This is a genomic window from Bradyrhizobium sp. USDA 3311 (assembly GCF_054062495.1).
Genome location: NZ_JBSSFI010000001.1, coordinates 2448801 through 2505108, shown reverse-complemented (window position 1 = coordinate 2505108; position 56308 = coordinate 2448801). Strand labels below are relative to the sequence as shown.

The following is a 56308-nucleotide window of genomic DNA, read 5'->3' as shown; positions in this document are numbered from 1 at the left end:
ACGGCGGCAAGCGCGCGCCGCATGAACTCAAATTCGGTGAACGGACCGATCAGCGCGTCATGGAGCATTTGCGGTCACGCCCGCCCGCGAGCGGGCATCGTCGGCCGCGCAGGCCGCGGCGCTGTCGTCGAACGCCTCGCACATCCGCATCGCGACCATGAGGTTCTCCGGCGTCAGCACCTCCGCCGTCGGGCCCCATGCCACAGGGCCGCGCGCCAGCACCAGGGTCTCGGTGAAATGGCTGCGCACCATCTCCATGTCATGCAGCGCGGCGAGCACCGTGCGGCCCTCGCCGTGCCAGCGCTTCACCAGCGCGAGCAGGTCAGTCGTGGTCTTGCTGTCGATGGCGTTGAAGGGCTCGTCGAGCACGATCAACCGCGCGTCCTGGAGCAACACGCGCGCGAACAGCACGCGCTGCATCTGACCGCCGGAGAGCGTGCCGATCGGGCGGTTCTCGAAGCCATTCAGCCCAACGGCGCCGATCGCGCGGAGGATTTTTTCGCGCGCGGCTTTGCCGATTCCGCCGAACAGGCCGGTGCCGCGCCACAGGCCGGTGCCGACGAAGTCGAACACCGAAATGGGGAAGCTGCGGTCGATCTCCGCGCTCTGCGGCAGATAGGCGATATCGCGGGAGTCGAGCCCGCCGAGATGGATGCTGCCGTCGAGCGGCCTGAGGATGCCGACGATGCCGCGCAGCAGGGTCGACTTGCCGGCGCCGTTCGGGCCGATCACGGCGACCAGCGCACCCGGCGCAACCTCGCCGTTGAGATGGTGCACGGCCGGATGCCGGTCGTAGCCCAGCGTGACGTTGTGGAAATGCAGCGCCGCCATCGTCACCTCATTGCCAGAAAGACGATGCCCCAGAGCACGGCGCAGACGGCAACGGCGGCCGAGAGGCGGCCCGCCATGGTCATGCGCAGGATCGACCAGGGCGCCGCCTGGGCCGGATGCGGCGAGGTCGCGTCATGGACGTGGGCATGGGTGTGGTCGTGCCCGTGCGAATGCGCGTCGCCATGAGAATGGCCGTGGGCATGGTCGTGATGGTGGGCGTGGGACGCGGCGGGAACCATGTCTGGACGTTATATTATAACATTACGCCTGTCCACGCCGGGCTCAGGGCTTGCCGATCACCATCGCGATGGCGGCCGCCACGAACGGGAACGGCACCGAGACGGCGCAGCGGAACCAGACGAAACGGGCCGGCATGAACGGGATTTCCCACAAAATCACCCGCTGGAAGGCAAACAGCGCCCAGGCGACGACATAGGCGACCACTTGCGGCACCCCGCCGCCCGACTTCAGCGCCACGGTCCCGATGGAGAAGCCGATCACGGGGCCGCCGGGCGTGGCGGCACCGGCGACCACGGCGGTCGCGACCCCCAGCCAGCCGCTGTCCGGTCCGAGCCAGCCGGTGATCACCTCCTGGGGGATGATGGCGGCGATGTAGCCGGAGCCGATCACCCCCAACGCGATCCGCGGCACGATGTTGATGAAGTCCATCGAGCCTTCGCGCAGCGAAGCCTTGAACACCGGCGGGCCGCGACGGAAAGCGATCAGGCCGACGCCGAAGACCGAGCCCCATAGCAGGATGTCGATGAGGAGCGCCGCGCTCAACTCGCCTCCTCATCGCTGTCACACTTCGGATAGAGCCGGACATAGACGAAGCGGCCGAGGCCGCCTGCGAGCACCGGCAGCGGCAGCGAGATGACGATCCGCCACAGCGTGAAATCGGTGCCCATGATCGGGATTTCCCAGGCGACCGCCCGGCCGTAGCCGATCAGGGTCCAGCTCACGACCATGGCGATGGTGGCGCCGAAATCAGCGCCGACCGCCAGCAGCGCGCTCGCCACGGGATAGGCGGTGAAGGGACCGCCCGGCAGGATCGCGCCAAAGGCGGTGCCGATCAGAAGGCCCTTCAGGCCGGATTGCGGCCCGAGCGAGCGCGAGACTTTTTCGTGCGGCAGGATCTCGGAGATGAAGGCGCCGAGCAGGCATCCTGCCAGCACGCGCGGCAGGATGCCGCCGAACAGCGAGAGGTCGTGGGTGAGAATGTCGAGAACGCCGTCGGTGCCGTCACGCCGCCAGACCAGCGCCGCGCTCACCGCCACCAGGGCCGCGATAATGATGGTCGACCAGCCGATCGGCTTGCGCACGCGTCCCGGCCGCGGCTCGGACTCCGCGTCCTCGGCAGGCGCCGGGTCTTTCGGGGAAGGGTCTGACAACGGGTGTGGGGCGGCTCGATGGTGATGCCCGTCCTGATTAAGGGCGCCGTCCATGCGATGCAAACGGTACGATCACAGACCGATGCGCGCACGGCGCAGGACTGGTTCAATCAATTCCGCACAGCAAAAAGGCGGCCGCGCATGCGACCGCCTTGTCTGTCATTCCGGGGCGGCGAAGCCGAACCCGGAATCTCGAGATTCCGGGTTCGATGCTACGCATCGCCCCGGAATGACGGAGTAAAGCCTTACGCCTTGTCGAACAGGGACTCGACGTATTCCCAGTTCACGAGGTTCTCGACGAACGCCTTGAGATAGTCCGGACGGCGGTTGCGATAGTCGATGTAGTAGGAGTGCTCCCAGACGTCGCAGCCGAGGATCGGGGTGGCGCCGTGCACCAGCGGATTCTCGCCGTTCGGGGTCTTGGAGATCTCGAGCTTGCCGTTCTTGACCTGGAGCCAGCACCAGCCGGAGCCGAACTGGCCGACGCCGGCCGCCTGGAAGTCGGTCTTGAACTTCTCGAAGCCGCCGAGGTCCTCGTTGATCTTCTTCTCGAGCTTGCCGGGCAGCTTGGTGCCGCCGCCATTGGGCTTCATCCAGCTCCAGAAGTGGATGTGGTTGTAGTGCTGGCCGGCATTGTTGAACACCGCGGGGTTCTTGCCGAACGAGCCCTTGACGATCTCCTCAAGGGACTTGCCTTCCCATTCGGTGCCCTTGAGCGCGTTGTTGCCGTTGGTGACGTAGGCCTGATGATGCTTGTCGTGGTGGAATTCGAGCGTCTCCTTCGACATGAACTGGCCGAGGGCGTCATAGGCGTAAGGGAGAGGGGGCAGCGTAAAGGTCATGGGTTCTTGTCCGCAACTGGGTGGGGAACGTGTTCTAACGGTCATCCCTTATAGAAGGTTCCGCGGCCGTTAAATACCTCAGAATTTGCGAAAACGCGTGATGGGTGCCGCTTGGCTGGATTGCATAAAATCGTCGCAGCACGCGCTGGTCATCAGCCGTGCGGTTCGCCATAAAATATCGTTGCCTTTGAAGCGCTTATGACAGAACGAATGCGCCACGAAGCGGAGCTGCGAAGGACGAAGCCATGACCATCGAGATCGACATCTTGAACGGCGACGCCTCGTGGCCGATCACCGAGCCGCTGCATCAGGCGGTCTGGGGACCGCATGTGGTCGCGGACAAGCCCTGGGCTCACGTCAAATGGGACAACGCCCATCTTCGCGTGCTGCTCGAGACGCCCGAGGACGGCCTCGTCTGCCACGTCGGCGTCTACTTTCGCACCGTCACCTGGAACGGGCAGAAGGTTCACGCCGGCGGCATCGGCGGCGTCTGCACGCGCGAGGACCGGCGCGGTCGCGGCTACGCCACCATGGCTATCGACGCGGCGGTGCACACCATGCGCGCCAACGAGGCGGTCCGCTTCGCGCTGCTGTTCTGCGAGCCGCACAATTTTGCGTTCTACGAATCCCGCAGCTGGCTGCCCTTCAAGGGCGAGGTCTATTGCGAGCAGCCGGAGGGGCGGATCCGCTTCGACTACATGGCGCCGTACGTCTTCAACATCGTCCGCGCGCCGACGCTGGGCACCATCGACCTATGCGGCTTGCCCTGGTGAGCCCTGCGTGACCGGAGGGCTGGTGCCAGAGAGCCACGCCCTGTAATATGTCGATCATCATCCAATATTCCGCACCGTGGACATGACGATCGACGCCCCCATAGACGCCGCCCCGCCGCGTGCACCGGTCGCCTCCCCCATCGCCAGCCTGCTGACGGCGCCGATCCTGCCGATGCTGCTGCGGCTCGCGATCCCCAACATGATCGCGATGGTCGGCAGCACGCTGGTTGCGATCGCCGAGACCTCCTATATCGGCCGGCTCGGCACCATCCCGCTCGCGGCGATCGCGCTGGTGTTCCCGTTCGCGATGCTGACGCAGATGATGAGCGCGGGCGCGATGGGCGGCGGCGTCTCATCCGCGATCAGCCGCGCGCTCGGCGCCGGGGATCGCGACCGCGCCGCGACGCTGGCGCTGCATGCCGCCATCATCGGCCTCTGCGGCGGGCTGTTCTTCACGGTAACGATGCTGGTCTTCGGCCGCTCGTTCTTCACGCTGCTCGGCGGCCGCGAGCGCGTGCTCGAGGAAGCCTGCGGTTATTCGCAGGTGCTGTTCTCCGGCGCGGTCGCGATCTGGCTCGTCAACACGCTGGCCTCGGTGATCCGCGGCACCGGCGACATGCGCCTGCCCTCGATGACACTGATCGGGGCAAGCGTGCTCCAGATCGCGCTCGGCGGCACGCTGGGGCTCGGCCTGTTCGGCGTGAAGCAATTCGGCATGCCGGGCGTCGCCGCCGGCCAGTTGATCGCATTCACCTGCGCCGCGGTCTTCTTCCTCTGGTATCTCTTGTCAGGCCGCAGCCGGCTGCCGCTGGATTTCCGCGCGTTTTATTTTGAGCGCGCGATGTTCCTGGACATCCTCAAGGTGGGCGCGGTCGCCTGCCTCTCGCCGCTGCAGACCGTGCTCACCATTCTGATCTTCACCAGGATCCTGGCGACGTTCGGCACCGAGATGCTGGCCGGTTACGGCATCGGCTCGCGGCTGGAATTTCTGCTGATCCCGATCACCTTCGCCTTCGGCATCGCCTCGGTGCCGATGGTCGGCATGGCGATCGGCGCCGGACAAGTGAAGCGCGCACGGCGCGTGGCCTGGACCGCAGCCGCGGCGTCCGCCCTCACCGTCGGCCTGATCGGACTCGTCATCGCGCTCGATCCCGCGTTGTGGGCCTCGCTCTTCACCGCCGACCCCGGCGTCACCGCCGCCGCGCACAGCTATTTCCACTGGGCCGGCCCGGCCTTCGCGTTCTTCGGCATGGGCGTGTCGCTGTACTTCTCCTCACAGGGCGCCGCGCGCGTCGGCGGACCGGTGCTGGCCTCCACCGCGCGGCTTCTGATCGTCGCGATCGGCGGCGGCGTCCTCATGATGGCGCAAGCGCCGGCCTGGACCTTGTTCGCGCTGGTCGGCGGCGCGATGGTGGTGTTCGGACTGTCGACCGCGGTCTCCGTCGCTTTCGCGCGCTGGGGCAAATGAGCGCAGGCAAGTAAGCGCGGGAATGTGATTCCATCCAGCGTTGCACTATCCTGCTGGGCTGCTATGGAGGCGCTCCACTTCGGGGCCTCTCCATGATTTCCAGATTCGCTACTCTCGTCGTCCTTCTGGCTGCGCTGCTTGGCGCGACCGCCGCCCAAGCGCAGAGCGCCGACGGGACCTGGCTCACGCAGGCCGGCGACGCCCGCGTCAAGATCAGCAAGTGCGGCGGCGGCCTCTGCGGCGTTATCGTCTGGCTGCGCGAACCCATGGACACCGCGACCGGCCAGCCCGCCACCGACAGCAAGAATCCCAATCCCGCGCTGGCGAGACGGCCGATGATCGGCCTGCCGTTGTTCAGCGGCATGCAGCCGTCCGGCCCGAACAAATGGTCGGGCCAGATCTACAATGCCGACGACGGCAGCACCTATGCGAGCAGCGTCTCGGTCACGGGTGCAGACTCGCTGCGGGTCGAAGGCTGCGTCGGCGCGCTTTGCGGGGGCGAAACCTGGACGCGCGCGGGACGCTAGCGCTTCAAGCCATCATCGCCTTCAGCGCCGTCGCCGCCGAGGCGTAGCCGCCCCGCGCGCCGTCGATGAAGTGCACGTGGTCGCTGCGCAGCGCCGACGGCGTGAAGCAGGTCATCATCGCGGCGTCCTGCGGGTAGAGGCCGTAGCGCACGACGCCCTCGCGCGCGGCAGCCGCAAGACGATCGCTGAGGGCGCGTTCGAGCTCGGGTGTACAGTCGAGGATCATGCGCAGGCCGTCGTCATATTTCCTGAAGTCCGAGTTCTCGACCACCTGACGTTTGTAGAGGTTGGGCACGAAGCCGCCGACCTTGATGTCGAAGCGCATGATCAGATAGGCGAACAGCGTGTAGGCCAGCACGCCGGCGCGGCGCGCGAGCAGCGGGCCGCCGCGCTTGGTGCGGGCTTCGTAGTCCAGCCCCTGCGGCGGCCATTTCAGCGGCGGCCCCTGTGGCGGCACCGGGCGGGCGCCGTCCGGGCTGCGTTCGACGAGGTGGATGATGTCCTCGATCACCTTGCGGAACGCCGGCGGGTCCGCGCCGCGTGCCGGCATCACCAGAACGGACAGGATCAGGCCGCGCGAGGCCGGAATCACCTCGAAGCGGCAGGACAGGCCGGACAGATCCGGCTGCGTGCCGGCCGGCGCCTCAGCGACGGCGAACTCACCGCGCTTCATCGCGGCGTCGGCCCAGGCGAGCCCGCCGCCGGAGAACATCGCATAGGACAGGTTCGCCGACGGACCGAAGCGCGCGACGCGCACGTCGAGACCTTGCGCCCGGATCGCACTCACCGGCACCAGCGCAACACGCATCGTCAGATCGAGATCCTCCCGTACCCAGGTCGCGGTCGCAGCCAGCGCGTCCCGGGCGCGATCGAGATCGCCGGGCGCGACCGCAAAGCTCGCGCCGTCACCGCCGAACACGAAGGGGAATTCCCGTCCCTCAAGCGCATTGGTCACCGCCGCGATCACGGCAGCGCCGGCCATGTTGACCGCCTTGTAGCGCTGCGCCGCGATCGCCTTGGTGGAATCGACGATGTCGGCGACACCGATGCTCCAGTCATCCGGCAGCGACGCATAGAGCGCGGGGTCCATCAGGCTGGTGAAGCCGCGGAAGACGGGGATGCCGCCATAGAAGGATTCGCCTGATGTCATCGGATGATGCCGAATGGTTGGACGCGTCCAGGAGAAGTACGTGGCAGGACCGATCCGGGTTCGCCGGCTGGCGCCCCCTCGAAGTCCCGATCATTGGCCGAAATGGCGGCGGACAACAAGATCGCACCGCGCCGCAATGCCGCAGCTTGTCATTGATCAGCATCAAACAGCCGGCCGAAAATGACGTTTACGGTTGAGCCATCTGAAATGGTTGCGCGGGATGATCGGGGTGTCTGATTTTGGTAGCAAGGACTCCACCTCGCCGGTACGCCGACGCACGGGGCTGGACGTGATCAGTGCGGTGAAAATGCCGGAGCTGCTGACCGCCACCGTCGATGCCTGGGCGGAGGCCCATCAACTGTCGCGCTCGGATGCGATCTGCAAGCTGGTCGAGTTCGGCCTGAGGATCGCGCCTCCCACACCGGCATCGGGGTCCACGGTCGTCTCGGACGCGACCAGGCTCGAGGAGCTCGCGGTGCATGAGATCGAGGGACTGCTCGATCCCGCATTGCCGGAGGACGAACGCGAGCGTCGCATCCGCCGCCTCACCGAAGGGCCGCCGGAATTCTCACACGAACGGATTGACCTGCCTAAGCCTCGGACGTGAGCGACTAGTGCAGCTTCTCATCCTCACGGTTGCGCAAGGCGTCGTGAGACGCGTCATGGCAGCCGACCAAGCGCACGAATTGCTGCGGGTACATCTCGTGACCGTGATCGCCGGAATTCTGGTGCGTCATCGGCGGACAACGGACGTCGTCCGGCTTCGCGCGCGATTGCTCCGTCCGGCCCTGATTTGAAGCGGTCATGTTTCGCATGGTCATGCACTGCTCCCTGTCGATTGGGGCAGATCGATTGACGTAACCCAATCGATTGCGGGGGCATCTTACGACCAAATCCGGTCGAATGTCATTGCGCCGAATCAATGCAATTGTGGCGGTGAAGTTCCGCCTTACGCCGTGTTCCCGGCGTCGACCGTGAACACGGTGCCCGTGACGTTGCGGCCGCCATCGCCGAGCAGATATTCCACCATCCGTGCGACGTCTTCCGTCTCCGGCAGCCGGCGCAATGCACTTCGGCCCGCGATGCGTTTGCGTCCTTCGTCGGAGAGATTGTGAGTCAGCTCGGTGTCGATGAAACCAGGCGCAATCGCGTTCACGGTGATGCCGAGCTTGCCGACTTCACGCGCGAGCGAGCGGGTAAAGCCGGTGGCGGCCGCCTTGGTCGCGCCATAGACGGACAGGCCGTTATAGCCGGTCGTCGCGATGATCGAGGAGATGTTGATGATGCGGCCGGCACCATCGGCCATCATCTGCCGTGCGACATATTTGGTGAGAATGATCGGCGACAGCACGTTGAGCTGCACCAGCGCCTCGATCTCGGAATTGTGCATGGTCGCGAGCAGGCCTTCGGTGCCGAGGCCGGCATTGTTGACGAGGCCGTAGATCGGGCCGAATTCGTCGCGCACGAGCTTTGCGAAAGCGGGAATCGCGTCGATCACCGCGAGATCGCAGGCTCGGAAATGCAGACGACCCTCGGACTCGCCAATGGCGGCCCTGAGCTCGTCGCTCTCGCGGCGCGCCGCGGCAATCACGTTGTAGCCGGCGCCAGCCAGACGCTTGCCAATCGCAAGGCCGATACCGCGGCTGCCGCCGGTGACGAGGACATTATGCATCGGTGCGCGCCAGTTTGCCGGCCGGGGTGACGTCGAGCGTCTCGACGAAGCGGATCACCGCCGGCACCTTGTGGGAAGCGAGCTGCGCGCGGCATTGATCCAGGATCTGGTCGCGAATCTCCTTCGCGCGCGCCTGGTCGGTGCCGTCGGCGAGGATCACGTCGGCGACCACGATGCCGCCGGTGATCGGACTCTTCCGCGACTTGGCCCGCGACATCCGGACGTCGGAATGGCGATTGATGACAGCCTCGATCTCCTCGGGGTGGACCTTCAGCCCACCGATATTGATGATGCCGCCGCGGCGGCCGACGAAATAATAGCGGTCCCCGCGCAGCTCGACAATATCGCCGCTGTCGACAAATCCGTCATCATCGGTGAGCGCGGCGGCGTCGCGGCCGATATAGGCATGTGCGGTGCGCGTCGAGCGGATGCGCAGCGAGCCGTCCACGACCTTCATCTCGACGCCGTTGCGGTTGCCGAGATAGTCGGCCGGAAAGCCTTCGAGCCCGTCATTCACGGCGAAGCCGACACCGGCCTCGGTCGAGGCGTAGGCATGGCCGACCGAGGAATTCGGGAATGCCGCCTTCAGGCCGTCGAGCACCGCCTGGTCGGCGATCTCGCCGGAGAGACGGACGTAAGCCGGCGCGAATTGCGCGGCCGAGCCGCTCATCAGAAGCTTGCGCCAGTGCGAGGGCGTGCCGGAGATGTGGGAGACCGCGCGCGCGTTCAGCCGAGCGACGTGATCGGCGAGGGCCTCATGCGGATCCGACAGCACCATGGAGCCGCCGGAGAGGATGGCGCGGAGGAAGATCTGGAGGCCGCCATAGCGGCGAATGTCGTAGAACGTCGCCCACACCGGCGCCGGTCCGCGCGCGGGGCCTTCGGCGACGATCGCGCCGGTCAGCGCTTCCAGCGTATGGCCGGCGATCTTCGGCACGCCTGACGTGCCCGAGGTCAGCATCAGCCATTCGGTGGCGCGCTCGGTCTGCGCGGGCGCGGTGGCTTGAAGCGGCAATTGTGCGGTGACGACCAGCGGCACGCCGGTCTCAGCCCAGCGATCGGGCTCGTCGGTGACGACGGCATCGATCCCGGCATCCGCGATCAGCGCGTCCAGATACGCCGGATTGAGATCGGGCGGACACAGCAGCATGCGGCGGGCGACGCCGTCGAGCTCGATCATGGCAAGGCCCGACCGGAGCTGGTCGGACAATTTGAGCAGCACCGCGCGGCCGGACAGCTCGCGCAGGCGGCCGCCCAGGACCGTCTGCGACAGGATGTCGGTCAGCGACACGACATCGTGCGCATCCGACAGCGTACGGCCCTTCAGCTCCGCGCCGAGATGATCGCGAAGCGCAAAGATCTCACGCGGGGACATTTTCGTAGGCCCGCACGAAATCGCCGACCGTGGCGGGGAACGCTGCGTCCTCGGAAATGGTGAACGGATCGACACCGGTCTCGTCCTCGAGCCGAGCGACAAGGATCGCGAAGGCGAGCGAGTCGAAACCCGTCTCGTGCAGGGACAGATCGTCCGAGAGCGCGGGAAGCGCGACGTGCTGTTCCTTGGCGATCTGCTGGATCGCTTCAATGACCTTGGACCTTACCGACATGGCTGGCTTGCCTCTTGCTTTGTTGATCGATCGTATGTCTTGCGGCGGCTCTTGATGACCGCCTCCCCATGGCCGTCTGTTTACCCGACAGAGGTAAATGGCTTCTTGGACAATTCAGATAAAATTGGACCTATCTGGCGGATTTTGCCGTGAGTTCAAAGTGAGGTGAGCACTACTCTCTCATTCCCTCCCCCCTTGTGGGGGAGGGGCAGGGAGGGGGGCCACACGGGGACTCCCTCCATCGCTTCCAGGCAGCTTGCGAACTCTCAGACACCTTTTGCTGGGCTACCCCCTCCCTAACCCTCCCCCACAAGGGGGGAGGGAACGCAGGGAGTTCGTGGCGGCGATTCTCGTTTATCCGTTTAGAACCTGATCGCACCGTCGACGATTTGCGCATAAGCCTCGGAAGTCAGTGCGACATAGTCGCCGGATTTCGGCTCCGCCATGAACAGCGGCTCGGAGATCGCGCCGGGGTCGAATCCCTCGCGCGCGAGCTCGCCCTTCTTCTGCTTGAACGTCTCGGTCGCATCGAGCTCGCGCGAGATGCGGATGAAGACCGGGCGGGCGTAGGCCGGCAGGCGCTGTGCGAGATGCGCGGGCAATGCCGCGACGTCAAATCCCTCGTTCACGACGATTGCGCTCATGCCGGCGCGGCCGTCGGTGCCAGGGATGCTGACGCCGTAAGTGGTGGCGTCGATGACGCCGGTAAAATCGCGCACGGCGTCGTTGACCTCCGAGGTCGCGACGTTCTCGCCCTTCCAGCGAAAGGTGTCGCCGATGCGATCGACGAAATGGAAGAAGCCCTTGTCGTCGAGCCGCATCAGATCGCCGGTGCGGAACCAGGCATCGCCCCTGGCGAAGACGTCACGCAGGATCTTCTTCTCGGTCTCCCCGGCGTCCGTGTAGCCCTCGAAGCGGCCGCCGCCCTGGTCCGCCGTGCCGATGCGGCCGATGGCCTCGCCCGCCTCGCCGCGGGCGGAGGCGATGCAAAGACCCTCTTCATTGCGCAACGGCGCGCCGCTGTCAGGGTCGAGCTTGACGAGGCTCGCGGGGAAACGATGCGCGAGCAGCGGCGGGATACGGCCGATCGCGCCGGGCTGGCCCTCGACGTTGAACAGCGAGAAATTGCCTTCGGTCGCCGCATAGAATTCGAGGATGCGAGGAATGGCGAAGCGGGTCTGAAAGTCCTCCCAGATGTCGCCGCGCAGGCCGTTGCCGCAGACGAGCCGCAGCCGATGGCGGTTCTCGTATTCCGACGGCGGCGCCTTGAGCAGATAGCGGCAGAGCTCGCCGATATACTGGAACAGCGTGCAGTCGTGCCGCACGATGTCGGACCAGAAATTCGACGCCGAGAACTTGTCCGCGATCACCACCGAGCCGCCGGCGGCCAGCATGCTGCACGGCGCGACGATGCCGCCGACCGAGTGGAACAGCGGCAGACAATCGTAGAGCCGGTCCTGTGGGCCGGCGCCGGTGAGGCCGGCGAACCAAAAGCCCCAATTGAGGATGCGGCGATGGCTGATGCTGGCGGCCTTGGGCAGGCCTGTCGTGCCGGACGTGTAGATCAGCAGCGCGCGATCATCGATGGTGACGTCGCCGTGCTCTCCGGGACAAAGCGGGCCGTCGTCGAGCGCGGCAAGCGCGACGTCGATGGCCCGCTCGCTGCGGGCATCGCCATGGGTCCAGACCTCGGCCTCGGTCTTCAGATGTGGCTTCGCACTCTCCAGCGTCTCCACCAGGTCGTGCGCGACGATGATGTGCCGGGGCCTCGCGACATCGAGGCAATGCGCGAGCGATTGCCCGACAAGCTTTGTATTGATCAGCGCGACCACACCGCCGATCCGGCTGATGCCGAGCCAGGCGGCAACGTAGTCGAGGCCGTTCGGCATGATCAGACCGACAGTTTCGCCCTTGCTCACACCGACCGAGCGCGCCCAGCGCGCATAGCGGTTGATGCGTTTCGACAAACCTTCGTAGTCGAGCGCTGCGTCATCCGTGATCAGCGCGACGCGGTCGGGCTGACGCTGCGCCCAATCGTCGACGACGTCGGCAAACAGCCGGCCCGGCAGCGTCTCGATCCGCGCGGTCAGCTCGATCGCCTTCAGCCAGATCTTTGACGCCGATGGCGCGCGCGCGGCCTTCGGTTGCTCGATGACGCCGGTGGTCATGCCGTTCATACTTTCGGAACGTGTCTGCTGGTTCCCCAAGCTTAGCCCGCGCGCCCTGCCCAGGTGTTAAGAGACAAGGTAAAAGCCGGTTAGTGCGCGATTAACTCTAGTCATCCTTTACCAAGCCGATGGGATCGGCGTGCGCCGCAGCGCAATTCTTGCGATACCAAAACGAGTCATTTGGGCGCGCTGCGCGTGTCCTCGCCTCGGCTGCGGGGATAGGGGAATTGGAGACGACCATGATCACCAAGCGACATTTCCTCCACACCGCCGCCTGTGCCGTCGCTGCGCTCGTTGCGTCGCGCGCCTTTGCGATCGGCAACCCCTCCTATCCATCGCGCAGCGTGAAATGGGTGGTGCCTTATGCCCCGGGCGGCGCCACCGACGTGCTGTCGCGGCTGCTCTGCCAGCGCCTGTCCGAACGGCTCGGCCAGACCTTCGTGGTCGAGAACAAGCCGGGCGCCGGCAGCAATATCGGGACGCAGGCGGTCATCACGTCCGCCCCCGACGGCTACACGCTGCTGCTAACCTCGACCGCGAACGCGATCAACGCCTCGTTCGATCCTTCGCTGCCGTATGATTTCGCCAAGAGCATCGCGCCGGTCGCGGGTGTCGCGCGGATTCCGCTGGTGCTGGTCGTCAACAACGACCTGCCGGTGAAAACCGTCGCCGACTTCATCGCCTACGCCAAGGCCAATCCCGGCAAGATGTCGATCGCTTCCTCCGGGATCGGCACCTCGCTGCATCTGTCCGGCGAGCTGTTCAAGTCGCTGGCCGGCGTGCGGTTCACCCACGTCCCCTATCGCGGCTCGGCGCCGGGCCTGACCGACGTGATGAGCGGCCAGATCCAGGGCATGTTCGACAACGTCACCTCGTCCTTCGAGCTGGTGCGCGCCGGAAAGCTGCGCGCGCTCGGCGTCACCACGCGCGAGCGTTCGGAGATCCTGCCGGACGCGCCGCCGATCGCGGAGACGCTGCCCGGCTACGAGACGAGCTCATTCTACGGCGTCGGCGCCCCGCACGACACGCCGCGCGAGATCGTCGATCTTCTCAATCGCGAGATCGACACCGCGCTCTCCGACGCCGAGATCAAGGTCCGCATCGCCGAACTCGGCGCGATCCCGCTGCACGGCAATGCCGGCGAGTTCGGCGGCATGCTGACGGCGGAGACCGAGCGCTGGCGCAAGGTGGTCGAGCTGTCGGGGATCAAGAAGGAATAGCGTTTCCCGAGGTACAAGCCACGCCTCCGCAGCGGCGTCAGTCTGCCGTGAATTCGAGGTTGAACCGGATTGGATTGACGGGAGTGGTGACGAACTTGACGCTTTTGCCGCTTAACCCGGCGAACGGACCCGAACCGAATTTGACGATCCCCTTGCCCGAGGACTCGACGCCAATGGGCTTGCCGTCCTTCATGACCGCCTGAGCGGAGCCTTCGATCAGTTGCGTGACGAGACGTCCACCGGGAATCCGGTGCACGCCACCACCGAATACGATGGTCGCTTTTGGGCCGTCCCATTCCACCGCATTGGAGGCGGAATAGACCGCGCCCTTCAGCAGGCCATCGACACCGACGCAGACGTAGTCCTGAGTCACCAAATTGTGGTCGGGGCGGTCGCCGATCGGCTCCTGGCTATAGAAACCGGCGGTGCTGCATTCGTAACGCGCGATCATGTCCGCGCGGGCCGGCTGGGAAACGGCGATCAAACCAAAGGTCGCGCCGATGAGCGTGATAACGGTGCGCTTGTTCATGCAGATGTCCTCGCCTCAAGCGCCCGATCTAACAGGCCGGCGTGATGCCGGGCTCCTGATGCCGAGCTTCGGGACGAGGGTGACGAGGATTGCAATTCCGCGCGTTGATCTGGGTCAACCGCAGGAGGCGCTGGCGACTGGTGAAAGCACAGGGATTGGTGGCCGCGGAGTGAGCGCTAGCCGCTTCGCCTGTGACGCTGGCGCGGCGACGGCACGCTGACCGGATAATACGGATTGAGATCGCAGGTCGCGGCGCGGCCCGCCGCGGTGGCGCGACACTGCGGCAGCGAGGTGAAGGAGCAGTCATACCACTCCCCGCCGCCGCCGCTCGAGCCGGAATAGACGTGCATGCAGACGGGATAGCGGGGATCGAAGGTTTGCGCATGCGACGGCGCGGCCGCGACCACCGCACCGATGCTTACGACCAGGCCGAACGAGAAACGCATGAGCAGTGCTCCAGCGTGCCGCATCGCGGATCGCTATTGTTGCACCTTCTTGTGACGCCGGCGCGGCGGCGGCGGAGGCTCGTCAAAAGCGTAATAGGGATTGAGGTCGCAGCTCGCGGAGCGGCCCGACGCCGTGGCGCGGCACTGCGGCAGCGAGGTGAAGGAGCAATCGTAGTAATCGCCGCCGCCGCCCCAACCGCCGGGCGTGTAGACGTGCATGCACACCGGATAGCGCGGGTCATAGGTCTGGGCGCGCGCATCTGCCGCAGCAAACAGCATGACAATCGCGGTGAGGGTCAGGATCGGCAAACGCATGGAGACATCCTCGAATCGGTAGCGTCGGCGGATCGGATGCCGACGGCCTGATATGGCATAACACCACGCCGGAGGCGACTGTTCCGAAGTACAGATGACGGCAAGGTGAGGCGGTGCGCCGCGGCGCTATCCGCCGAGCCCCTGCAACACGAGCCGGTTCAACCTCGCCGCAAACGCCGCCGGGTCCTCCGGCAACTCGCCGTCCAGGATCTGCGCCTGCTCGAGCAGGAGCAGGCTGAGATCGTCGACGGCCTTGGAGCCGGCCTGAGCCTTGGTGATCGCCCCCACCATCGGATGGCGCAGATTGATCTCGAGGACCGGCTTGGCGCGCATGCCGCGGTTCTGCTGCGACAGGATACGCTCGAGTTCGCGGCTCGGCCCCTGGCTGTCGGCAACGAGGCAGGAGGCCGAGCTGGTGAGGCGCGTGGACGCCTTGACGTCGCTGACGCGCTCGCCGAGGGCGGCCTTGATGACCGCGATGGTGGCGGCCTCGTCCGCCTCCGGCTCGTCCTTCTTCGCCTCGTCCGTCGCGTCGACGCGCGGGATCAGGTCGAGATTGAGATCGCCCTGGCTCAGCGACTTCAGCGGCTTGCCCTCGAACTCCGTCGGCATCGAGGTCCAGAAGGCATCGACCGGATCGGACAGCAGCAGCACCTCGATGCCGCGCGCGGTCGCCGCCTCGAGCCGCGGGTTGGACTTCAGCCGTTCGATGCTGTCACCGACGAGATAATAGATCTCGGTCTGGTTCGGCTTGAAATCGGCGACAACCTGCTTCAGCGACCGCTTCTCGCCCGTCGTGGTGGTGAAGCGCGACAGCGCCAGCAGCTTTTCGCGACGCTCGAAATCCTCGTAGATGCCCTCTTTCAGCACCGCGCCGAAAGCATCCCAGATCTTCGCGAAGTTCTCCGCGTCCTTCTCGGCGAGGCCCTCGAGCTCGGACACGACACGGGTCGCCACGGCCTTGCGGATCTGCACGAGCTGCGGATTGTTCTGGAGCATCTCGCGCGAGATGTTGAGCGGAAGATCCTCGCTGTCGACGACGCCGCGGATGAAGCGCAGATAGCCCGGAAGCAGATCGGCATCATCGGTGATGAAGACGCGGCGGACATAGAGCCTGACGCGCCCCTTGCGCGAGGGCTCGAACAGGTCGAACGGCTTTGTCGACGGCGCAAACAGCAGCACGGCGTAGGAGTAGCGGCCCTCGGCGCGGTAGTGCAGCGTCATCGCAGGGTCGTCGAAGGCGGAGGCGATCTGCTGATAGGCCTTCTTGTAGTCCTCGGCTGAAAGCTCCGATTTCGATCGCTGCCACAGCGCGCTCGCCGAGTTGATCTGGCGCGGCTCGCCCTCTTCCGGCACCAGCTCGATGGGAAACAGGATGTTGTCGGAATAGGCACCGACGATGCGCTCGATCTCGTAGGTCTCGAGATATTTCTTGGCGTCGTCCTTCAGGTGCAGGACGATCTCGGTGCCGCGTGTCACGCGCGCCGCGTCTTCCTCGCTGGCCCGCGCGATCTCGAAGCCGGAGCCGCCGGAGGACGTCCAGCTCCAGACGTCGCTCTCGCCGGCGCGGCGGCTGACGACGACGATCTTGTCGGCGACCATGAAGGCGGAATAGAAGCCGACGCCGAACTGGCCGATCAGGCCGAGGCCGTCCTTGGCCTCCTTCAGCTTCGAGACGAACGCCTTGGTGCCGGAGCGGGCGATGGTGCCAAGATGGTCGATCAGCTCCTGCCGCTCCATGCCGATGCCGTTATCGGCGATCGTGAGCGTTCCGGCCGTCTTGTTCGGGATGATGCGGATCTTGAGCGCGTCGCCCTCGCCCAGCAGCGCGGGACTTTCGATCGCCTCGTAGCGGAGCTTGTCACAGGCATCCGAGGCGTTGGAGACGAGCTCGCGCAGGAAGATGTCGGTCTCCGAATAGACGGAGTGCACCATGAGGTGCAGCAGCTCGGAAACCTCGGCCTGGAAGGGCTGCGTATGCACAGCTGTATCTGACGTCGTCATGCGTTTACCCGGTCAATCAAAAGGGGAAAACCGGGATATAACGCGATGGGACGGCGGATCAAGAGGACGTGAGCAGCCGTCCCTGCCCGCGGCAGAGGCAGCCTGTCCCTTGACCTGTCCCTTGGCCTGGGGCGATCAGGTCACGCAGCGGCCCGGCTGGAGCAGCTTGGCGACCTCGGTCAGGGAGCTGACCATCGGCTCGCAGGCGATGGTCGGCTTGTTGCGGCCCTGCTTCTGATTCTGGTTCTGGAGCGTCACCGGCGGCTTTGCATTGCCGGTCTCGATCACCGCGGGGACCCGCAGCAGCACCGAGGTATCGGCAAGGTCGTTCAGCCGCATCGACACGGTGCGGGTGGGAACCGCCGCCGACTTGATCTCGGCGAGCCGGTCGGCCTTGCCGGTCCGATTGACGTCGTGGCCGGGCTTATCGGCGACCGCCTGCCAGCGGTCGGCCAGATCATGGCCGGAGGCCAGTTGCACCTGCGCCGCGCCGAGCATCGCGGCAATCGCGGCGGCGCCCAAAAATACCTTTTGAATCTGTGACATGGCTGTCGACCCCTCGCCCCATGGCGATCGCGGGAACAACGCAGCCGGAGGAGCGGGGGTTCTCGGCAGTCACGATCACTTAACCGTGTGCGAAAAAGGTCGCGCCGCGAAAAATATTTCGGGAGCCCTGGAACGACTTCCGCGCCTGGGAGTCGTATCAACAGCCGGCTATTCCCCCCTGCCCCATAAGCCGGCGACGTAGGGCGCGACTGTGGTGATGCCAGTCGCGCCTTACTTTTTTTCTTATTTGGGCGAGAGAATTTTGGCACCCTCTCGGCCGCCTCTGCCCCATGGCAGAAGCTCTTTCCAAGCCGAATTTTCCTCGTCCCTGAAGTTCGCGGCGGGCAAGGGGGCCTTCAATAGGCTCGACGTATTTGCCGAATTCGGGATCAACCTTCGCCGCGGCCGGCAGCTCGAGCGGATTGCGAGCGCGAAGGCGCGGAGAAAAGAGCAGGTCGGATTTCGGAAACGCCCGCTAGATCAGCCGTAGCGGCTGAAAAATTGCGACTTGGACCCACTATCATTTTGACCCCCTGCCTCCGCGTGGGCATGATGGAAACGAGAACAGCGCGTTCGGCACTTCTCTGATCCGCCACCAGCGACAGTGGGTTGGAATATTGCCATGGAGCAGGAGCGGCCGGTTCGTCTTGAACGCAGGCTATCAGCGATAATGGCCGCTGACGTGGCGGGCTATTCGCGGCTAATGCACCATGACGAAGAAGCAACCCACTCCAAATTGACAAGTCTCCTTGCCGAAGGGGTCGCGCCTGCCATCTCCGAACACGGAGGCCGGATCGTGAAGAACACCGGCGATGGGTTCTTGGCAGAGTTTCCAAGCGCGGTCGAAGCGGTTCGCGCCGCAGTGCAGTTTCAGACTCGCATCAGGGAGCTTACCGCCGCCGATGCGGAAGAACGACGAATTGCCTTTCGCGTCGGCATCAATGTAGGCGATGTGATTGTCGAACCGCATGATGTTTTTGGTGACGGCGTCAATATCGCGGCACGGCTAGAGAGTATCGCTGACCCCGGCGGAATCTGCATTTCCTCGTCTGCCTACGATCACATCAGGGGCAAGGTCGGCATTGAGTTTGCAAATTGTGGAGAGCAGACTTTCAAGAATATTGATCTTCCGATCCAAACCTATGCCGCCCTCCTAGATGGCCTCTACCCCCAAAGACCCGTTGGCGCGAAGGTGCCCCGCTCACCGCCCCGCCTCTCCATTGTCGTGCTGCCTTTCGCCAATCTTAGCGGCGACCCCTTGCAGGATTATTTCGTCGATGGCGTGACCGAGAGCCTGACCACCGACCTGTCGCGCATCAGTGGATCGCTCGTGATCGGCCGCCACACTGCATATACCTACAAAGGCAAGCCGATCGACCTGAAGCAGATTGGCCGCGACCTTGACGTTCGCTACGTGCTCGAAGGGTCCGTACAGCGCAGCGGAGACCGCTTTCGAGTGAATGTCCAACTGGTCGACACTGAAACAGGAAGCCACCTCTGGGCGGACCGCTTTGACAAACCCCTAGCCGATCTCTTCGAGATGCAGGACGAAATTGTGTCGAGATTGGCCAACGCGCTTAATGCCCAACTCATCGCTGCGGAGGCACGGCGGGCGGAACGCTCATTGCAACCGAGCGCGTTGGACTTTTATTTCCAAGGAATGGCCCTTTGGAACAAGAGTTGGACTTCTCCTCACCTGAGGCAGGCTCGAAGCTTCTTTGAGCGGGCCTTGGGACTTGAGCCGGACAACGTTGAGGCATTGGTAGGGATCGCGCTGGTCGATGCGGCAATGGCTGGCGTTGTTTTCGCTGATGACCCTTGCCGATATTTCGCGGCGTCAGAGGCGGCTTCAATGAAAGCGCTTTCGTTAGACCCGCAACACGCTCTCGCTCACATGGCTTTAGGCGTCGTGCAAGTATGTACGCAGCGCGCGGAGAAAGGAGTTGCCGAATGCGAGCGCGCACTGGCTCTGAACCGAAATTTGGCGGAGGCTCATGCTCTCTTTGGCGTCGCAAAAATGCTTCTCGGTCACCCAGAAGAAATGGAGGGATACGTACGAGATGCATTGCGCCTGTCCCCACGTGACGACGGCGCACATCGGTGGCTATGCTGCGTTGGCTTAGCCAAATTATGCCTCGGAGCCGAGGCCGAGGCGATTGAGTGGTTACGGCGAAGCATAAAGGCCAACCCAAACTACCCCGTTGCCCATTTTGTATCAGCAGCGGTTCTAGCCCTCATCGGAAAGATGGATGATGCGGTGGCAGCCAAGCGAGACGGACTTGCACTGGATCCCGCTTTCGCCATTCGTCGCCTGAAGAATGTTTGGCTTTCGGACGATCCTACATTCCGCGCAGGAAGCAGGCGCCTCGTAAAGGGCCTGCACATGGCTGGAGTTCCGGAATAGTTGTGATGCCAGTCGCGCCTCTCGAGCAGCCGAGGCCGCCGCGATCAGGGCGGGCCGAAAGGCCATACCAAGCAGATCAAGCTGGCATCAGCGGGTGCGTATCCTGAGCCTCTACACGATCATGAAATTCGATGCGTGCAATTGGCTGATCGCGGTATCAACGAAGTCAATGGACCCTGCGTTAGAACCGCTCCCCAGCGCGAGCAGGGTCCCGCCGTGTCCATCGCTCCTAAGCGCGCTCATGATGTCGGCGACGGAGTGATAATCGCCCACACCGTTCGCAAGAGCGACGATTCCGAGCGTGTCATTGCCAAATCCGGAGATCGTATCGACCTGGCTGCTGGAATTGACGGAGACGGTCAGACCCGTGCCGTGATCGATGATGTCGACATGGGCCGGGCCATTGATGATCGCCTGATTGCCAAACCCGGCAAAGTTAAACTGGTCTGACCCGCCATTGACCGTAACGACGTCCTGGCCAATTTGGTTTGTCACATTTGCCTGGGACCCGTTGAGCACCACGTGATTGGCAGCTCCGCCAAGCATGATTGTATCGTGGCCCGCGCCAGCAACGACGTTGTCCGATCCGCTGCCGGCTATGATCGCGTTCGTTCCCGAGCCGACGGTGATCTGGTTTCCCATCCCGCCGAGATTCACGGTGTTGTTGCCATCACCGAGAGTAACGCTGTTGGCGCCATCTCCACCCGCAACGACATCATTGCCATTCCCCAGCATGACCGTGTTGCCATATCCAGAGAGCGTCACCCGGTCGTTGCCGTTGCCGGCGGTCGTTTGGCTTGCACCGTCACCGGGATGGACAATATCGTTGCCGTTACCCAGCGTGATGACGTTCCCGTATCCGCTGGCGTCGATGGTGTCATTGCCGTTACCGAGCGCAATCGTCGTGGCGCCTGTCGATCCCGTCACCGTAACATTGCCGTTGCCGCCGGTGACGTGGTTGACGATCCCCTGCAGATAGACGGCGCTGTCGCCGCTCGGCACATCAACCGTACCGTATAATCCGGCGTAGATCGTGTCGCTGCCGCCATTGCCGTGGATGGTATTGAACATGCCATAGGCGTGGATGATGTCGTTGCCCGTCGTACCCTGAATGATCGCATAACCGGAGGCCGGGCCGTCGATCGTCGTGGTACCGGCTTGATGCGTGTCCGTGACAGAGGTGTTGGTGTCGCTGACGGTCAAGCCGACGCTGCTTGTGTCGCTCAGAGTGAACGTGGTCGTTACGCTGCCATCTCCGTGCGGCGAGGCTACAAACGTGAGGGCGTGCAACTCGGCGGTCAGGTTGGCAGCGCTGGTTGCCGCCAGCTCGTAGGTTCCGTTTCCAAGCGAGATCAGTCCTGACCCGGACAGGATGCCAGCCGCACCTGCGAGCGTGATGATCAGGCTGTCCGTTGCCGCTGCGTTTGGATCCGTGATCGTTACGGTCGCGAATGGATTGATAGCAGCTTGGTTGCTGGTCGCTTGTCCCGATACGGCTCCAGCGATGGCCGGCAAGGCCGCGGCTGTCAGCAGAATGCCGCCGGAGCTGTCTTTCGCGATGCCGAAGCGCGTGACCGAAGTATCCGCCAGTGTAAAGGTCTCGCTGGCCGCACCGTTGCTGACCGTGAGCTTCGAGCCGGATACAGTCACCGTTGCGCCGCTCGTATAGGACAGCCCGGACAGGTCGATCTGGTCACCGAGCGCAATGCCCTTGATCTGGCTTGCAAAGGCCGATGAGCCCGAAACCAGCTTCTGCTCGATCTTGAGCGTGCCTTGGCCGGAGAAGGTGATCGCGTCATCGGAAATCGCGCCGGCCTTGAGATCAAGCATGCCGCCGGCGATCGTGGTCGCGCCGGCAATGCCACCGGCTTCGACGAGTTCTGTGGCTCCACGAAGAACCGTCGAAGCGTTCGCGGTGCCCTGATCGAGCACATCAAGCGTGCCGCCGTTCAGGATAGTGGAGGTGACGATGCCGCCGTCCGAGACGGAGAGGCTTCCTGAGTTGAGGACTGTCCCGCTCGCCGCGCTGACGTCGACCGCGGGCGCGCTCGGGTCGTTCGTAGGGTCTGCAACGGATCCCGAAACCGTCATCACACCACCATTGATGATGGCTTTCTTGGCGATCCCCGCCCCGAACAGGTGCAATTGGCCGCCGCTGCCGACAACGGCAAAATCGACTTCGCTTCTGAAGACGATGCCGTACGGGCCTCCGGGAGGATAATAGATCGTCTCTCCCGAAGCGTTGATGACACCGCCCGAGTTGACGACAGTGCCGCTGGCAAAGCCCCCGTTGGTGAGATTCTGGACACCCCCGCCATTGACGGTGGTTGACGTCACGATGCCGGTATCGACGTCCTGCTCGGCGCCATTGTTGACAGTGGTGTGATCGGCCCGCCCTGGACCCGGCGCATCGTGCAGGTAAATGCCGGCGACACGTTGGATACCGCCCGTGTTGATCGTGGTGTAGCTCGCGGTGGATGCAAGCCCGACATCCTGCTCGCCGCCATTGATGACCGTGTTGCTGGCGGTGGCCCCTAAGTCGTAGTTGCCCAGGATCTGCTTACCGCCCGCTGATATCGTCGTGTTCGTGGCCGTACCGAACACCTTGAACAAGATGCCGTCCGATACGGTGAAGCCGTTTTCCGTGTAGCCATAGTCGGCAACAAACGTTGCGCCACTCTGGAAGGTCGTGTTGGAAAGCGTCGCGCCAGCTTCAGCGATGAGCGTTGCGCCCGCGGAAATGACGCTGTTACTGAGCACGCCACCGTCCAGGACGGCCAGCGTCACGCTCTTCGGGACAGTGAATCCGTTTTCAATCGTGCCGTCGCCGATCTGCAATGTGCTGCCGGCGTTGAAGACCGTGCCCGAAAAATCGGCGTTACCAAGCACGACAAGCCCGCCGTACTGATTGACGGTCGTGTTGATCGCCGTCGCGCCCGCGGACAGCACCATCGTTCCGTAATTGATCGTCGTGCCCGTTGCCGTGCCACCTGCATCGACATTCAGCGTGCCGAAGTTCTGGAGTATCGTGCCCGACACCAACGCTCCGTCCGACACCGTTAGTGTTCCAAAACCTTCAACGATGGTGCCGGTCGCCATGCTGGCGTCGACGGCCGGCTGGCCGGGGACATTGGCGAACGGATCCGGGATCGATCCCGAGACAGTCATGACGCCGCCGTTGACGATGGCGTTCACTGCGGTCCCGCCGCCAGTGACGTCGAGCTCGCCCTGGTAGTTGATGGTTGCAGCGGTCGCCACGCTTCGGATCACCGGCTCCGGGTACACGGGCGCCGTTTCCACAGTTTCACCCGAAACCCTGAGAACACCGCCAGAATTGACGATGGTGCCGCTGGCGCTGCCGCCATTCGTCACGTTCTGAACGCCACCGGAATTGACGGTCGTCGTCGTTGCGATGCCCGTGTCGACGTCCTGCTCGCCGCCGCCATTGATCGTGGTGTGATCGACCTCGCCCGGGGTTGGACCTTCATGGATATATTCGCCCGTGACACGCTGGACGCCGCCCGCGTTGATGGTCGTGTAGCTGGCGACGCCGTCAAAGACGACGTCCTGTTCTCCGCCGTTGATGACAGTGTGGGTTGCCGTGCTCGTTGCGAAGGATCCGCCGACCGTCTGCAAGGCGCCGGCCAGGATCGTCGTGCTATCGACGGAGATGCCGCCACTGACATCCATCGTGTCGCCGTCATGGAGCGTCATTCCACTGGCGGGAGGAATAACCGTCATACGAATGCTCCGCGTTTGGTGCCTGGAAAATCAAACGGGCAAAGCAAAATCATGCGACGACCATTCAACCTAAAACTGCGCTAGCTGAGAATGCCTGTCAAGCAGACCCTATTTTTCAATGAAGAATTTGAACGGCGTCTTGCGCGTTTTCTGCTGACAATGCCGTGACGTGTGCGCGCGCGAGTATTGCCGGATGAATTTATCAGCAGCGTGACGAAAATTACGGCGACCACGCGCATTCAAGATTTGCGCGAGGCATCCGCGTGAGAAGCCGATCATAGCGCATCGAAAGTTCCGTTATCGTTCCGCGCTACGCTGGCCACTCTCGGAGCCTCTACGCAGCGGCAACAGGCTATCATCGCGATGCGTGGCGGCATCTGCCGCAATGTTTCCCTCGCACCGGCTCTCGGCAACCCAAGCTTCTTGGAGAGCTCATCGGCAAGGATGCGCAACAAGATATCGACGGGAGCCGCCCGGCACAAAGCCAGTCGCGCTTGCTCTGGTCCGGGGCTTACTTCGCCTTCCCCGCCAGCCACTCCCGCCCCTCGCCGTAGAGCTTCTCGACCTCGGCACCGGTGAGGCCCGGCATGTCGCGCTTCACCTTGTAGCCGATCAGCTCCTGCATGTAGGCGAGATGGCGGTAGCCTTCGGGCAGCGCGGCGAGCGCTTGCTGGTCGAGGCGGAGCGTCGCGGCGGGATCGACCGGGTCGATCCGGTCCTTCTCGTAGATCGGCTGGCGGCGGACGATGCCCCATTTTCCCTGCCGCTTCTCCAGGAAATCGTAGAAGCGCCCGGTGCAGACGACGTCGCAGAGCACGTCGTGCACCAAAGCGCGCTGCGAGATGGTCATCTTGGTCTGCGCAATGGCGTGCTCGCCGGACAGATCGATGCTGGTGCCGCCGAGGAAATGCAGGATGCGCACGCCCTTTGCGAACCCCTCCTGGCTGATGCTTGCGAACCCCTCCTGGCTGACGCGGATGAAATCCCGCGCCGGCCCCTGAAACCAGGTGGCGGACATCCAGCCTTCCTCGTGCCAGACGGTCGCAAACCGCTCCCAGTCGCCGGCATCGCGCCAGACCGCCCAGTTTTCGACGAGGTCGCGGATGGCGAGACGATCGAGGAGGTGCGGGTCCATGGTACGTCTCTCCGGGCGGCTTGAGGCTGCGATGGATGTCATCGGCCCGACGTATCAACGGGGCAATTGGGTTGCCGTCAAGCGCCCGATGCTTCACCGCCGTTCGAATTGCCCACAGCGAGAGAAACGCGATACGAGCAACGAGCCTTGCAATCAACCTGGCCGCGACTAATATCCGCACCGATGCAGATGAAATTCCCTTTGTTAGCCGCGTTTCTCGGATTACTCGCGGTTTCCCCCACACACGCGCAAACAGATTTGCAGACCGAACGCGCGACGGCCTGGAAGGCAAGACTGTCGGCGCACATAGCCGGCTACCGTCAATTTCCGGCTGAAGCACTGGGGCAAACCGGCGAGGCCAGGGTCACATTCGTCATCGACCGGTCCGGCAGGTTGATCTCACAGGCTCTGGCCGTGAGCACCGGCTCTCGGCCACTCGACGTTGCCGCGCTGCAGATCGTCGCTCGTGCCCAACCGTTTCCGGCGCCGCCTTCGGAGCTCAAGGATGAGTCACTCACGTTGACAGTGCCGATTGTCTTCAATGGCCGTCAATTCCAGCTGCAACCTTCCGGGCTAGTGCTGAGCAGGCCCGGTCCTGTGCTCACGGAGGAGGATGCCATGGCCGCCTGGCGGAAGGTGGCCACCGAACATGTCTGGCGTCACAGGGTGTTTCCTTCGGAGGCGATGGGTCAGATAGGCAATGCTGGCGTCACATTCGTGATCGACCGCTCGGGCAAATTGATCTCGCACGCTTTGGTGGAAAGCACAGGCTCCCCGCCCCTGGATGCAGCAGCTCTCAAAATGGTGGAGCGAAGCGAACCATTTCCGAAGCCGCCTCCCGAGGCCAAGGACGACCTCCAGCGGATTACCATCTTCATGACTCTCGACGGCGTGCAACGCTTGGTCGAGCCCGGGCCGTGGGCGGACGAGGCCAAATTGAAGGCCAAGATCAACAGCGTCTGCCGAGGTTGTTGAACAGGGTATCGGCAAACAAAAAACGGCGCGCCTTGCGACGCGCCGTCTTCTTGTTCGATACAGCTCTTCTTACGCCGCGGGCGCCTTGGGCGTGCGGTTGCGCGAGTTGCGCTGGAAGAACAGCGCCTGGCTTGCCACCGCCGACACCATCGCCGGCTGGAATGGCTTCGAGATCAGGAACGCGGGCTCCGGGCGCTCGCCGGTGAGGAAGCGCTCCGGGTAGGCGGTGATGAACACCACCGGCACCTCGAAGGTGCGCAGCAATTCGTTGACCGCGTCGAGCCCCGACGAGCCGTCAGCGAGCTGGATGTCGGCGAGGATCAGGCCGGGCCGCCTGTTCTTGGCCAGCGCCACGGCATCGGCATGCGTGCGCGCGACGCCGACGACGTTGTGGCCGAGATTCTTCACCAGGCTCTCGAGGTCCATGGCGATGAAGGTCTCGTCCTCGATGATCAGCACGTCGGTGGCGATCTCCGCCGCCATCTCGCGCCCCGCTGCGTCCGCAAGCCGCCGCGTCTCGGCGACATCGGTGCTGAGGATGAAGGCGACCTCCTCTTCCGAAAATCCCTCGAGCGAAAGCAGCAGGAAGGCCTGCCGCGGCAGCGGCGTGATGTTCGACAGCCGCCGCTCCGGCGGCATCGGCAGGGTGGTCACCTCGGAGTCGTCGTTGACGGAGACGGAATTCCAGATCTGGGTGAACAGCCGGAACAGGCCCGCGCGCGGGCCATGGCTTTCGTCGAGCACGGCGGGATCACCGAGCATGGCTTCCAACATGGCTGCGACATAGGCGTCGCCGGAAGCCTGGCTGCCCGTCAGGGCGCGTGCATACCGGCGCAACAACGGCAAGTGTTCAGCGACAAGCTGTGAACGGGACATCCCCACTCCATTCATCTTCGGACCGACCTTAGAGAAGACTTTAGAGACATCACGAGGGGAGGCCCGGGTTCCCCTGCTGGGGCTGACTACGCCTCAGGGCAAGAAAAGTTCCGCAGCCGGCGGAACTTTTTCTCGAACCTGGAATTGTGCCTATCCAGGGAACGGCTCCCGGTTGAGGAAACTTCTCGAATTTACAGTCACTTAACTCGGGGAAACGTGGAACAGGTCATGAAAGATCTCAAGTCTCAAGCCAGCAAAAGCACGACCCCCGGCAAGGGAGGGCTCACTCCGGAGATCCAATCCCGGATCGGGCATCAGCTCCGCGCCATGTACGACGACGTCGTACGGCAGGGGGTTCCAGATCGGTTCGCAGAACTGATCAAGAAGCTTGATGCGCCGGGAGCGACATCCCAAGTGGGAAATGAGGGCGGATCCAACGACAACAACAATGGGAGGGATTAATGCCTCTCACGGACTCCCTGCGTAACGACATCCTCGCGGCCGTGCCAAGTCTGCGCGCGTTCGCGATCTCGCTCAGCGGCAACGCCGACCGCGCCGACGATCTGGTGCAGGAAACGCTGTTGCGCGCGCTTGCCAACATCGACTCGTTCCAGCCCGGCTCCAACCTGCCGGCCTGGCTGTTCACGATCCTGCGCAATCTGTTCCGCTCCGACTATCGCAAGCGGCGGCGCGAGGTCGAAGACGCCGAGGGCAATTATGCGAAGACGCTGAAGACGCAGCCCTCACAGAACGCGCATCTCGAGTTCGAGGAGTTTCGCACCGCGCTCGAGAAGCTTCCGCAGGACCAGCGCGAAGCGCTGATCCTGGTCGGCGCCTCCGGCTTCTCCTATGAGGACGCGGCCTCGATCTGCGGCTGCGCGGTCGGCACGATCAAGAGCCGGGTCAACCGTGCACGTTCGAAGCTCGCCGCGCTGCTCTATGTCGACGGCGCCGAGGATTTCGGGCCCGACGAGACCGTGCGCGCCGTGATCGGCGGCAGCGGCGGATAGCGGCCGGCGTCAACCGGACTGAGACGACAAGCATCAAGGCGGCCGTTTCCGCGGCCGCCTTGATGCGCGCGTGAGTGTCGGGCGTGCCGCTCGATCACTCGTCCACGAATGTCACGGTGTCAGCGACGCTCGCCCGCGAGGTGCGGTAGCTGTTGACCTTGTGGGCGTGGTCCGCATAGCCGAACGAGATGCCGCAGACGACGCGGCGGTCATCGGGCAGATTGAAGTGACTGCGGATCAGGCCGGAATGGCGCGCCAGCGCGGCCTGCGGAATCGTGCCGAGCCCGAGCGCCTGGGCGGCCAGCATGAAATTGGAGACATAGGCCCCGCAATCGATCGCGCCGTAGATGCCGAGCGGCTCGTTGGTGTGGATCACAGCCACATGCGGCGCGCCGAAGAAATTGTAGTTCTCCAGCGCCTGCCTGGCGTAGCCGCTTCTGTCGCCGCGGGGAATCCCGAGCGTGTTGTAGAGCTGAAAGCCGCTCTCGCGGCGGCGATCGAGATAGACGCCGACATATTCGCGCGGCGGGGTGAAATCGTAATCGTCGCCGAGTCCGCTGGAGGCTTCCTTGTAGATCAGCTGGCGAAAGCGCTCCTTGGCCTCGCCGCTGGCGATGATGACCTGCCAGGGCTGGCTGTTGCACCAGGACGCGGTGCGCTGCGCGGTGCTCAGCACGTGCTCGATGGTGGCGCGATCGACCTCTTTGGGCAGGAAGGCGCGGACGGAGTAGCGCTCGTTGAGCAGCTCTTCGAGCACGCCGATGCGGTTATTCTGATTCACTTTTGCGTCCATTGATCAGCTCGCATTGTTCTCTTCGTAGGGTGGGCAAAGGCGCCATAGCGCCGTGCCCACCAACAGACCTACCTCGGCGCACCTGCATATGGTGGGCACGCTTCGCTTTGCCCACCCTACGATACTAGCGTCCCTTGGTCGGGATCTTGTTATACGGCACGTCCTTGTCGACGCGGATGTCGCCCGGCAGGCCCAGCACGCGCTCCGCGATGATGTTGCGCAGGATCTCGTCAGTGCCGCCGGCAATACGCATCGAGGGCGAGGACAGCAGCATTTGCTGGAACTGGCCCTGCACCGTCTCCTCGTCGCTGCCCGTGAGAACGCCGGCCGCACCCTGGAGGTCCATGGCGTAGGTCGCGATGTCCTGGAGCATCATGCCCGAGACCAGCTTGCCGATCGAGTTCTCCGGACCCGGCTGCTCGCCTTTCGACAGCGCCGAGATCGCACGGTAGCTGGTATATTTCAGCCCGCTCGACTTCACCGCCCAGCTGGCAAGCTTCGAGCGCACCGCGGGATCGTCGATGGCAAGCCCGTCCTCCAGCATCAGGTTCGCGCAGAACTCGAACATCTCAGGCACGCCGGTCGCGAGCCGCGAGCCGATCGACATGCGCTCGTTCATCAGCGTGGTCAGCGACACGCTCCAGCCCTCGCCGACGGCGCCGAGCCGCTGGCTGTCTGATATCACCACGTCGGTGAAATAGACCTCGTTGAACTCCTGCATGCCGTTGGCCTGCTTGATCGGCCGCACCTCGACGCCCGGGCTCTTCATGTCCAGGAAGAACATGGTGAGGCCCTTGTGCTTGGGTACGCTCGGATCGGTGCGCGCGATCAGAAGACCGAAGTCGGAATAATGCGCGCCCGAGGTCCAGATCTTCTGGCCGTTGACGACCCAATTGTCGCCCTTCTTCTCCGCACGCGTGCGCAAGCCCGCAACGTCAGAGCCGGCCGAGGGTTCAGAGAACAGCTGGCACCAGATCTCCTCGCCCGAGGCGAGCTTCGGCAGATGGCGACGCTTGGCGTCCTCGCTGCCCCAGGCCATCACGGTCGGCCCGCACATGCCTTCGCCGATCTGGAACGGCTGCGTCAGCTTGCCGTAGACGCCCTCCTCCTGCTGCCAGATCACGCGCTCGATCGGCGTGGCGCCGCGGCCGCCATATTCCTTCGGCCAGTGCAGGCAGGCCCAATTGCCCTCGAACTTCTTCTTCTGCCAGGCCTTGCCGACATCGACGATGTCGTGCTTCGCAAGCCGGATGCGACCGAGCGAGGATTTTGACAGCTCGGCATGCAGCTCCTTCGGCGCGTTGGCCTCGACCCATTGGCGCGCAGTCTCGCGGAATGCGGCTTCCTGCGGGGTATCGTCGAAATTCATGGCGGCTTCCTTTTCCTAGTCATTCCGGGGCGCGCAACGCGCGAACCCGGAATCCAGAGGTTACTTACGCATCTTGAGATTCTCAGATGTGCAATTGCACATCGTAGTTCGGCTCTTCGAGCCGCCCCGGAATGACGGCTAATTCCTTCCCTTGGTCGGGATCTTGTTGAACGGCACGTCCTTGTCGACCCGGATATCGCCCGGCAGGCCCAGCACCCGCTCGGCGATGATGTTGCGCATGATCTCGTCGGTGCCGCCTTCGACACGGGTGCCCGGCGCACGCAGCAGCATGGCCTGGAAACGGCCGGCGAGTTCGGCATCCTCGGGGCCGCTGATGACCCCGCTCGCGCCCTGCAAGTCCAGCGCGTAGGCCGCGACGTCCTGGATCATCGAGCCCGCCACCAGCTTGCCGATCGAATTTTCCGGCCCCGGCCGCTCGCCCTTCGACAGCGCCGAGATCGCGCGCATGCTGGTGTAGCGCAGCCCGCTCGCCTTCACCGCCCAGTTCGCCAGCTTCGAGCGCACGGCGCGATCCTCGATCGCCGGACCGTTGTCCAGCATCAGGCCGGAGCAATAGTCGAACAACTCAGGGAAACCGGTCGAGACGCCCGCGCCGATCGACATGCGCTCGTTCATCAGCGTGGTCAGCGAGACGTTCCATCCGTCATTGACCTCGCCGAGGCGCTGATGGTCGGGAATCCGCACGTTGGTGAAATAGACCTCGTTGAAATCGGAGGCGCCGCTCGCCTGCTTGATCGGCCTGACCTCGACGCCCGGGCTCTTCATGTCCAGGAAGAACATGGTGAGGCCCTTGTGCTTGGGCACGGTCGGATCGGTGCGGGTAAGCAGGATGCCGTAATCCGAATAATGCGCGCCTGATGTCCAGATCTTCTGGCCGTTGATGACCCATTCATCGCCGTCCTTCTCCGCCCGCGTGCGCAGGCCCGCGACGTCGGAGCCGCCGGCGGGCTCGGAGAACAGCTGGCACCAGACCTTTTCGCCGGAGGCGAGCGGCGGCAAATAGCTGCGCTTGTGCTCCTCGCGTGCGAACGCCATCATGGTCGGCCCGCACATGCCGTGGCCGATGATGAACATATGGGAGAGTTTTCCGAACGGCCCCTCTTCCTGCTGCCAGATCACGCGCTCGATCGGCGAGGCGCCGCGGCCGCCATACTCCTTCGGCCAGTGCAGGCAGGCCCAGCCGGCATCGGCCTTCTTCTTCTGCCAGGCCTTCGCGACCTCGAGAATGTTGGCGTTCTTGAGCTGGGTGCGGCCGAGCGAGGATTTGCGCAGCTCTTCCTCGTACTGCCTGGGTGCGTTCGCGCCGATCCAGGCGCGGGCGGTTGCGCGGAATTCGGCCTCTTGCGGAGTGTCGTCGAAGTTCATGGTGCTGTTCTCTCTGTCATTCCGGGGCGCGCGCAGCGCGAGCCCGGAATCTCGATGCTATTCACTCATCTCCGGATTCCGGGTTCGCCGCGTTGCGGCGCCCCGGAATGACGACAACATCAAGCCGCGTTCTTCTTGCGCATGCGGTCGATCAGCTGGTCTTCCCAATAGGACAGGCTGCCGAGGGCCAGCGCCATCGCGTTCGCCCGGCGGTAGTACATGTGGCAGTCGAACTCCCAGGTGAAACCCATGCCGCCGTGCACCTGGATGTTGTTCTTGGCGCAGTGCTGGAACGCCTGCGTGGCGCTGATGCGCGCGGCGGCGGCGGCTTCCGGCAATTCGGATGCATTGGTCGAAAGCGCCCAGGCGCCGTAATAGCTGTTGGAGCGCGCCAGCGTCGCCGAGACATACATGTCGGCGAGCATGTGCTTGACCGCCTGGAACGAGCCGATCTGGCGGCCGAAGGCAATGCGGTCGAGCGCGTAGTCGCGGCCCATCTCCAGCGCGCGGTCGGAGCCGCCAACCTGCTCGAAGGCGCACAGCACGGCGGCACGGTCGAGCACCTGGGTGAGGATGCTCCAGCCCTCGCCGGCAGCGCCCAGCGGCTCGGCCTTGCAGTCCTTGAAAGTGATCTCCGCCTGGCCACGAGTCGGATCGAGGTTGGTCAGGCCTTTCACCTCGACGCCGCCGCCCTTGAGATCGACCAGGAATAGCGAGATGTCGCTCTCACGCCCGCTCGAACCCGTGCGAGCTGCAACGACGGCGAAGTCGGCGATCGCGCCATCGGCCACAGGCTTCTTGACGCCGTTAAGCACGCCATTCGCAGCAGCGAGCTTGATGGCCTTCGGCGACGGATTGCCCTTGCCCTCGAACAGCGCCAGCGTCCCGATCGCCTCGCCCGAGGCAATTGCCGGCAGCCATTTTTTCTTCTGCGCGTTGCTGCCGGCGATCAGCAGCGCTTCGGCGGCGAGATAAACGGTCGAGGAGAACGGCACCGGCGCGTTGGCCCGGCCCATCTCTTCCGCGATCACGCAAAGCTCGAGATGGCCGGCGCCGGCACCGCCGAATTCCTCGGGGATTGCGACGCCGAGAAATCCCATTTCGGCGAGCCCCTTCCACAGCTCCTTGTCGTAGGGCGCCTTGCCGTCGAGCACGACGCGCACCGCCTTGGGCGGGCATTTTTCGGTGAGGAATTTGCGCGCCTGATCGCGGAGCTGCTTCTGGTCGTCGGAGAAGTCGAAGTTCATGGCGGGCTACCTTTGTTTATTCGTTGTCATTTATTGCCGTCATTCCGGGGCGCGCGGAGCGCGAGCCCGGAAATCCATATCCACCAGCCGGGGTTATGGATTCCGGGCCTGCGCCTCTCGGCGCATCCCGGAATGACGAATGGAGAGAGGAGTGTTTCATCGCAGCACGACCACATCCTGATCCGGCTTGTCCGCATAGAGCCGCTCCACCAGCGCGGCGCGGCGCTCGAGGCCCGCGCGCTGGTTGATGTAGCCCTTGTCGGTGAGCTCATTGCCGTCGATCGAGGGCGGCTCGACCATCAGCATGGCGCGCGCGATGATGCGGCTGCTGGCGCCTTCGCACTCCTTGTTGTGCGTCTCCAGACCGCGCCTGAAGCAGGCGATCACCTCGGGATGCTTCACGGCATCCTCAAAGCTGAGATCGGGATTGCCGACGAGCTGGCGGCAGGCATGCAGGTTCGGCCAGGCGAGCAGGCCGATGAAGGCGCGATCCTGCCCCGCGACCAGCGCGTCATGCACGACAGGCGTCGTGGCTGCGATGGTGTCGGTGCGGAGCGAGCCGACATGGACGAACGTGCCGGTGGTGAGCTTGAAGTCTTCGACGACGCGCCCGGCGAAGATGATGCCCTTCACCGGATCGGCATCGTCGACAAAAATGCCGGCATCGCCGATGCAGTAGAAGCCTTCCTCGTCGAACATCTTCCTGGTCAGCTCCGGCTGGCCGAAATAGCCGGGCGTGACGTTGACGCCGCGCAGACGCAGCTCGTATTTCGAGCCGCACGGCACCATCTTCAATTCGACGCCGGGGAACGGCAGGCCGATCAGGCCGACGCGCTCGGTGTCCCAATAGGTGCCGGTCGAGGTCGGCGCAGTCTCGGTCGAGCCCCAGCCGGTGTAGAACACGATCCGTTCGCCGGTGGTCTTCACCGCGAGGTCCTGCATGCGGTCGTAGAGATCATCAGGCAGCCGCGCGCCGCCATAGGCCATGATCGACAGGTTCTTGAAGAAGGAGCGGCAGAGCGCATCGTCCTTCTCCATGGCAGCGGCAAGCGCGGCGTAGCCGGCCGGCACGTTGGCGTAATAGGTCGGCGAGATCTCGCGCAGATTGCGCAGCGTCTCCTCGAACTGGCCCGGCATCGGCCGGCCGTCGTCGATATAGAGCGTGCCGCCATCGACCAGAATGGGATGGAACGCCGCATTGCCGCCCATCGTGTGGTTCCACGGCATCCAGTCCAGCATGGTCGAGATCGGACCGCCCGGATCGCGCGGCCGCACCTGCATCATCATCGCCGCATTGGCGCACATCATCGCTTGCGTGTTGATGACGGCTTTTGGCATGCCGGTCGAACCTGACGTGAACAGCAGCTTGCCGACGGTGTCGGGCGTGATCCTGGCAATCGACTCCTCGACGGCGGCGGTCACCGGCGTTGCCGCAAGCTCGGCAAAGCTGACGCTCTTGATACCCTCGCAGGGCCGCAAGACGTGAACGACGGTGACGCCGGTGAGGTCGATCGCCCTCAGTGCCTTCTCGAAGGTCGGGCCGTCCTGCACCATCACCACGGCCGGCTTGATTAGGTCGAACAAATATTTCAGCTTGACGTGATCGTGGCTCATCAACGAATAGGCCGGCGACACGGGAGCCGCCGGAACGCGCGTCTGCATCGCGGCCTGCGTCATCAGCGCATGCTCGATCGAGTTGCCGGACAGGATCGTGACCGGGCGGCCATCGAGACCGAGATTGAGCAGGCCTTGCGTCAGTGCATCCACGGTGCGCTTGGCTTCGCCGTAAGAGACCTTCCGCCATTCGCGGTTCGGTCCGCCGCGCTGGGCGAGCCAGATGCGCTCGGGTGCTTGCGTCGCCCATTTCGCCAGCGAGGCCGGGATGTGCTTCTCGTAAGGTTGCAGCGGAATGCGCGACTTCAGCACCACCGTGCCGTCGCCGCGGCGCTCGACGTCGATGTCGCGTGCCAGCCACTCGACCTTGCGAAAGGCGGGCTTCGTCATCACCGCCGCCGCGCTGCCACTCATTTTGCGTCTCCCGGAATTACTGTCCTTTGCGGATCTTCGTCGTTCAGCGCCTGATATAGACAGGCTTTCGCTTCTCAAGGAAGGCCCTGATGCCTTCCGAAAATTCCTCGGATCGGCTGCACAGGACCTGATTGCGGTCCTCCATCGCGATCGCGGCTTCCAGCGATCCGGCATCGACGCTCATGTTGAGACATTCTTTCGAGAGGCGAAGCCCCACGGGCGAGGCCGTGATCATCGCATCGATGTAAGGCTCGGCAGCGTCATCGAGCTTGTCTTCGTCTACGACCTCTGAGACGAGACCGACCGCGAGCGCCCGCTCGGCGCCGATGAAGCGTCCCGTGAGGATCAGCTCGGAGGCGACGGAGACACCGACGAGGCGCGGCAGGAAATAGCTGGTGCCGATGTCGCAGCCGCCGAGGCCGAGCTTGATGAAGGCGCAGTTCATCCGCGCCGATTTCGTCGCGACCCGGATGTCGGAGGCGAGCGCCAGCGCAAAGCCGCCGCCCGCCGCCGCGCCCTGCACCAGCGCCAGGATCGGCTGCGGACAGCGCCGCATCAGCATCACGATGTCGGCAATGCGGCGCTGCGAGTCCAGCGACTCGGTGACGCCGGGCGGCTCCTGCTGCCCGGCACGGCGCGCCATCGCGGCCTTGAGATCGAGGCCCGCGCAAAAATTCTTGCCGGCGCCCTTCAGCACCACCACGCGCGTATCGCGGTTGCGCTGCAGCCCCTGGAAGTAGGCGTTGAGCGCATCGATCAGCGCTGGATCGAGCGCGTTGAGGCTGTCAGGACGATTGAGCGTCACCCGGTCGACGCCGTCGTTGTGCTCGATCAGCAGCGGTTGGGACATGCGCGATCTCCTTCATCCGCAACGATGGTGCCGATTGCTGCGCCCTCTCCCCTTGTGGGAGAGGGCATGTACGTCGCTCGACGCGCATTCGCTCGGGTGAGGGGTCTGCCTCCACAGATGAGATCGCGGAGCGAACCCTTCATCCGTCGCGCTACGCGCGCCACCTTCTCCCACAAGGGGAGAGCTCTACCGCGGCGCCATGCGGATGGCGCCGTCGAGGCGGATGGTCTCGCCGTTGAGCATCGGGTTCTCGACGATGTGCACCGCGAGCATGCCGTATTCATTGGCATCGCCGAGGCGCGCGGGATGCGGCACCTGGGCGCCCAGGCTCTTGCGGGCCTCTTCGTTCAAGCCCATCAACAGCGGCGTCAAGAACAGGCCGGGCGCGATGGTGTTGACGCGGATCTTCTGACTGGCGAGGTCGCGCGCGGCTGGCAGCGTGAGACCGACGACACCGCCCTTGGAGGCCGCATAGGCGATCTGGCCGATCTGGCCTTCATAGGCGGCAACAGAAGCGGTGTTGACGATGACGCCGCGCTCTTCGCCGATCGGCTCGGCGGTGACGAGGCGCTCGGCGAACAGCCGCAGGCAATTGAAGGTTCCGATCAGGTTGACGTTGATGATGCGCGCGAACTTTTCCAAGGGATAAACGCCGTCGCGGCCGACGATGCGCTGCGAGCCGCCGATGCCGGCGCAGTTCATCAGCACGCGGGCAACGCCATGCGCGGCTTCCGCCTTGGCGATCGCCGCCTTGATCTGCTCCTCGCTGGTGACGTCGGCATGCAGCGCGACGCCCTTCACCTCGGCCGCGACCTTCTCGGCGTTTTCCTTGCTCTGGTCGATCACGCCGATCTTGGCGCCCTTGGCGGCCATCGCGCGGGCGGTCGCGGCACCAAGGCCCGAACCACCGCCGGTGATGAGAACGGCTACGTCTTTCAACTGCATCGTGAGCTACCTTTCCTCTACCTTTTCCTTGGGCGTTTCTTCTCTGGACTTGAAGCTTCGGCCGGATCATCCGGCAGCAGCAGCCTCCTCGGCTTGCGTGAGGATGCCGCCGCAGATCAGCGTTTCCATGTGCTTGATGTATTGCCGGCAGACTTCGTCGGTGACCGGGCCGACGCCGGTCGCGCGGGACATCGCGTGCCGGCCGAAGAACAGATGATCGCAGGCGCCGATCAGGCTGGTGTAGAACAGCACCGGATCGGTCTGGCGGAATTCGCCGCTGCTGACGCCTTCGGCGAGCAGGCGGCGATGAAAATCCAGCAGCGGCGCGACGAAGAATTTCGAGACTTCGTCGGCAGAGCCGGCAACGCTCTCGTGCAGGAGATAGTGGATCAGCCGATTCATGTAGGGGAACCGGTGATAGGCGCGGATGATGCCGCCGATATGCAGCTTCAGCTTCGCGGTCGGCGTGATCGGCTGCGCCAGCAGATATTCGAGGTTGGACAGCTCCGTTCCCGCATCGCGCTCGAGCAGCGCCAGCAGCAGGCCGTCCTTGTTGCCGAAATGATATTTGACCAGCGCGGCGTTGGCGCCCGACTTCTGGGCGATGTCGGAGAGCGAAATCTCGATCGAGGAACGTTCGATCATCAGCTCGCTTGCGGCCACGAGCAATTTCTCTGCCGTGGAATTCTTTCCGCTGGGGAGCTTGGTCGGTACGCTGGTAGCCACGGAGATCCCTGTTCTCGCCGCTTGAGGCGGGGCGCAGATAAGCCCAAGCAGCGCCTCATCACAAGAGTTAATTGATCGATTGACTAAATGATGTCGCACCCTTTTAATCCGCCCCGACAACCCAACCCGATCCAGAAAAATCCAGGGAGAAACCGAAATGGCCGAGGCTTACATCGTCGCCGCTGCGCGTACCGCGGGCGGGCGCAAGGGGGGCCGCCTCGCCGGCTGGCATCCGGCCGATCTCGCCGCCAAAGTGCTGGACGAGCTGGTCGATCGCGCCAAGGTCGACCCGGCCCTGGTCGAGGACGTGATCATGGGCTGCGTGATGCAGGTCGGCGAACAGTCCAACAATGTCGCGCGCAATGCGATCATGGCCTCGAAGCTGCCGGAGAGCGTGCCGGGCACCTCGATCGACCGCCAGTGCGGCTCCTCGCAGCAGGCGCTGCACTTCGCAGCCCAAGCCGTGATGTCCGGCACGATGGACGTCGTGATCGCGGCCGGCGTGGAATCGATGACGCGCGTGCCGATGGGCCTGTCATCGCAGCTCCCGGCCAAGAACGGCTTTGGCAATTACAAGAGCCCGGGCATCGAGGCGAGGTATCCGAACATCGTGTTCAGCCAGTTCACCGGCGCCGAGATGATGGCCGAGAAGTACGGCTTGTCGAAGAATGAGCTCGACGAATACTCCTTCAACAGCCACCAGCGCGCGATCGCGGCGACGCAAGCCGGTCACTTCAAGAAGGAGATCGTGCCGCTCGAGATCACCCGCGCCGACGGCTCCAAGGATACCCACCACATCGACGAGGGCATCCGCTTCGACGCCACGCTCGAAGGCATCAAGGGCGTCAAGCTGATCGCCGAGAACGGCAAGCTTTCCGCGGCCAGCGCCAGCCAGATCTGCGACGGCGCTTCCGGCGTCATGGTGGTGAACGAGCGCGGCCTGAAGCAGCTCGGCGTCAAGCCGCTCGCGCGCATCCATCACATGACCATGACCGGCGGCGATCCCGTGATCATGCTCGACGCGCCGCTACACGCCACCAAGCGCGCGCTGGAGAAGGCCGGCATGACGATCGGCGACATCGACCTGTTCGAGGTCAACGAGGCCTTCGCCTCGGTGCCGACCGCCTGGCTCAAGACCACCGGCGCCGATCCGGAGCGTCTCAACGTCAATGGCGGGGCCATCGCGCTCGGCCATCCGCTCGGCGGCTCCGGCACCAAGCTGATGACCACGCTGATCCACGCGCTGCACCAGCGCGGCAAGCGCTACGGCCTGCAGACCATGTGCGAAGGCGGCGGCATGGCCAATGTGACGATCGTGGAGCGGCTGTAAGCTGCTTCGACACAGACGGTGTCGTCCCGGACAAGCGCGCCTAAAGCGCGCGCCGATCCGGGATCCATAGCCACAGAAGGCTGTGGTTATGCCGCGCTGGAGCTCCATCTCGTTTCAACAACCGAGGCCTGTGGTTATGGATCCCGGCCTTCGCCGGGATGACACCTTTCTTGTTGAGAGACCTACGCTCATGACCCACCCCTCCATCCACGCCCGCACCACGCCGAACAAGATCGCTTACCAGATGGCGGGCACCGGCAAGGCGATCACCTATCGCGAACTCGACGAGCTCTCGAACCAGGGCGCACACCTGTTCCGCTCGCTCGGCCTGAAGGCCGGCGATCACATTGCACTGTTGATGGAGAACCGGCTTGCCTTCATGGAGCTCTGCTGGGCCGCGCAGCGCAGCGGGCTCTATTACACCGCGATCAGCCGCTATCTGAAGCAGGACGAGATCGACTACATCATCGCCGATTGCGGCGCCAAGGTCGTGATCACCACGCCGAAATGCGCCGACCAGATCAAGGCCCTGATCAAGGGTACGCCCGGCGAGCCGGTCTTCTACATGATGGACGAACCGCTGCCCGGCTTCCGCTCCTACGACAAGGAAGCCGCCGCGCAGCCGACGACGCCGATCTCCGACGAGGTCGCCGGCTACGACATGCTGTATTCGTCCGGCACCACCGGCCGGCCCAAGGGAATCAAGAAGGCGTTCGAGGGCAACAAGATCGACGTGCCGAACGCCTTCCTGCGCGTGCTCTGCGCCGACATGTGCGGCATGAATGCGGCGAGCACGTATCTCTCGCCAGCGCCGCTCTATCACGCGGCGCCCCTGCGCTTCAACATGATGGCGATCGTGCTCGGCGGCACCTCCATCATCATGGAGCATTTCGACGCCGAAGAATTCTTGAAGCTGGTCGAAAAGTATGAGGTCACGCAGTCGCAGCTCGTGCCGACCATGTTCGTGCGGATGCTCAAGCTGCCGGACGAGGTGCGCTACCGGTACAACGTCTCGACGCTCAAGGGCGCAATCCACGCCGCAGCCCCCTGCCCGGTCGACGTCAAAGCCAAAATGATCGAATGGTGGGGACCGATCCTGATCGAGTATTACGCCGGCTCGGAAGGCAACGGCGTCACCGTCTGCAACTCGCAGCAATGGCTGGAGCATCGCGGCAGCGTCGGCCGCGCCGTGGTCGGCAAGATCAAGATTCTCGACGAAAACGACGAGGAGCAACCGACCGGCGAAATCGGCACGGTCTATTTCGCCGACGCGCCTGCTTTCGCCTATCACAACGACCCCGAGAAGACGAAGAAGGCCTACAACGCCAAGGGCTGGTCGACGCTCGGTGACGTCGGCTATCTCGACAAGGACGGCTTCCTGTTTCTCACCGACCGCAAGTCCTACATGATCATCTCCGGCGGGGTGAACATCTACCCGCAGGAGACCGAGGACGTGCTCATCACCCACCCCGATGTCGCCGACGTCGCCGTGTTCGGCGTGCCGAACGAGGAGATGGGCGAGGAGGTGAAGGCGGTGGTGCAGCCGCACGACATGACGCGTGCGGGCAAGGCGCTGGAAGCCGACCTGATCGCGTTCTGCAAGGGTCGCCTCTCCGCGATCAAGTGCCCGCGTTCGATCGATTTCGAGGCGGAGCTGCCGCGCACGCCGACGGGCAAGCTGGTGAAGCGGCACTTGCGCGACAGGTATTGGCCGAAGACAACAGCGAAGATCTAGCACTCTCTCTTCCCCTCCCCCTCCAAGGGAGGGTGGCGGCATCCTCAATCAAACAGGCTCGGCGTGTGGTTCACCAGCGCGCCTTCGATCTCGAGCATCTTCAGTTTGGTGACGACGCCGCCATTGGCCGAGAAGCCGCCGGGCTTGTTGCCGGCCGCCAGCACGCGATGGCAGGGCACGACGATCGGGCACGGGTTGCGGCCGAGCGCCTGCCCGACGTCGCGCGACAGCTGGACGCCGCCGAGCTGCTTGGCGATGTCGCCATAGGTGATGGTCTTGCCGGGCGGGATGGTACGGGCGATCTCGTAGACGCCGCGGTTGAAATCGGGCACGCCGTCGAGATCGAGCGGGATGTCGGTGAGGTCATCCGGCTCGCCTGCGAGCAGATTCGTGATGCGGTCAATCGCCTGCTGCACCTCGGCGGTCGGCTCGGCTTCGCTGGCATCAGCGTGGCGCTGGCTGATGCGGGTGCGGATCTTCTGCTCGCCGCCCATCGGCAGCTGCGTGCCGTTGATGCCGCGCGGGCCCCAGGCGACGGCGCAGAGGCCGATCCTGGTATCGAACAGGGCAAAATGCTGGTCGGTCATGGCTTGGTTCCTGGCTGCGTCCTCAACGCATGCCCCCAATGTGAACTCTGACCAAATCTAGGCTTGGAAATAGTTGCGATCCACCCGGTTTCCGGGAATCTTGCACAGGAGTTCCAATTTCTCGCGAGCCCGGAATGCAACGCCTCCACGTCAACGGATACGACATGGCCTATATAGACGTGGGTGAAGACCGAGGCCGCCCCCCGTTGGTCTGCGTGCACGGCTCGCTCAATGACTTCCGCATCTGGGGCTGCGTGCTCGGGCCGCTGACGCAGCGGCATCGGGTGATCGCCGTCAGCCTGCGCCATTTCTTCCCCGACCGCTGGGACGGCGTCGGCGATACCTATTCGATCGCCCAGCATGTCCAGGACGTCATCGCCTTCATCGAGAAGCTCGACGTCGGCCCGGTCGATCTGATGGGCCATTCCCGCGGCGGACACATCTGCTTTCGCGTGGCGCAGGCGCGCCCCGATCTGTTGCGGCGGCTGATCCTGGCGGAGCCCGGCGGCGAGCTCGATGCGAGCCTCGATCCCGATTATGCCGGCGGTCCCTCGCCGCTCTTGGCGCGATTCACGGCCTCGGCGGAGAAGATCGCGGCGGGCGATGTCGACGGCGGCCTCGCCGTGTTCGTCGACACGCTGGAGGGCGCCGGCACCTGGCCGCGGCTGCCGGCGATGGTGAAGCAGAATCTGCGCGACAACGCCATGACGTTGATCGGCCAGGTCCGCGACAACCGCCCGCCCTTCTCGAAGGCGGATGCGGCATCGATTCTGATGCCGACGCTGTTCATCCTGGGCGCGCGGACCAAGGGCCTGCTGCCGAAGGTGCTGCATGCGCTCGCAGCGCATGTGCCCTATTCCAAGACGGCGATCATCCCGAACGCGACGCATCCGATGTTCGAGCAGGCGCCGCAAAAATACTCCGAAGTCGTTCTGGACTTTCTGGCGAGCTGATCATGCAGAGCTTTCGCGTCAACGGTTACGACATGGCCTATCTCGAAGTCGGGGACGGCCCGCCGCTGGTCTGCGTGCACGGCACGCTCGGGGATTTCCGCACCTGGTATTCGGTGCTCGGCCCGCTGTCGAAGAGCCATCGGGTGATCTCGGTCAGCCTGCGGCATTTCTTTCCCGAGCATTGGGACGCCGTCGGCGACGACTACAGGATGGCGCAGCACGTCGCCGACGTGATCGCCTTCATCGACCAGGTCAGGCCCGCACCCGTCGACCTGATGGGCCATTCGCGCGGCGGCCACATCGCGTTCCGCGTCGCACAGGCACGACCTGATCTGTTGCGCAAACTGGTGCTGGCCGAGCCCGGTGGCGATCTCGACGCCAGCCTGCCGGTGCCTGAAGGCACGCCCGCGCACCCGCCGCTCGCGGCACGCACGGCGCGCTCGGTCGAGATGATCCGCGCCGGCGACATCGAGGGCGCGCTGCAGAATTTCTACGAGGGCATCGAAGGCGACGGCTCCTGGCGCCGCGTGCCGGCGGCGGCCAAGCAGCAATTGCGCGACAATACGCTCACCTTCCTCGGCCAGATCAACGAGCAGCGCCGGCCCTACACGCTCGCGGATGCGCAGGCGATCAGGACGCCGACGCTCCTGATCGGCGGCGGCGCGACGACGGGAAGCCTGTCGGTGATGTGGCGCGTGCTGGCGGAGCACATCGCAGGAGCCAGGACGGCGGTGATCGCGAATGCCGGCCACTGGATGTTCGAGCAGGCGCCGCTGGAGTTCGGCGAGGTGGTGAACGCGTTCCTGGCGGAGTAGCTGCTTGTTCGCCTCTCCCCGCAAGCGGGGCGAGGGAGTGCACGGCTGGTGCCTCCCTCACTTGCACTCACGCCACCTTCCACACGCCGACCGGCATCTTGATCGTCGCGTTGAGGCGGTTCCAGACGTTGATGGTCGCGATCGAGAGGATCAGCGTTGCAAGCTCGCGCTCGTCGAAATGCTTGGCGGCCTCATTCCAGATCGTGTCGGACACCGGATCCTCACGGTCGGCGAGACGGGTGACCGCCTCGGTCAGAGCCAGCGCGGCGCGCTCGGCTTCGGTGAAATAAGGCGCGTCGCGCCAGGCCGAGACGGCGAACAGGCGCTCGTCGGTCTCGCCGGCCTTGCGGGCGATCTTCGGGTGCATGTCGACGCAGACGCTGCAACCATTGATCTGGCTGGCGCGCAGGTGCACCAGTTCCAGGAGCTTTTCCGGCAGGCCCTGTTTGGTCAAATTGCCGAGAGATTGCAGAACATTCATGGCCTCGGGCAGGACCATGACGGGGTGATTCATGCGGGCGTGCATAATTGTCGTCTCCATCTGTCGATTTTCGAAGGTTCCGGTCACATTGGCCGAATTGGCTTCGTCATGGGCGTGACGGATCGCGATGCAGGAATGTGACCGATGACCCAAAAAAACTCTGAAGAAGATTTTCTCAGCCAGCAGTTCGAGGCCAACAGGGATCATCTCCGCGCGGTCGCCTACCGGATGCTGGGTTCCCGCGGCGAGATCGACGATGCCGTGCAGGAGGCCTGGCTGCGGCTCAGCCGGAGCGATACGTCCGATGTCGCGAATCTGCGAGGTTGGCTGACCACCGTGGTCGCGCGCATTTGCCTCGACATGCTGCGCGCACGAAAGTCGCGCCGGGAGGACCCGATGGGCCCGCATGTACCGGAGCCGGTCGACGAGACGCGGGAGCGCGAAGCGGAGATGGCCGATTCCGTCGGCGCGGCACTCCTGATCGTGCTGGAAACATTGCAGCCGGCCGAGCGGCTCGCCTTCGTGCTGCATGACATGTTCGCGGTGCCCTTCGAGGAGATCGCGCCGATCGTCGGGCGCTCCGTCGATGCCTCGCGCCAGCTTGCCAGCCGTGCGCGGCGGCGCGTGCAGGGCGCGCCGGTGCCCGAGACGGACCTGTCGCGTCAACGCAAGATCGTCGATGCCTTCCTCGCAGCTTCGCGCGAAGGCAATTTCGAGGGACTGCTTGCCGTGCTCGATCCCGACGTCGTCTTTCGCGCCGACCAGGCCGCGGTGCGGCTCGGTACGCTGCCGGAGATCCGCGGCGCGGATGCGGTCGCGAAGCTCTACAAGGGCCGCGCCCAGGCCGCGCGCACGGCACTGGTCGATGGCGAGATCGGTGTTGCGGTCATCCTCGGCGGGCAATTGCGCATCGCGCTGCGCGTGACCTTCAGCGGCGACCGGATCGCGGCAATCGAGGCGGTCGCCGATGCAGAAGCGATCGCGTCGCTCGAGGTGGAGGTGCTCGAACGCTAGGCCGGCCGGATGCTGATCGAGCAGGGCAACAAGAGGTAGGCGCCCAACCGGGCAAAAGCCGTTAGCGCGAAAACAACCCGCACAGTAGGCGGCCCTAGCGATATCAATGGCTTAGCCCCCCCCGCTGACAACAGCGACTGACGCCGCGTCGGGCGGCGCTTGACGCCTTCGGCCTCCCGGAGTACCTTCGAATACGGAATTCCGTATTCCATCTAAGTGCTGTTGGAGCTGCCGGCGTGATCCCTCTCGACCCGCTCCCGAACCTGATCGACCAGGTCTATGCCCGGATCCTGGAGGCGATCTCCGATCGCACGTTGCAGCCCGGCCAGCGCATCCGGCAGAACGAGCTTGCCGACAAGCTCGGCGTGTCGCGCCAGCCGGTGTCGCATGCGCTGCATCTGCTGCATCGACAGGGCCTCGTCGCCGAAAGCGGCCGGCGCGGCTTTGAGGTCACCCAGCTCGATCCCGCGCGCATCCGCCAGCTCTACGAGGTGCGCGGCGCCATCGACGCACTCGCCGCCAGGCTCGCCGCGACGCGCGCCGCAAGCGACGCGGCCGGACGCGCGCGGCTCGAGGTGGCGCTCGCCGCCGGGCGCCGCATCGATCGCAAGACGCCGCTTGCCGAGCTCATCACACTCGACGTCGATTTTCATCGCGCGATCTATCAGCTCGCCGGCAATCCCGTGATCGAGGAGACCATCGCGCCGCAATGGCCGCATATGCGCCGCTCGATGGCGACCGTGCTGTCGGAGCTCGATTATCGCGGCAGCGCCTGGGCCGAGCATGCCGACATCGCAGCTCACATTCTCGCAGGCGACGCGAAGGCCGCCGAACGCGCCGCGCTGGCGCATGCGCAGACGGCGGGACGGATGACCGAGGAGAGGTTGCGGGCGACGGACGAGGCGGCGGCGTAGCTAAACGCTGTCATTCCGGGGCGATGCGCAGCATCGAGCCCGGAATCCATCAGGCGGCAGAGACTGTAGATGAATGGATTCCGGGTTCGCGACTTCGTCGCGCCCCGGAATGACAAGAACAAAACAACGGGAGGACGACCCATGAGACTGTCTCAGGAGCAATTGGAGTTCTTCCACCGCGAGGGCTGGCTGTTCCTGCCCGAATTGTTCAGCCAGGAGGAGGTCGATCTGCTCGCGCGCGAGGCGGTCGGCATTTACGACGCCAACCGGCCGGAGGTCTGGCGCGAGAAGAGCGGCGCGCCGCGCACGGCGTTTGCCGCGCATCTCTACAACGAGGCCTTCCGCATTCTGGGCGCGCATCCGCGCATGATCGACCCGGTCGAGCAATTGTTCGGCGAGCCTGTCTACATGCACCAGTTCAAGATCAACGCGAAATCGGCCTTCACCGGCGACGTCTGGCAATGGCACCAGGATTACGGCACCTGGAAGCGCGACGACGGCATGCCGGAGCCGCGCGCGATGAACATCGCGATCTTCCTCGACGAGGTGATGCCGATCAACGGCCCCCTGATGCTGGTGCCGCGCAGCCAGAATGCCGGCGATCTCGAAGCCTCGCATGACCTTGCCACCACGTCCTACCCGCTGTGGACGCTGGACGAGGACACCGTGACGCGCCTCGTCAAGCAGGGCGGCATCGTGGCGCCCACGGGCAAGCCCGGCGGCATGCTGATGTTCCACGGCAATCTCGTGCACGGCTCGGCCGGCAACATCACGCCCTACCCGCGCAAGATCGTGTACCTGACGCTGAACGCGGTCTCGAACTATATCCGCACCCCCACGCGGCCCGAATACATCGCCCACCGCGATTTCGCGCCGATCAAGACGGTGGACGACGACGCCCTGCTGCGCCTTGCCCGTGCGCCGCGGCAGGCGGCGGAGTAAGCTGTCATTCCGGGGCGCGACGAAGTCGCGAGCCCGGAATCCATTTATCCGCGTCCTTTGCGGCCCGATGGATTCCAGGCTCGACGCTCCCGGGGCGCGCTTCGCGCGGTCCCGTCGCGTCGCCCCGGAATGACTGAACCTGATCGTTCGCGTCGTCCCGACCGCGATAGCACTCTTGGATGTCTCCCATGAACCTCTTCCGCCTCCTCCAGGCCCGCGCGTCCGCCGGCAAGCCTGTCCGTGTCGCGCTGATCGGTGCGGGCAAATTCGGCTCGATGTTTCTCGCGCAGGTGCCGCACACGCCGGGGCTGGAGGTGCCCATCATCGTCGACATCGACCGCGACCGCGCGCGCGAGGCCTGCCGCACAGTCGGCTGGGATGCGGCGCGCATCGCCGCGACCGTGTTCACCGATGACGGCGCACGCGCCATCGCCGGCGGCGCAATGGACGTGGTGGTGGAAGCGACCGGCAACCCGGCCGTCGGCATCAGGCACGCGCGCGCGGCGATCGCGGCGGGCAAGCATATCGTGATGGTCAATGTCGAGGCCGACGTGCTGGCGGGCCCGCTGCTCGCCGAGGAGGCGCGCAAGGCGGGCGTGGTCTATTCGCTCGCCTATGGCGACCAGCCGGCATTGACGGCGGAGATGGTCGACTGGGCCCGCGCCACCGGCTTTCGCGTCGTCGCCGCCGGCAAGGGTACGAAATATCTGCCGGCCTATCACGACGTGACGCCGGACGGCGTCTGGCAGCATTACGGCCTGACCGCCGGCGAAGCACAGTCGGCCGGCATGAACCCGCAGATGTTCAACTCCTTCCTCGACGGCACCAAGTCGGCGATCGAGATGGCCGCGATCGCCAATGCCTGCGGCCTCGACGTGCCGGCGGAGGGACTGCTGTTTCCGCCCTGCGGCGTCGACGATCTGCCGCACATCATGCGGCCGCGTTCGCGTGGCGGCGTGCTGGAGCGCTCCGGCGTGGTGGAAGTCGTCTCCTCGCTCGAACGCGATGGACGGCCGGTGTTTCGCGACCTGCGCTGGGGTGTCTATGTCGTGCTGGAGGCTCCGAACGACTATGCCGCCGACTGCTTCAAGCAGTACGGCCTCAAGACCGATTCCAGCGGACGCTTTGCTGCGATGTACAAGCCCTATCACCTGATCGGGCTCGAGCTGAACATCTCGGTGCTGTCGGCCGCGTTGCGGGGCGAGCCGACCGGCCAGCCCCACGGCTTCCGCGGCGACGTCGCAGCGGTGGCCAAGCGGGCCTTGCGCGCCGGCGAAATGCTCGACGGCGAAGGCGGCTACACCGTGTGGGGCAAGCTGGTGCCGGCGGCCGCGAGCCTCAAGGCCGGCGCGCTGCCGATCGGGCTCGCCCATCGCGTGAAGCTGAAACATGACGTTGCGCATGGCACGGTGGTGCGCTGGGACGACGTCGAGTTCGACGCCGGCAACGAGACGATCAGGACTCGAAAGGCGATGGAAGCGGCGTTCGCGAAAGAGGGTTAAGGCGTGTTGGATTGAAGGACTTGCGCTGCTAGCTCCCTCACCTCTCCCGTTCGCGGGAGAGGCATACGCCGCCTGCTTCGCCGGCGTTCGCACTTGCGAGGGCGGCACGAGGCTTGATTCTCGCGAGCCGCCCGGTCATCCTCGCTAGCGGAACCGCAACGCACGGGATCCACAAAGAGCCCTCAAGGGCCAGCGGAAACACCCACATCGTCACAACACCCCGTCGGTTATCGGCGAAGCAAGGACGACAGAAGATCGTTCCCCTTGTCGAGGAATCGGCGCAATGGAGGGCTACGCATGAAACGTCGTGATTTCTTGAAAGTGACAGGCGCTGGGCTAGCGGCAAGCACGGCCGTTGCCGCACCGGCGATCGCTCAGTCGGCGCCGGAGGTGAAATGGCGGCTCGCCGCGAGCTGGCCCAAGGCGCTCGACACGCTCTATGGCGGCTGCGAATATTTCTGCAAGCGCGTCGCCGAAGTCACCGACAACAAATTCCAGATCCAACCGTTCGCAGCCGGCGAGATCGTCCCGGGCCTGCAGGTGCTCGACGCCGTGTCGAACGGCACCGTCGAGATGGGCAACACGGCGTTGTATTACTATTGGGGCAAGAATCCTGCCTTCACCTTCGGCACGTCGCTGCCGTTCGGGCTGAACACGCGCGCGCATATTTCCTGGCTGCTGTTCGGCGGCGGCACCGAGTTGCTCAACGGCCTCCTGAAGGAATACAACACGGTCGGCATTCCAACCGGCTCGACCGGCGCCCAGATGGGCGGATGGTTCCGGAAGGAGATCAAGTCGATGGAGGATTTCAAGGGATTGAAATTCCGCGTCGGCGGCTTCGCCGGCACGATCATCGCCAAGGTCGGCGGCGTGCCGCAGCAGATCGCGGGCGGCGACATCTATCCGGCGCTGGAGAAGGGAACGATCGACGCGGCCGAATGGGTCGGGCCCTATGACGACGAGAAGCTCGGCTTCGTCAAGGTCGCGAAATTCTACTACTATCCGGGCTGGTGGGAAGGCACCGGCCAGGGCCACAACATCATGAATCTCGACAAGTGGAACGCGCTGCCCAAGCACTACCAGGCCGCGATCGAGATGGCCTCGCGCGATACCTTCACGTGGGTCACCGGGAAATACGACTACGTCAACCCGCCCGCGCTGAAGCGCCTGCTGGTGGCCGGTGCGATCCTGAAGCCGTTCCCGCAGGAGGTGCTGGAGGCCTGCTACGCCGCCGCGAACGAGATCTACGCGGATCTGTCCAAGACCAACCCGCACTTCGCCAAGATGTACACGAGCCTGTCCGCGTTCCGGAACGAATCGCTCGCCTGGATGCAGGTCGCCGAGCTCAGCTACGACAGCTTCATGATGCGGATGCGCACGCGGACGTGAGGCGCCGAACGGCGAAAGACGTAAGGAACGACGAAAGCCCCGGAGATGTCTCCGGGGCTTTCGGTTTTCGATGCATCCACGCGCGACGTGGCGGCTAGACCAACCCGCCCGCATCCGCGACGCGGCGCTGGTGATAGTCGGTGTCGCCGAAGGTGTTCTCGATCATGGTCAGGCGCTTGAAGTAGTGGCCGATCTTCGCCTCCATGGTCATGCCGATGCCGCCGTGGAGCTGGATCGACTGCTGGCCGACGAATTTCAGCGACTTGCCGATCTGCACCTTGGCCGCGGCGATCGCGTTGGAGCGCTCTTTGGCGTTCTCGAAGTCGTTCGCCATGGTTGCGAACATCGACATCGAGCGTGCCTGCTCGGCGGCGACGAACATGTCGGACGCACGGTGCTGGAGCGACTGGAACGAGCCGATCGCGACGCCGAACTGCTTGCGCGTCTTGATGTACTCGACCGTGGTCTTGAGCGACTCGTCCATCAGGCCGACCGCCTCGGCGCAAAGCGCGACGCGAGCTTCGTCAACGACGCGTTCGATCAGCGCGAGTGCATCCTCGGGATTGCCGATCGCGGCATCCGCGCCCACCTCGACACCGGTGAAGGTGATGTCGGCCGCGTGCAGGCCGTCCTGGGTCGGGTACGATTTCTTCGTCACGCCCTTGGCATTCGCCGGGACCAGGAACACGCCGATCCCGGTCTTGTCGCGGCGGTCACCCTTGGTGCGGGCGGTCACGAGAAGCGTGGCGGCGTTCTCGCCGTTGAGCACGACGAACTTTTCGCCGTCGATGATCCAGCCGTCGGCCTTCTTCTTCGCGGTCGTCGAGACGTCGAACAGATCGTAGCGGGAGTTCTTCTCGAGCTGGGCAAACGCAAGGGTCTTGCTGCCGTCGATGATCCCGGGCACGTACGCGGCCTTCTGCGCATCCGAGCCGGCGTGACGCAGGAAGCCGCCGCAGATCACGACGGTTGCCAGATAGGGCTCGAGCACCAGCGCCTTGCCGAGCGCTTCCATCACGATCATGGTCTCGACGCCGCCGCCGCCGAAGCCGCCATCGGCTTCGCTGAACGGCAGGCCGAGCAGGCCCTGCTCGGCGAGCTTGCCCCAGACGGCCTGGCTCCAGCCGCCCTTCTCCTTCATGTACTTCTTGCGGCTCTCGAAATCGTAGGAATCGGTCAGCAGGCCGTCGATGCTTTCCTTGAGAAGCCGCTGCTCCTCGGACAGATCAAAATCCATTTCTTTGGTTCCTCGTACCCGGAATTTTTGCTTCGTCATTCCGGGACACGCGCGATAGCGCGGGGACCCGGAATCCAGAGATTGTGGCGCGAGATTCCGGGTTCGCGCTGGCGCGCGCCCCGGAATGACGTTTAGAGCCCCAGCACCGCCTTGGCGATGATGTTGCGCTGGATCTCGTTGGAGCCGCCGTAGATCGAGACCTTGCGGTTGTTGAAGTAGCTCGGCGCGATCTGGGCGGTCCACTCCATCGCTTCGTTGGAGCCGTCGTCGCCGTGCACGTCGTAGGGCGCGGCGAACGGACCGATCACTTCCATGAGCAGCTCGGTGGTGGTCTGCTGGATCTCGGAGCCCTTGATCTTCAGCACCGAGGAGGCCGGATTGGGCTTGCCCTTGCCGTGCTTGCCCTCGTCGGCGACGACGCGGAGCTGGGTCAGCTCGAGCGCCTTCAGCTCGATCTCGCAGGCCGCCAGCTTCTCGCGGAAGGCCGCGTCCTGGATGATCGGCTTGCCGCCGGATTCGACCTTGGAAGCGAGATCGCGGATGCGGCGCAGCCGCTCCTTGGAGACGCCGACGCGCGCGATGCCGGTACGCTCATTGCCGAGCAGGAATTTCGCGTAATCCCAGCCCTTGTTCTCCTCGCCGATCAGGTTCTCGTAGGGCACCTCGACGTCGTCGAAGAACACCTCGTTGACCTCGACGCCGCCGTCGATGGTCTGGATCGGGCGCACGGTGACGCCCTTCGACTTCATCGAGAACACGATGAAGGAGATGCCCATCTGCTTCTTGGCGGTCGCGTCGGTGCGGCAGAGGCAGAAAATCATGTCGGCGTGCTGGGCCAGCGTCGTCCAGGTCTTCTGGCCGTTGATGATCCATTTGTCGCCCTTGCGCTCGGCCTTCGTCTTCAGCGAGGCGAGATCGGAGCCGGAGCCGGGCTCGGAGAAGCCCTGGCACCACCAATCGTCAACGTTGGCGATGCGCGGCAGGTACTTTTTCTTCTGCTCCTCGTTGCCGAAGGTGTAGATGACGGGGCCGACCATGCTGACGCCGAAGGCGAGCGGCTGCGGCGCCGGATAGGACTGCAGCTCCTCGTTGAAGATGTAGTGCTGCACGGACGTCCACCCCGTGCCGCCATATTGCTTCGGCCAGTGGCTGACGCCCCAGCCCTTCTTGTTGAGGATGCGCCACCACGTCACCATCTCGTCCTTCGAGAGGTGACGGCCCTCGACCAGCTTGCGCCGCGTATCCGGCGGCACGTTGTCGCGGAAGAATGACCGCACTTCCTCGCGAAACGCCTGCTCTTCTTTCGTGAATGCGAGATCCATCGGATCCTCCTGTTTCCCCGTCGTCCTGGCGAAAGCCAGGACCCATTACCACCGGCCTTCGTTTTGCGAAGGCAACTGCTGTCTGTCCGCCAAACTCCTGCTGCGGAGTATGGGTCCTGGCTTTCGCCAGGACGACAGAAAATTACTGCAACACCTCGAACAACCCGGCCGCGCCCATGCCGCCGCCGACGCACATGGTGACGACCGCATACTTGGCCTTGCGGCGGCGGCCTTCGATCAGGGCGTGGCCGGTCAGGCGCGCGCCGGACATGCCGTAGGGATGGCCGACCGCGATCGCACCGCCATTGACGTTGATCTTCTCGGGGTCGATGCCGAGCTTGTCGCGGCAATACAGCACCTGCACCGCGAAGGCTTCGTTGAGCTCCCAGAGGCCGATGTCGTCGACGGTGAGGCCGTGGCGCTTCAGCAGGCGCGGCACGGCGAAGACCGGGCCGATGCCCATCTCGTCCGGCTCGCAGCCGGCCGAGACGAAGCCGCGGAAGATGCCGAGCGGCTTGAGGCCGCGCTTTGAGGCTTCCTTGTCGCTCATGATGACGGTGGCGCTGGCGCCATCCGAGAGCTGGCTGGCGTTGCCGGCGGTGACGGAAAAGCCTTCGCCGCGCACCGGCTTGAGGCCGGCGAGACCTTCAGCCGTGGTCTCGGGGCGCGGGCCTTCGTCCTGCGACAAGGTCACCTCCTTGAACGAGACCGCGCCGGTCGCCTTGTCGGTGACCGCCATCTGCGTGGTGATCGGCGCGAGCTCGTCCTTGAACTTGCCGCCCTGCTGCGCGGCCGCGGTGCGGCGCTGGCTCTCCAGCGAATATTCGTCCTGCTTCTCGCGCGAGATGCCGTAGCGCTTGGCGACGATTTCGGCCGTGTCGATCATGGGCATGTAGACCTCGCCCTTGATCTTGAGCAGCGCCGGGTCCTGGGCGTGGAAGCCGTTCATCTTGTCGTTCTGCACGAGGCTGATCGACTCGCCGCCGCCGCCGACCGCGATCTCGACGCCGTCGAAGATCACCGAGCGTGCGGCGAGCGCGATGGCCTGGAGGCCCGAGGCGCACTGCCGGTCGATGGTGGTGCCGGCGACGGTGACGGGCAGGCCGGCGCGGAGCAGCGCCTTGCGCGCGATGTTGCCGCCGGTCGCGCCCTGCTGGAGGGCGGCGCCCATCACCACGTCCTCGACCTCCTTCGGATCGACCTTGGCGCGGGCAACGGCTTCGCCGATGGCGTGGCCGAGCAGCGTGGCGCCCTCGGTGGCGTTGAGCATGCCGCGATAGGCCTTGCCGATCGGCGTGCGGGCGGTGGAAACGATGACGGCGTCGGTCAAGAACGACCTCCTGATGCGGGTTGGGTGGATTGTGACGGTTTCTGCTGCTGGCGCAATTCGTGGCGCGACAGTTTTCCGACCGGCGTGCGCGGCAAATCGTCGACGAACTCGACCTCTACAGGCATTTCGTGCTTGCCGACCTTGCCGGCGAGCTGCGCCCGCAGCTCGTCGAGCGAGAACGGTTTTGCACCGGGCTTCAGCTTGATGAAGGCCTTGGCGGCCTCGCCGCGATACTGGTCGGGGATGCCGAGCACGATCACCTCGTGCACGCCGGGAAGGGTGTAGATCGCCTGCTCGATCATCTGCGGATAGACGTTGAAGCCGCCGGAGATGATCATGTCCTTCTTGCGGTCGACCAGGAAGAAATAGCCGTCGGTATCGACATAGCCGATGTCGCCGGTAAGGAAGCGGCCGTCGATGAAAGCCTCCGCGGATCCCTCGGGCTTGTTCCAATAGCCCCTGGTAACGTTCGGGCCCTTGATGCGGATCTCGCCGACCTCGCCCGGCGGCAGCACGTTTGTCGGATCGTCCAGCGACACGACGTCGAGCTCGATGCCGGGCAGCATCAGCCCGATCGAGCCGGGCTTGTCGGGGCCCGTGGGCGGATGGCCGGTGCCGGGCGAGCAGGTCTCGGTCATGCCCCAGCCGCTGCGCAGCTTCTTGCCGACCTTGCGCTCGAAAAAGTTCGCGATCTCCACCGGCAGCGGCGCGCCGCCGGAGCCGATCGTCGCAAGCGAGGAGAAATCGCGCTTGTCCAGATCGGGCAGCGCTGCGATCGCGATCCACATCGTCGGCACGCCCGGGAAATAGGTGGCGCGCTTGACCTCGATGTCGCGCATGACAGCTTCGACGTCGAAGCGCTGGTGGATCGAGATCAGATTGCCGCGGCGGAGCGAGGACAACAGCACGACGGTGAGCGCGTAGATGTGGAACAGCGGCAGCACGCAGATCACGCGCTCGACGACGTCACCACGGGTCGCGCGCGATGGCTTGCCCCAGACGTCGTAGATCGACACCGCCGACGTCAGATTACCGTGTGTGAGCATCGCGCCCTTGGGCAGGCCGGTGGTGCCGCCGGTATATTGCAGCAGGGCGACGTCGTCGGCGGTGACTTGCGGCCACTCTGCCGGCGCGGCGGCGCCTTCGACGAAGGTCTTGAAGGTGACGATGCGGGGATCAGCGGGGATCGCGGCCTGGGGCGTTCCGACCTTGCCCCAATTATCGTCCTCGCAGACGACGAGGCGATCGATCAGGCCCTTCTCCAGGAATTTCAGCGCCGTCGGCAGCAGTGCGGCGAGGTTGGAGGTGACCAGCAGGCGCGAGCCGGAGTCGGACACCTTGTGCGTCAGCGCGATCTCGCCGTCGAGCGGCGACAGATGCGCGACGCGGGCGCCGGCCTTCAGCGCGCCGAAGAAATTGACGGGGTGATCGGGCGTGTTGCCGAGGAACAGCGCGACGGAGGCGTTCTTGCCGCAGCCGGCGCGGAGGAACGCCGCCGCGGCACGCTCGGCCATCGCGGCGAGCTCGGTGTAGGTGATCGGACGTTCGCGAAATTCCAGCGCGGTGCGCGGGCCGTAATCGGCGGCGGCTTTCGACAGCAGGTCGGGGAGCGTGCCCTGGGCGATGGTGTCGTCCCAACGCACGCCCTCGGGATAAAACTGTTCGCCGGGATGGGTCATTTACTACATCACACTCAGTGGTCATTCCGGGGCGCGACAAAGTCGCGAACCCGGAATCCATCGAGCAGCATACTCGAAGGCGAAATGGATTCCGGGTCTGGCCCTTCGGGCCATCCCGGAATGACGAGAGGATAGCCAGCGGCCATCACGCCGCCTTCGACGCCGCCGCCAGCGAGGCGAAGGTCTTGCCCTCCGCCGCGAGCTTCTTCAGCAGCGGCGCGGGCTCGAGGCTCGGATCGTTGGTCTCCTTGGCGTAGAACGCGAGACGATCGGCGATGTGCTTGAGGCCGACGGTGTCGGCCCAGAACATCGGGCCGCCGCGGTAGATCGGCCAGCCATAGCCGTAGAGCCAGACCACGTCGATGTCGGAGGGGCGCGCCGCGATGCCTTCCTCGAGGATCTTCGCGCCCTCGTTGATCATCGGATACATCATGCGCTCGAGGATCTCCTCGTCGCTGACGGCGCGCTTCTTGCGGCCGAGACGCAGCAAGGTCTCGTCGATCAGCTTCTCGACCTCCGGATCGGGCAGCGGCGAACGCGAGCCGGCTTCGTACTTGTAATAGCCCTTGCCGGTCTTCTGGCCGAAACGGCCGGCTTCGCAGAGCGCGTCCGCGATCTCCGACTTGATGCCGCGGTCCTTGCGCGAGCGCCAGCCGATGTCCAGGCCGGCGAGGTCGCCCATCGCGAACGGCCCCATCGGCATGCCGAACTTGGTGACGACCGCGTCGACCTGCTGCGGCAAGGCGCCTTCGAACAGCAGCTTCTCGGACTGCTTGCCGCGCTGCGCCAGCATGCGGTTGCCGACGAAGCCGTCGCAGACGCCGACCACGGCCGGCACCTTCGCGATCTTGCGCGCGATGGTGACGGCGGTCACCAGCGCATCCGGCGCGGTCTTGTCGGCGCGCACGATCTCGCACAGCTTCATGACGTTGGCCGGCGAGAAGAAGTGCATGCCGAGCACGTCCTGCGGACGCTTGGTCGACTTCGCGATCTCGTCGATGTTGAGATACGAGGTGTTGGAGGCGAGCACGGCGCCGGGCTTCGCAAACTGGTCGAGCTTGCCGAACACTTCCTTCTTGACCGCCATGGTCTCGAACACGGCCTCGATGACGAGGTCGGCATCGCCGACATTCTCGATGCCGACGACGCCGGTGATCAGCGCCATGCGCTTGGCGGGCGCGTCCGCCGGGATGCCGCCGCGCGCGGCGGTCGCCTCCCAGTTCTTCTGCATGATGCCGAGGCCGCGCTTGAGCTGCTCCTCGCCGGTCTCGATCAGGGTGACGGGAACCCCGGCATTGGCAAACGACATCGCGATGCCGCCGCCCATGGTGCCGGCGCCGAGAATGGCAACACGGTTGACGGGGCGCGACTTGGTGCCCTCGGGCACGCCGGCGATCTTGGCGGCCTCACGCTCGGCGAAGAAGGCGTAGCGCTGCGCCTTGGACTGGTCGCTGGCGACCAGCTTGAGGAAGCCCTCGCGCTCCTTCTTCAGGCCCTCGTCGAACGGAAAATCGATGGCGTAGCCGACCGCGTCGGCGGCCGCGAACGGCGCCTCCAGCCCGCGCGACTTCTTGGTCATGGCGGCCACCGCATTGGTGAAGATCGAGCGGTCGACCTTGGCGGCCGCGAGCTTGGAATCGTCGTCGCGCAGGCGGCGCAGCGGACGCTTCTCGGCCAGCAATTTGCGGACGAAGGCTTCGCCGCCGGAGGCCGGACCCTCGACGATCTCCTCGATCAGGCCGTTCTTGAGCGCTTCCGCCGCACCGATCGGATCGCCGCCGACGATCATCTTGACCGCGAGCTCCGGCCCGACCGCGCGCGGCAGGCGCTGGGTGCCGCCGGCGCCCGGCAGCAGGCCGAGCTTCACCTCGGGCAGGCCGAGCTTGGCCTCCTTCACCGCAACGCGGAAATGACAGGCCAGCGCGACCTCGAGGCCGCCGCCGAGCGCGGTGCCGTGAATTGCGGCAACGACCGGCTTCGGCGAGTTCTCGATCTCGGACAGCACGTCGTTGAGGGCGGGCGACTTCGGCGGCTTGCCGAATTCGGTGATGTCGGCGCCGGCGATGAAGGTGCGGCCGGCGCAGGTCAGCACGATGCCCTTGAT

At 64.6% G+C, this 56308-nt stretch carries 53 protein-coding genes (2 of these 53 only partly in view); 18 read left to right on the top strand and 35 right to left on the bottom strand.

Annotated elements, in window-relative coordinates; all coding sequences use genetic code 11:
- The 6 genes from ACVWW6_RS11685 to ACVWW6_RS11660 all read right to left on the bottom strand — a co-directional run.
- A protein-coding gene (locus ACVWW6_RS11685) for a metal ABC transporter permease (protein ID WP_011090495.1) crosses the window boundary here: on the bottom strand, positions 1-68 show its 5' portion. Its footprint begins 802 nt before the window's first position; only the first 68 of its 870 coding nucleotides appear in the window; the start codon lies at positions 66-68; its stop codon lies beyond the left edge, outside the window.
- The gene (locus tag ACVWW6_RS11680; RefSeq protein ID WP_456680765.1) at positions 58-831 is read right to left on the bottom strand and encodes a metal ABC transporter ATP-binding protein; all 774 of its coding nucleotides are present in this window, start codon (positions 829-831) and stop codon (positions 58-60) included. Before ACVWW6_RS11680 ends, ACVWW6_RS11685 begins: the two co-directional genes overlap by 11 nt.
- A gap of 2 nt (positions 832-833) precedes the next feature.
- The gene (locus ACVWW6_RS11675; protein ID WP_028173842.1) at positions 834-1070 is read right to left on the bottom strand and encodes a hypothetical protein; all 237 of its coding nucleotides are present in this window, start codon (positions 1068-1070) and stop codon (positions 834-836) included.
- A 43-nt stretch (positions 1071-1113) separates the two neighbouring features.
- Positions 1114-1614 (bottom strand): hypothetical protein, encoded by a 501-nt coding sequence (locus ACVWW6_RS11670; RefSeq protein ID WP_008138982.1) that lies wholly within the window; start codon positions 1612-1614, stop codon positions 1114-1116.
- Positions 1611-2222, bottom strand: a complete 612-nt coding sequence (locus ACVWW6_RS11665; RefSeq protein ID WP_456680764.1) for a permease — start codon at positions 2220-2222, stop codon at positions 1611-1613. The genes ACVWW6_RS11670 and ACVWW6_RS11665 overlap by 4 nt, the downstream gene beginning before the upstream one ends.
- Before the next feature lie 245 nt (positions 2223-2467).
- Positions 2468-3064 (bottom strand): superoxide dismutase, encoded by a 597-nt coding sequence (locus ACVWW6_RS11660; RefSeq protein WP_014491764.1) that lies wholly within the window; start codon positions 3062-3064, stop codon positions 2468-2470.
- 245 nt (positions 3065-3309) lie between these two features.
- On the opposite strand from ACVWW6_RS11660, the gene ACVWW6_RS11655 reads away from it, so the two are divergent.
- The 3 genes from ACVWW6_RS11655 (at position 3310) to ACVWW6_RS11645 (ending at position 5832) form a co-directional block, all read left to right on the top strand.
- Complete coding sequence (locus ACVWW6_RS11655; RefSeq protein ID WP_011090500.1) at positions 3310-3837, top strand: GNAT family N-acetyltransferase; 528 nt, start codon at positions 3310-3312, stop codon at positions 3835-3837.
- An 82-nt stretch (positions 3838-3919) separates the two neighbouring features.
- Positions 3920-5305 (top strand): MATE family efflux transporter, encoded by a 1386-nt coding sequence (locus tag ACVWW6_RS11650; RefSeq protein ID WP_063921555.1) that lies wholly within the window; start codon positions 3920-3922, stop codon positions 5303-5305.
- A gap of 92 nt (positions 5306-5397) precedes the next feature.
- Positions 5398-5832 carry a DUF2147 domain-containing protein gene (locus tag ACVWW6_RS11645; RefSeq protein ID WP_011090502.1) on the top strand — a complete coding sequence of 145 codons (435 nt, stop codon included), beginning with the start codon at positions 5398-5400 and terminating at the stop codon, positions 5830-5832.
- 4 nt (positions 5833-5836) lie between these two features.
- Here the strand turns inward: ACVWW6_RS11645 and ACVWW6_RS11640 are convergent, their stop codons facing one another.
- Complete coding sequence (locus tag ACVWW6_RS11640) at positions 5837-6982, bottom strand: DUF3095 domain-containing protein (protein WP_060908854.1); 1146 nt, start codon at positions 6980-6982, stop codon at positions 5837-5839.
- Positions 6983-7202: 220 nt separating this feature from the next.
- On the opposite strand from ACVWW6_RS11640, the gene ACVWW6_RS11635 reads away from it, so the two are divergent.
- Complete coding sequence (locus ACVWW6_RS11635; RefSeq protein WP_011090505.1) at positions 7203-7589, top strand: hypothetical protein; 387 nt, start codon at positions 7203-7205, stop codon at positions 7587-7589.
- A 4-nt stretch (positions 7590-7593) separates the two neighbouring features.
- Here ACVWW6_RS11635 and ACVWW6_RS11630 read toward each other — a convergent pair whose 3' ends face one another.
- The 5 genes from ACVWW6_RS11630 to ACVWW6_RS11610 form a co-directional block, all read right to left on the bottom strand.
- Complete coding sequence (locus ACVWW6_RS11630; protein WP_028173835.1) at positions 7594-7803, bottom strand: hypothetical protein; 210 nt, start codon at positions 7801-7803, stop codon at positions 7594-7596.
- Positions 7804-7931: 128 nt separating this feature from the next.
- Positions 7932-8654: an SDR family NAD(P)-dependent oxidoreductase gene (locus tag ACVWW6_RS11625; RefSeq protein WP_011090507.1), complete on the bottom strand. Its 723-nt coding sequence runs from the start codon at positions 8652-8654 to the stop codon at positions 7932-7934.
- A complete protein-coding gene (locus ACVWW6_RS11620; protein WP_038966155.1) occupies positions 8647-10029 on the bottom strand; it encodes a class I adenylate-forming enzyme family protein in 1383 nt (460 codons plus the stop codon). Before ACVWW6_RS11620 ends, ACVWW6_RS11625 begins: the two co-directional genes overlap by 8 nt.
- Positions 10016-10261: an acyl carrier protein gene (locus ACVWW6_RS11615; RefSeq protein ID WP_007597226.1), complete on the bottom strand. Its 246-nt coding sequence runs from the start codon at positions 10259-10261 to the stop codon at positions 10016-10018. Before ACVWW6_RS11615 ends, ACVWW6_RS11620 begins: the two co-directional genes overlap by 14 nt.
- A 362-nt stretch (positions 10262-10623) precedes the next feature.
- Positions 10624-12438: a long-chain-acyl-CoA synthetase gene (locus tag ACVWW6_RS11610; RefSeq protein WP_304548799.1), complete on the bottom strand. Its 1815-nt coding sequence runs from the start codon at positions 12436-12438 to the stop codon at positions 10624-10626.
- Positions 12439-12668: 230 nt separating this feature from the next.
- Here ACVWW6_RS11610 and ACVWW6_RS11605 point away from each other — a divergent pair, with 230 nt between their 5' ends.
- The gene (locus ACVWW6_RS11605) at positions 12669-13649 is read left to right on the top strand and encodes a Bug family tripartite tricarboxylate transporter substrate binding protein (RefSeq protein ID WP_456680763.1); all 981 of its coding nucleotides are present in this window, start codon (positions 12669-12671) and stop codon (positions 13647-13649) included.
- 37 nt (positions 13650-13686) lie between these two features.
- Here the strand turns inward: ACVWW6_RS11605 and ACVWW6_RS11600 are convergent, their stop codons facing one another.
- The 5 genes from ACVWW6_RS11600 to ACVWW6_RS11580 all read right to left on the bottom strand — a co-directional run bounded on the left by ACVWW6_RS11600 (position 13687) and on the right by ACVWW6_RS11580 (position 17489).
- Positions 13687-14178, bottom strand: coding sequence for a hypothetical protein (locus tag ACVWW6_RS11600; protein WP_011090511.1), 492 nt, complete (start codon positions 14176-14178; stop codon positions 13687-13689).
- Between the two features lie 176 nt (positions 14179-14354).
- Entirely contained in the window at positions 14355-14624 is a 270-nt protein-coding gene (locus tag ACVWW6_RS11595; protein WP_038966154.1) for a DUF3551 domain-containing protein, read from the bottom strand.
- A gap of 33 nt (positions 14625-14657) precedes the next feature.
- A complete protein-coding gene (locus ACVWW6_RS11590; RefSeq protein ID WP_304548802.1) occupies positions 14658-14939 on the bottom strand; it encodes a DUF3551 domain-containing protein in 282 nt (93 codons plus the stop codon).
- Positions 14940-15065: 126 nt separating this feature from the next.
- On the bottom strand, positions 15066-16943 hold the full coding sequence (htpG, locus tag ACVWW6_RS11585; RefSeq protein WP_456680762.1) for a molecular chaperone HtpG: 1878 nt from the start codon (positions 16941-16943) through the stop codon (positions 15066-15068).
- A gap of 135 nt (positions 16944-17078) precedes the next feature.
- Entirely contained in the window at positions 17079-17489 is a 411-nt protein-coding gene (locus ACVWW6_RS11580; protein WP_028173826.1) for a hypothetical protein, read from the bottom strand.
- A gap of 622 nt (positions 17490-18111) precedes the next feature.
- On the opposite strand from ACVWW6_RS11580, the gene ACVWW6_RS11575 reads away from it, so the two are divergent.
- Positions 18112-19893, top strand: a complete 1782-nt coding sequence (locus ACVWW6_RS11575) for an adenylate/guanylate cyclase domain-containing protein (protein WP_038966153.1) — start codon at positions 18112-18114, stop codon at positions 19891-19893.
- Positions 19894-20004: 111 nt separating this feature from the next.
- Here ACVWW6_RS11575 and ACVWW6_RS11570 read toward each other — a convergent pair whose 3' ends face one another.
- Positions 20005-23634 carry a hypothetical protein gene (locus tag ACVWW6_RS11570; protein WP_456680761.1) on the bottom strand — a complete coding sequence of 1210 codons (3630 nt, stop codon included), beginning with the start codon at positions 23632-23634 and terminating at the stop codon, positions 20005-20007.
- 511 nt (positions 23635-24145) lie between these two features.
- Complete coding sequence (locus ACVWW6_RS11565; protein WP_456680760.1) at positions 24146-24769, bottom strand: nuclear transport factor 2 family protein; 624 nt, start codon at positions 24767-24769, stop codon at positions 24146-24148.
- A gap of 183 nt (positions 24770-24952) precedes the next feature.
- On the opposite strand from ACVWW6_RS11565, the gene ACVWW6_RS11560 reads away from it, so the two are divergent.
- Positions 24953-25744, top strand: coding sequence for an energy transducer TonB family protein (locus tag ACVWW6_RS11560; RefSeq protein ID WP_028173822.1), 792 nt, complete (start codon positions 24953-24955; stop codon positions 25742-25744).
- A gap of 69 nt (positions 25745-25813) precedes the next feature.
- Here ACVWW6_RS11560 and ACVWW6_RS11555 read toward each other — a convergent pair whose 3' ends face one another.
- Positions 25814-26620, bottom strand: coding sequence for a response regulator (locus tag ACVWW6_RS11555; protein WP_038966151.1), 807 nt, complete (start codon positions 26618-26620; stop codon positions 25814-25816).
- 228 nt (positions 26621-26848) lie between these two features.
- Here ACVWW6_RS11555 and ACVWW6_RS11550 point away from each other — a divergent pair, with 228 nt between their 5' ends.
- Both ACVWW6_RS11550 and ACVWW6_RS11545 read left to right on the top strand, forming a co-directional pair.
- The gene (locus ACVWW6_RS11550) at positions 26849-27082 is read left to right on the top strand and encodes a NepR family anti-sigma factor (RefSeq protein WP_028173820.1); all 234 of its coding nucleotides are present in this window, start codon (positions 26849-26851) and stop codon (positions 27080-27082) included.
- A complete protein-coding gene (locus tag ACVWW6_RS11545) occupies positions 27082-27630 on the top strand; it encodes a sigma-70 family RNA polymerase sigma factor (RefSeq protein ID WP_011090521.1) in 549 nt (182 codons plus the stop codon). The genes ACVWW6_RS11550 and ACVWW6_RS11545 overlap by 1 nt, the downstream gene beginning before the upstream one ends.
- Before the next feature lie 94 nt (positions 27631-27724).
- Here the strand turns inward: ACVWW6_RS11545 and ACVWW6_RS11540 are convergent, their stop codons facing one another.
- The 8 genes from ACVWW6_RS11540 to ACVWW6_RS11505 all read right to left on the bottom strand — a co-directional run bounded on the left by ACVWW6_RS11540 (position 27725) and on the right by ACVWW6_RS11505 (position 36917).
- Positions 27725-28423, bottom strand: coding sequence for a nitroreductase (locus tag ACVWW6_RS11540; protein WP_456680759.1), 699 nt, complete (start codon positions 28421-28423; stop codon positions 27725-27727).
- A gap of 124 nt (positions 28424-28547) precedes the next feature.
- Positions 28548-29792, bottom strand: coding sequence for an acyl-CoA dehydrogenase (locus ACVWW6_RS11535; protein WP_011090523.1), 1245 nt, complete (start codon positions 29790-29792; stop codon positions 28548-28550).
- Positions 29793-29930: 138 nt separating this feature from the next.
- A complete protein-coding gene (locus tag ACVWW6_RS11530; protein ID WP_456680758.1) occupies positions 29931-31178 on the bottom strand; it encodes an acyl-CoA dehydrogenase in 1248 nt (415 codons plus the stop codon).
- Positions 31179-31297: 119 nt separating this feature from the next.
- Positions 31298-32425 carry an acyl-CoA dehydrogenase family protein gene (locus tag ACVWW6_RS11525; RefSeq protein WP_161536832.1) on the bottom strand — a complete coding sequence of 376 codons (1128 nt, stop codon included), beginning with the start codon at positions 32423-32425 and terminating at the stop codon, positions 31298-31300.
- Between the two features lie 156 nt (positions 32426-32581).
- On the bottom strand, positions 32582-34453 hold the full coding sequence (locus ACVWW6_RS11520; protein WP_028173816.1) for an AMP-binding protein: 1872 nt from the start codon (positions 34451-34453) through the stop codon (positions 32582-32584).
- Between the two features lie 43 nt (positions 34454-34496).
- Positions 34497-35303, bottom strand: coding sequence for an enoyl-CoA hydratase/isomerase family protein (locus ACVWW6_RS11515; RefSeq protein ID WP_028173815.1), 807 nt, complete (start codon positions 35301-35303; stop codon positions 34497-34499).
- Between the two features lie 186 nt (positions 35304-35489).
- On the bottom strand, positions 35490-36248 hold the full coding sequence (locus ACVWW6_RS11510; protein WP_161536833.1) for an SDR family NAD(P)-dependent oxidoreductase: 759 nt from the start codon (positions 36246-36248) through the stop codon (positions 35490-35492).
- 66 nt (positions 36249-36314) lie between these two features.
- The gene (locus tag ACVWW6_RS11505; protein WP_442869839.1) at positions 36315-36917 is read right to left on the bottom strand and encodes a TetR family transcriptional regulator; all 603 of its coding nucleotides are present in this window, start codon (positions 36915-36917) and stop codon (positions 36315-36317) included.
- A 214-nt stretch (positions 36918-37131) separates the two neighbouring features.
- Here ACVWW6_RS11505 and ACVWW6_RS11500 point away from each other — a divergent pair, with 214 nt between their 5' ends.
- Both ACVWW6_RS11500 and ACVWW6_RS11495 read left to right on the top strand, forming a co-directional pair.
- Complete coding sequence (locus tag ACVWW6_RS11500) at positions 37132-38304, top strand: acetyl-CoA C-acetyltransferase (protein WP_161536834.1); 1173 nt, start codon at positions 37132-37134, stop codon at positions 38302-38304.
- Positions 38305-38494: 190 nt separating this feature from the next.
- Complete coding sequence (locus ACVWW6_RS11495; RefSeq protein WP_456680757.1) at positions 38495-40039, top strand: acyl-CoA synthetase; 1545 nt, start codon at positions 38495-38497, stop codon at positions 40037-40039.
- Positions 40040-40083: 44 nt separating this feature from the next.
- Here the strand turns inward: ACVWW6_RS11495 and ACVWW6_RS11490 are convergent, their stop codons facing one another.
- Positions 40084-40626, bottom strand: a complete 543-nt coding sequence (locus ACVWW6_RS11490) for a methylated-DNA--[protein]-cysteine S-methyltransferase (protein ID WP_011090532.1) — start codon at positions 40624-40626, stop codon at positions 40084-40086.
- Between the two features lie 134 nt (positions 40627-40760).
- On the opposite strand from ACVWW6_RS11490, the gene ACVWW6_RS11485 reads away from it, so the two are divergent.
- Positions 40761-41579, top strand: a complete 819-nt coding sequence (locus tag ACVWW6_RS11485; RefSeq protein WP_456680756.1) for an alpha/beta fold hydrolase — start codon at positions 40761-40763, stop codon at positions 41577-41579.
- Positions 41580-41581: 2 nt separating this feature from the next.
- The gene (locus tag ACVWW6_RS11480) at positions 41582-42394 is read left to right on the top strand and encodes an alpha/beta fold hydrolase (RefSeq protein ID WP_456680755.1); all 813 of its coding nucleotides are present in this window, start codon (positions 41582-41584) and stop codon (positions 42392-42394) included.
- A 67-nt stretch (positions 42395-42461) separates the two neighbouring features.
- On the opposite strand, the gene ACVWW6_RS11475 is transcribed toward ACVWW6_RS11480, so the two are convergent.
- Positions 42462-42920 (bottom strand): carboxymuconolactone decarboxylase family protein, encoded by a 459-nt coding sequence (locus ACVWW6_RS11475; protein WP_456680754.1) that lies wholly within the window; start codon positions 42918-42920, stop codon positions 42462-42464.
- Between the two features lie 99 nt (positions 42921-43019).
- On the opposite strand from ACVWW6_RS11475, the gene ACVWW6_RS11470 reads away from it, so the two are divergent.
- The 5 genes from ACVWW6_RS11470 to ACVWW6_RS11450 all read left to right on the top strand — a co-directional run bounded on the left by ACVWW6_RS11470 (position 43020) and on the right by ACVWW6_RS11450 (position 48636).
- Positions 43020-43889, top strand: a complete 870-nt coding sequence (locus tag ACVWW6_RS11470; RefSeq protein ID WP_456680753.1) for a sigma-70 family RNA polymerase sigma factor — start codon at positions 43020-43022, stop codon at positions 43887-43889.
- A 236-nt stretch (positions 43890-44125) separates the two neighbouring features.
- Positions 44126-44803 (top strand): GntR family transcriptional regulator, encoded by a 678-nt coding sequence (locus ACVWW6_RS11465; protein WP_456680752.1) that lies wholly within the window; start codon positions 44126-44128, stop codon positions 44801-44803.
- 141 nt (positions 44804-44944) lie between these two features.
- Positions 44945-45745 carry a phytanoyl-CoA dioxygenase family protein gene (locus ACVWW6_RS11460; protein ID WP_028173807.1) on the top strand — a complete coding sequence of 267 codons (801 nt, stop codon included), beginning with the start codon at positions 44945-44947 and terminating at the stop codon, positions 45743-45745.
- A gap of 188 nt (positions 45746-45933) precedes the next feature.
- Positions 45934-47247: an NAD(P)H-dependent oxidoreductase gene (locus ACVWW6_RS11455; RefSeq protein ID WP_028173806.1), complete on the top strand. Its 1314-nt coding sequence runs from the start codon at positions 45934-45936 to the stop codon at positions 47245-47247.
- A 297-nt stretch (positions 47248-47544) separates the two neighbouring features.
- Positions 47545-48636 carry a TRAP transporter substrate-binding protein gene (locus ACVWW6_RS11450; RefSeq protein WP_011090540.1) on the top strand — a complete coding sequence of 364 codons (1092 nt, stop codon included), beginning with the start codon at positions 47545-47547 and terminating at the stop codon, positions 48634-48636.
- A gap of 94 nt (positions 48637-48730) precedes the next feature.
- On the opposite strand, the gene pimD is transcribed toward ACVWW6_RS11450, so the two are convergent.
- From pimD to ACVWW6_RS11425, 5 genes are all read right to left on the bottom strand, one after another.
- Entirely contained in the window at positions 48731-49873 is a 1143-nt protein-coding gene (pimD, locus tag ACVWW6_RS11445; protein WP_011090541.1) for a pimeloyl-CoA dehydrogenase small subunit, read from the bottom strand.
- A gap of 131 nt (positions 49874-50004) precedes the next feature.
- Entirely contained in the window at positions 50005-51195 is a 1191-nt protein-coding gene (pimC, locus tag ACVWW6_RS11440) for a pimeloyl-CoA dehydrogenase large subunit (RefSeq protein ID WP_011090542.1), read from the bottom strand.
- 142 nt (positions 51196-51337) lie between these two features.
- Entirely contained in the window at positions 51338-52525 is a 1188-nt protein-coding gene (locus tag ACVWW6_RS11435; RefSeq protein WP_038966145.1) for an acetyl-CoA C-acyltransferase, read from the bottom strand.
- Positions 52522-54204, bottom strand: coding sequence for a dicarboxylate--CoA ligase PimA (pimA, locus tag ACVWW6_RS11430; RefSeq protein WP_456680751.1), 1683 nt, complete (start codon positions 54202-54204; stop codon positions 52522-52524). Before pimA ends, ACVWW6_RS11435 begins: the two co-directional genes overlap by 4 nt.
- A gap of 145 nt (positions 54205-54349) precedes the next feature.
- Positions 54350-56308, bottom strand: the 3' portion of a protein-coding gene (locus tag ACVWW6_RS11425; RefSeq protein ID WP_456680750.1) for a 3-hydroxyacyl-CoA dehydrogenase NAD-binding domain-containing protein. The gene runs 138 nt beyond the window's last position; 1959 of the gene's 2097 nt are visible here — the last part of the coding sequence; its start codon lies beyond the right edge, outside the window — the gene reads right to left on this strand; the stop codon is at positions 54350-54352.

Coding starts and splice junctions, on each gene's coding strand:
- ACVWW6_RS11680 (WP_456680765.1), bottom strand. CDS start 831: ATGGCGGCGCTGCATTTCCACAACGTCACGCTGGGCTACGACCGGCAT.
- ACVWW6_RS11675 (WP_028173842.1), bottom strand. CDS start 1,070: ATGGTTCCCGCCGCGTCCCACGCCCACCATCACGACCATGCCCACGGC.
- ACVWW6_RS11660 (WP_014491764.1), bottom strand. CDS start 3,064: ATGACCTTTACGCTGCCCCCTCTCCCTTACGCCTATGACGCCCTCGGC.
- ACVWW6_RS11655 (WP_011090500.1), top strand. CDS start 3,310: ATGACCATCGAGATCGACATCTTGAACGGCGACGCCTCGTGGCCGATC.
- ACVWW6_RS11650 (WP_063921555.1), top strand. CDS start 3,920: ATGACGATCGACGCCCCCATAGACGCCGCCCCGCCGCGTGCACCGGTC.
- ACVWW6_RS11645 (WP_011090502.1), top strand. CDS start 5,398: ATGATTTCCAGATTCGCTACTCTCGTCGTCCTTCTGGCTGCGCTGCTT.
- ACVWW6_RS11640 (WP_060908854.1), bottom strand. CDS start 6,982: ATGACATCAGGCGAATCCTTCTATGGCGGCATCCCCGTCTTCCGCGGC.
- ACVWW6_RS11635 (WP_011090505.1), top strand. CDS start 7,203: ATGATCGGGGTGTCTGATTTTGGTAGCAAGGACTCCACCTCGCCGGTA.
- ACVWW6_RS11630 (WP_028173835.1), bottom strand. CDS start 7,803: ATGACCATGCGAAACATGACCGCTTCAAATCAGGGCCGGACGGAGCAA.
- ACVWW6_RS11625 (WP_011090507.1), bottom strand. CDS start 8,654: ATGCATAATGTCCTCGTCACCGGCGGCAGCCGCGGTATCGGCCTTGCG.
- ACVWW6_RS11620 (WP_038966155.1), bottom strand. CDS start 10,029: ATGTCCCCGCGTGAGATCTTTGCGCTTCGCGATCATCTCGGCGCGGAG.
- ACVWW6_RS11615 (WP_007597226.1), bottom strand. CDS start 10,261: ATGTCGGTAAGGTCCAAGGTCATTGAAGCGATCCAGCAGATCGCCAAG.
- ACVWW6_RS11610 (WP_304548799.1), bottom strand. CDS start 12,438: ATGAACGGCATGACCACCGGCGTCATCGAGCAACCGAAGGCCGCGCGC.
- ACVWW6_RS11605 (WP_456680763.1), top strand. CDS start 12,669: ATGATCACCAAGCGACATTTCCTCCACACCGCCGCCTGTGCCGTCGCT.
- ACVWW6_RS11600 (WP_011090511.1), bottom strand. CDS start 14,178: ATGAACAAGCGCACCGTTATCACGCTCATCGGCGCGACCTTTGGTTTG.
- ACVWW6_RS11595 (WP_038966154.1), bottom strand. CDS start 14,624: ATGCGTTTCTCGTTCGGCCTGGTCGTAAGCATCGGTGCGGTGGTCGCG.
- ACVWW6_RS11590 (WP_304548802.1), bottom strand. CDS start 14,939: ATGCGTTTGCCGATCCTGACCCTCACCGCGATTGTCATGCTGTTTGCT.
- htpG (WP_456680762.1), bottom strand. CDS start 16,943: ATGACGACGTCAGATACAGCTGTGCATACGCAGCCCTTCCAGGCCGAG.
- ACVWW6_RS11580 (WP_028173826.1), bottom strand. CDS start 17,489: ATGTCACAGATTCAAAAGGTATTTTTGGGCGCCGCCGCGATTGCCGCG.
- ACVWW6_RS11575 (WP_038966153.1), top strand. CDS start 18,112: ATGGAGCAGGAGCGGCCGGTTCGTCTTGAACGCAGGCTATCAGCGATA.
- ACVWW6_RS11570 (WP_456680761.1), bottom strand. CDS start 23,634: ATGACGGTTATTCCTCCCGCCAGTGGAATGACGCTCCATGACGGCGAC.
- ACVWW6_RS11565 (WP_456680760.1), bottom strand. CDS start 24,769: ATGGACCCGCACCTCCTCGATCGTCTCGCCATCCGCGACCTCGTCGAA.
- ACVWW6_RS11560 (WP_028173822.1), top strand. CDS start 24,953: ATGCAGATGAAATTCCCTTTGTTAGCCGCGTTTCTCGGATTACTCGCG.
- ACVWW6_RS11555 (WP_038966151.1), bottom strand. CDS start 26,620: ATGTCCCGTTCACAGCTTGTCGCTGAACACTTGCCGTTGTTGCGCCGG.
- ACVWW6_RS11550 (WP_028173820.1), top strand. CDS start 26,849: ATGAAAGATCTCAAGTCTCAAGCCAGCAAAAGCACGACCCCCGGCAAG.
- ACVWW6_RS11545 (WP_011090521.1), top strand. CDS start 27,082: ATGCCTCTCACGGACTCCCTGCGTAACGACATCCTCGCGGCCGTGCCA.
- ACVWW6_RS11540 (WP_456680759.1), bottom strand. CDS start 28,423: ATGGACGCAAAAGTGAATCAGAATAACCGCATCGGCGTGCTCGAAGAG.
- ACVWW6_RS11535 (WP_011090523.1), bottom strand. CDS start 29,792: ATGAATTTCGACGATACCCCGCAGGAAGCCGCATTCCGCGAGACTGCG.
- ACVWW6_RS11530 (WP_456680758.1), bottom strand. CDS start 31,178: ATGAACTTCGACGACACTCCGCAAGAGGCCGAATTCCGCGCAACCGCC.
- ACVWW6_RS11525 (WP_161536832.1), bottom strand. CDS start 32,425: ATGAACTTCGACTTCTCCGACGACCAGAAGCAGCTCCGCGATCAGGCG.
- ACVWW6_RS11520 (WP_028173816.1), bottom strand. CDS start 34,453: ATGAGTGGCAGCGCGGCGGCGGTGATGACGAAGCCCGCCTTTCGCAAG.
- ACVWW6_RS11515 (WP_028173815.1), bottom strand. CDS start 35,303: ATGTCCCAACCGCTGCTGATCGAGCACAACGACGGCGTCGACCGGGTG.
- ACVWW6_RS11510 (WP_161536833.1), bottom strand. CDS start 36,248: ATGCAGTTGAAAGACGTAGCCGTTCTCATCACCGGCGGTGGTTCGGGC.
- ACVWW6_RS11500 (WP_161536834.1), top strand. CDS start 37,132: ATGGCCGAGGCTTACATCGTCGCCGCTGCGCGTACCGCGGGCGGGCGC.
- ACVWW6_RS11495 (WP_456680757.1), top strand. CDS start 38,495: ATGACCCACCCCTCCATCCACGCCCGCACCACGCCGAACAAGATCGCT.
- ACVWW6_RS11490 (WP_011090532.1), bottom strand. CDS start 40,626: ATGACCGACCAGCATTTTGCCCTGTTCGATACCAGGATCGGCCTCTGC.
- ACVWW6_RS11485 (WP_456680756.1), top strand. CDS start 40,761: ATGCAACGCCTCCACGTCAACGGATACGACATGGCCTATATAGACGTG.
- ACVWW6_RS11480 (WP_456680755.1), top strand. CDS start 41,582: ATGCAGAGCTTTCGCGTCAACGGTTACGACATGGCCTATCTCGAAGTC.
- ACVWW6_RS11475 (WP_456680754.1), bottom strand. CDS start 42,920: ATGCACGCCCGCATGAATCACCCCGTCATGGTCCTGCCCGAGGCCATG.
- ACVWW6_RS11470 (WP_456680753.1), top strand. CDS start 43,020: ATGACCCAAAAAAACTCTGAAGAAGATTTTCTCAGCCAGCAGTTCGAG.
- ACVWW6_RS11460 (WP_028173807.1), top strand. CDS start 44,945: ATGAGACTGTCTCAGGAGCAATTGGAGTTCTTCCACCGCGAGGGCTGG.
- ACVWW6_RS11455 (WP_028173806.1), top strand. CDS start 45,934: ATGAACCTCTTCCGCCTCCTCCAGGCCCGCGCGTCCGCCGGCAAGCCT.
- ACVWW6_RS11450 (WP_011090540.1), top strand. CDS start 47,545: ATGAAACGTCGTGATTTCTTGAAAGTGACAGGCGCTGGGCTAGCGGCA.
- pimD (WP_011090541.1), bottom strand. CDS start 49,873: ATGGATTTTGATCTGTCCGAGGAGCAGCGGCTTCTCAAGGAAAGCATC.
- pimC (WP_011090542.1), bottom strand. CDS start 51,195: ATGGATCTCGCATTCACGAAAGAAGAGCAGGCGTTTCGCGAGGAAGTG.
- pimA (WP_456680751.1), bottom strand. CDS start 54,204: ATGACCCATCCCGGCGAACAGTTTTATCCCGAGGGCGTGCGTTGGGAC.